Raw genomic sequence first — 57,671 nt, 5'->3', positions numbered from 1 at the left:
CACCTGGTGAGTATTTGAAGTCAAAGCGTAGACCAACGTAGATCATGATTGCAAGAAGTGCCCAAAGCATTGCTAGGAAACCAGATTTTCTAAGTTCAGCACCGGCCTTTGGACCAACGATATCAACTTTTCTGATTTCAACACCATCTTTTTCGTACTTAGTTGTTAGAGTTTGAGAAACTTTTTCAGTAACTTCATTAAGGTTACCTTCGTTTGCACTAACTTTAAGTAGATATTCATTCATTTGAGGCTCACCAATCGTTTGGATTGTAACCCCGTTGAAACCAGCGGCTTTCATTTCACGACGAAGCTCGTCTAGGTTTTCAGTTTTTTGGAACTTAACTTGGATCTCAGCACCACCACGGAAGTCTACCCCGTATTTCATTTTAGTACCGATTAAAACAAGAGAACCAATAACTAGAAGTGCAGAAATAACCCCTGCAACTCCGAATTTATTAACAAAATTGAATTTTGTATTACTTTTTATAATTTCAAACATCTTAAACTCCAATCCTTAAATGCTTAAGTCCTGACCTTCAACTTTATTCATATAGAATTCAAAGAAAAGCTTTGAAACAAAGTAAGAAGTGTAAACAGTTGCAAAAATACCAATTAATAATGTAACAGCGAAACCTCTAATTGGACCTGTACCAAAGTTTAGTAGACAGATACCAGCAAGAGCTGTCGTGATGTTTGCATCAATAATTGTCCAGAAAGCAGAGTTAAATCCGTTTTCAACAGCTTTATAGAAACCAACGTTATTTCGAATTTCTTCTCGAATACGCTCGTAAATAATGATATTGGCGTCAATGGCCATACCAACAGTAAGAGCGATCCCTGCAATACCTGGAAGAGTCAGAGTTGCCCCAAGACCAACAAGCATAGCTAGAATAATAAGAACGTTTAGCGCAAGTGTTGTAACAGCGAAAACACCAGAGATTCTGTAGTAAACAAGAATGAAACCAAATACTAAAACACAACCAATGATTGCAGCAAATCTTGCTTTATCAATTGAGTCAGCACCAAGTGATGGACCAACAGTTCTTTGCTCAAGGAAGTCAAGCTGAACAGGAAGAGCACCAGCACGAAGAACAAGAGCTAAGTCTTTTGCTTCTTTAAGTTGCTCATTGTAACTCTTACCACCAAGAGAGATCGTTGCACGGCCACCAGCAATTTTACCATTGATACGTGGAGCAGAATAAACGTTACCATCTAGAGTAATCGCCATTAAACGTCCAACGTTTTCACCAGTAACATCTGCAAAGATTTTTGCACCACGAGACTTAAAGTTAAGTCCTACTTCTGGGTTGTTGTTATTTTGTGGGTTAAATTGAACTCTTGCATCTTCAAGGTCTTCACCTGTAAGACGAGCAACAGATTCGATTAAGTATGGAACAAGCTGAAGGATATCACCTTTAGCGTTTGTAACTCTTTCAAATGCTAGAACGTGACCTTTTGGAAGATCAGAAGCAACGATTTCATTAACTTTAGAAACGTAGTCAGAGAACCTGTCACCTTTCTTATAATCAACACCTTGCTCTTTAGCTTTTGATACCCAACCTTGAATTGTAATAGGAGCAACTTCAGAGTTTACCATTTTAAATTCAAGCTTAGCTGTTTTACCGATTAGCTCTTTTGCTCTTTCGATATCTTTAACACCTGGAAGCTGAACAACGATACGGTCTTTACCTTGAGAGATAATCTCTGGCTCAGTAACACCGAATTCATCAATACGGTTACGAATAACTTCGATTGATCTTTTTACTGATTGATCTTCGATATCAGTCTTAACTTTTTTCGTTAAGGCAACAGAGATTGAATTTCCAGTATCCTTAGTTACTCTTAGGAATCCATTGTATTGCTCATGAATAATATCCTTTAGTGTCTCAACATCAGTAGCTGATCCTAGGATAATCTCTTGGCGTGGATCCAGTTCATCAGATGAATCTAGGTCACCAATCTCAAAACCGTTACCAGTTTTGTCTTTGAAGCTAAATTCTAAACGGCGCGCGTATCCTTTAACCTCGTCTTTGTAGACCTTTTTGAAGTCAATTCCTAAGATCATGTATAGACCACCTTGAAGGTCTAGTCCTAAGTTGATCTTAGACTTAACTGGAAAATTGTCCGTTTCTTTAAAATTGAATGCAGTAGGTACAATCGAAATACCTGAAATGATCGCTACGATAAGTAGAAATACGAAGCGATACCACCAGCCTCTTCTCATTAGATTCTCCTAATCCTTGGGTTTCTTTTGGTTTTCTCGAATAATTGAGTTAAATAAACTACAAAAATTATATGAGATTAACTACTTAAAAACAATATTAAGAGAATATTAATTTCAAAAACTTACGATTGCTTTGATTTTTCCGACTCAATTACTTGGTCTTTTTCTTCTTCAGAATTATTAGAATTCTTAATTTCGGCATCACCTTGCGCTGCAACGCTAGCTTCTGGTGACTCTGTGATTTGTGATGCCACAGATTCCTCTTTGTGAGAATTGGTCTCTGCAGCATCGTTGACGTGATCCATTAAATCATCTTTGGCCTTTTGAAATTCGCGTAGTCCCTTACCTAAACCTTTTGCAAGTTCAGGAAGTTTTTTAGGCCCGATAAAAATCAGGGCAAAAACTAAAATAATAAGTAACTCACCAGCTCCAAAGCCACCAAACATAATTACGCCTCTTTTTTATTAGAAAGGATGCTTTCTTCAAGTCCACCAAGTTGTGAACGTAGGATTTTAATACGTGTACCTTCAGCAACTTCAAGGTCCACAACTTTTTCAGTCATCCCTACGATTGTACCAAAGATTCCTGATTTTGTGTAAACACGATTACCTTTTTCAAGTGTATCAAGCATTTTCTTTTCTTCTTCCATTTGTTTCTTTTGTGGTCTGAAAACAAGGAAATAAAAAATAGCAACAACAGCAATAATTGGAACAAAGTTCATCGCTGAGTTAGCTGGAGCAGCAGCTGCGCCACCTTGAGCATAAGCATTTGATATAAAAAGTTGTAACATTTGTTTCTCCTAACTTTTATTTTTTCTTTATTGGCCTGAGGCCCATTTTCGTGAAGTGTATCTGTTATAAAATTCTTTATAATAATCGTCAAACCTATCCGCTAGAATTGCTTCTCGTGCATCTTGAGTCATCTTAATCATGAAATAAAGATTGTGATAAGTGATCAGGTTACCAGAAAGAAACTCTCCAGTTGTGTATAGGTGTCTAATGTATGAACGTGAATACGTTTTACAAACTTTGCAATCACAACTTGGATCAGGCGGAAGTGTATCCTCTCTAAAACGAAGATTCTTAATATTAAGAGGTCCATCGTGTGTTAGAAATTGTCCGTTACGTGCATTCCTTGTTGGAAGAACACAGTCAAACATATCAATACCGGCGCGAATCCCATTAAGAATATCAAGAGGCTTTCCAACACCCATTAAGTATCTTGGTTTTTGATCAGGCATAGTGTGAACAAATCCATTTAGGAAATCAACCATCTCTTCGTTCTTTTCACCAACCGAAAGTCCACCTAGAGCAAGACCAGGAAAGTCCATTTCTTCAAGGCGCTGCATACACTCAGTACGAAGATCATGATGTAGGCCACCTTGAACAATACCAAAAAGTTTTTGGTAGTCGCGAAGCTTATAATCAATACAACGCTTGGCCCATCTAAGAGTTAACTCCATACTCTCGCGAAGAGTTTCTTTCGTTGCAGGAAGTTTAGGGCACTCATCAAATGCCATGACGATATCTGAGCCAAGGCCCTTTTGAATCTCCATACTTTTTTCTGGAGAGATTAGATGTTTTGACCCATCAATATGTGAAGAAAAAGTTACTCCTTCTTCTGTGATCTTATTAATGTCTGAAAGGGAAAATACTTGAAACCCACCTGAGTCTGTAAGAATTGGACGATCCCAATTCATAAAACCATGAAGGCCGCCACCTACTTTTTCAATTAGCTCATGCCCAGGTCTTAGGTATAAGTGATAAGTGTTACCAAGAATGATTTGAGCATTCATCTCGTAAAGATCTTCTTGCCACATACACTTAACAGATGCACGAGTTCCAACAGGCATAAAAATTGGTGTTTTAATCTCACCGTGCTCTGTTGTTATTGTTGTTGCGCGGGCCTTACCGCTATAACCTTCAACTTTAATCATATTCACTTACCTTAAAATTAACATCGCATCACCATATGAAAAGAAACGATATCCCTCTTTAACTGCAATATTATAAATCTCTAATGTTTTCTCTCGGCCAATTAGCGCACTCACAAGCATAAGTAGCGTTGATTTAGGAAGGTGAAAGTTAGTTACCAAACCATCAATACTCTTCACATCAACTCCAGGGTGTAAAAAGATTGAAGTATCCTTCATCTCTCCCGGAGTATAATTATCGACTCCATTTTGCCAAATTGTTTCAAGAGTTCTTAAACTCGTCGTCCCAACGGCAATGCGCTTATTAGCATTTTTTATTTTTTCAAAATTAACTTTATCAACAAAGTAATTTTCAGAGTGCATTTTGTGATCTTCTAAATTATCAACTTTAACTGGAGCAAAAGTACCAAGACCAACATGTAAAGTAACTTTGGCAATGTCATGGCCTTGACTTTTAATCTGCTCTAATAGCTCATCAGAAAAATGCAGTCCGGCCGTTGGAGCAGCAACACTTCCTAATTCATTGGCAAAGACCGTTTGATAATCTTTCTTATCTTGTTCGTCTGACTCTCCCCCACGAATATAAGGAGGAATTGGAACAAGTGCATTTGCATTTAAGTAGTCAATAAGATCATTGCCAACAATTGAAGGAGCGATCAAGAACTCACCTTCAATATTATCGACAATTGAAATCGTCAGACCGTTAGCGAAAATATACTTGTCATCGGCCTTCTTCTTGCCACGCGCTTTTACAAGTGCACGGTAGTGGCCATTTTCATCGGCTTCAACTGTTAGAAAGAAAACTTCAGCGTTACCACCACTTTCCTTGTGACCTTTTAGACGACAAGGGAAAACCTTGCTTTGATTTAAAACCAAAGTTGTTTCTTTCGGTAGAAAGTTAATTAATTCATTGAACTTATGATGAGAAATTGTATCTGTTTTACAATTGTAAACTAATAATCTTGAGTGATGACGTCCCTCAATTGGGCGCTCAGCAATCTGTTCTTTAGGCAGATCGTAGTCGTAAGATGACAGCTGCAAATCGTCTCTATTTACTTTATTTACTTGATTCATAGGTCCCGATAGTAGCGTGAAATTAGGTAATCGTCATCATGTAAGTTTTTCAAATCACAACTTTCTTATATTCAAATGTAAAGAAAACTGCAAAAACTTACAAAAAGCAAAAGAGAGGGAAATTTGAAGTTAAATCTTACGCAAATCGCATTATTTTCAGCGCTACTTTCAACAAATTCGATGGCCATTAATAAAGTTATTTATGGAAACGATAACAGAGTTGATGTTCACGAATCAAATAAAGAATTCCTAGTTGATAGTGTTGCAGCAATGGTTCCAAGCTATGCTTTTTTGAAAGATGAAAAAGGAAAGGTTGCAGATACAAAACTTCTTAGATTTCCTACATTAAAATACCATAGAGGTTACCCTACTTGTGGTGACATGAGATTTAGAGATCAGCCTACGATTGCAAGTTGTAGTGGATTCTTAATAGGAAAGAATCTTCTTATGACGGCCGGACACTGTATGATCTCAGGTGGAACAGAAGTTTCTGACCAAGTAACATCAAAGTGTAGAGATAATAAATGGGTATTCAATTATAACTCAACATCAGTAAATAAAGATGGGCAATTAGAAATTAAAAAGAATGACGTTTATGGTTGTAAGCGCGTTGTAGCGGCATCTTACACAGGTACACTAGATTATGCAGTTGTTGAACTTGAACGAGAAGCGACAGATAAGAAGCCACTAACTCTAAACATGTCAACGAATGCAACAGCAAAAGGTACAGATATTTATGTGGCGGGCTACCCTACAGGACTCCCTCTTAAAGTTGCAGACGGAGCCAAGGTTATCTCAAACCCAATTTACAGCAAAGAGATCATCACAGACCTCGATACTTTTGCAGGTAACTCAGGATCTCCTGTTTTAAATAAGAAAGATGAGGTTATTGGTATATTAGTAGCTGGTGAAATCGATTATGCCTTTGATTTTGACAAAGGTTGCTATAAAGTAAACGTATGTAAGAAGCAAGGTGGAAAGTGTGAACGTCAATCATCTCCACTTGGAGGCAGTGGTGAAACTGTTACAAAAGTTGTCTCTGCTTACACTGATTACAAATTAAAAGAAGCTTTAGGGCCTTATATCTTTGAAGAAGGCGCTAAGAGCGAAGAAGAAGTGGAAGAAGTCATTGAAGAATACGAAGAAGAATACGAATAATATTAAAGCTAGAATTACTAAAGAAGAAATCAACTCTTTCGAGATGATTGATTACACGGGCCAGATTCATTTAATTGATACTGAACAAAAGGCCCAAGATATTTCTAAAAGATTTCAAGAATTAAATCAAAAATACAATTGCACGGGCCTTGATACTGAATCAAGGCCTTCTTTTAAAAAGACCGACAATTTTCGCATAAGTCTTATTCAAGTTTCATTTGAAGATGAGTGCTTCCTTTTTCGTTTAAATAAGATTCAATGCCCTGACTATCTAGTCGAATATTTAGAAGACGAGAATCTAATTAAAACAGGGGTTGCGGTTAAAGACGATTGTCGTGATCTTAAGAAGCAATACCATATCAACGCAAAAGGCGTTGTCGATGTTCAAGACCTTGCAAAAGCGCAAGGCTATATTACTCTTGGTCTACAGTCCTTAACGGGAATTCTCTTAGAGAAGAAAATCTCTAAGAAGGCAAAGCTAACAAATTGGGAAAATAACAAATTAACAGATGCCCAAATTCGCTACGCTGCAACTGATGCTTGGATTTCATTAAAGCTCTATCAGGCCCTTGATAAGAAAGACTAAAATAAATAAGAATTTCTATTCACAGTCTTTCATTAAAGATTCATCTTCTTTGGTAATGATAGACTGTATGAAACTTCTAAGGATATTGATTATATCACTATTATTCTCTGGTGCTTATGCACAAGAAGACTCAGACAATCAAAGCGGCCCATACCGTATGGATAGCTTTGGAACAACAAACCCTTATGAAGAAGCGGCCAATCAAGATGAACGAAAAATTCGAAGGCCATCATCTGAAGAGATCTATAAATATAAGTACGAATTAGAGCAAAATCCCAAATGGCAGGACATCGAAGAACATTGTGGAGACCGTTGCATCTATCCGGACTCTCGTGGTAAGTAATTTCAACAACTTAAACTAGGTAAATTATTTCCTAAATTAATTAAAGATCATTCATTCTATAATTTATTTAGAATGAAACTTGTTAAGTCCGCAATAATATTAACATCTCTTGGCCTCATCCTAACTTCTTGCTCAGGTGGAGCAGAAGGAGCAGATGGTATCCAGGCAGCTCCTGTTGGTCAGGCGGCTCCCAGCACAATTTCAACGGCCCAGGCCGTGATTACGGGCGCCTTACCGCAAAATGCTCCAGCAGTCTCATGGACTAATCCAGCAAGTTTCGATCATATCGACTACACTCTAGGAACAACATCGGCTGGTTCCGAGCATACGGCCTGGACAAATATTGGTACAGTAACAAATTACACGCACACAGGTCTTGTTGGATTAACAGAGTGCCAAGCTTACTACCCTTCGGTGCGTGCAGTAAGTGCAACAGCACAAACCTCGACGACTCTAGCAAGCACTAGCTTCTATTGGGACAACACGGCACCAAGTGCTGTTGGTACACCAGACGTTTCAGCAGATGACGCCACGGCCGCATCGTCTACGACAACAACTTGGGTAGCAGCAACAGATAACTGCCAAATCGATCATTATGAAATTGCAATCGGAACCAATCCGGGCTTCACAAATATTCAGAACTGGATCAACATCGGCAATGTTACAAGTTATAAGCTAGTTAGTGGTGTTGATGGCGCTAGCTTCTCACTTAATGAAGCAACTAATTACTATATCTCATTAAGGGCAGTTGATGGTGCAGGTCTAAGTATCACACAAAACTCAGTGGCCTTTCAGGTTTTCAATCCAGCAACATCCCTCCCTAATATGGTTGCAAGACTAGATGCTAGCGACTTAAGCTCCATCCTAGACAACACGGGAAAAATTGCGAGCAATGGTGCATTCAATGGAGTTGTCGAAGATTGGCTTGATATTTCCGGTAGTGCCAATACACATAATTTTTATCAAAATGGAGGCGCTCCAACTTTTGATGGCGTCGATAATCATGTTGTTTTTAATGGAACTAATCAGTATCTAACTGTTGCAAACCATGCAGAGCTAAATACGGCCACGACTAATCAAAGAAATATCACAGCATCTATTGAGACCTCTGCCGATATCACAAGTCTGCAAATTATCTACGAGGAAGGCGGGGCCAGTCGTGGAATGAATATCTATATTCAAGGCGGAAATCTGTACTGTGGATTCTGGAATATAAACGATGACGGAGACGGTAGCCAGCCATTCATTTCTGTCAGCGCGCCGATAGCAATAAATACCATTTATCATATTACTTGGGTTTTTGATTACACAAATTATACGGGAGCGGCCGGGCCTGATGGTGATCTCACTTGTTATATAAATGGAAGCTCAATCGGCTCTACAACTTCAACTTCACTCCTATATGCTCACTCGGGGGCAATCTCTTTAGGTTCATACCTTAGTGATAGCTACACCCATACAGGATCTCTTAGTGGAAATGGTGGCTATTTTAACGGTGATGTTATGGAATTTATGCTCTTTAATGATCCACCTGATGCAGCAACAGTGAACACAATTCATACATATCTTGAAGATAAGTGGAACTAGGCTAGCTCAAATCATAATCATCTGATATAAATTCCTCATGAATTTAAGTGTTTTTGATATCTACTCAATCGGAATTGGGCCTAGTAGCTCGCATACAGTAGGGCCTATGAGGGCCGCTAAAGAATTTATGGATAAACTCGTTTCAATGGGTTTATTTGATGAGACGCAAGTCGTTTCGACAGCACTCTATGGATCTCTTGCCTTAACAGGTAAAGGACATGGCACAGACAAGGCCGTCATTCTAGGACTTAGTGGTTACACTCCTGAAGATATCTGCCCAGATCAAATTGATCGCATCTTAAATCTAGCTCACGACCAAGAAAAGCTTACTTTCTTTGAAGGTAGAGATAACGCAAAAGTGATCTCTTATATTCCACGTGAACATATCTTATTCCATCGCAAACAAACTCTCGACTTCCACTCGAATGGAATGTGCTTCCAGGCCATCGATAAAGACGGACGTGAGTTATATAAGAAAGTCTACTTCTCAATTGGTGGCGGCTTCATCGTAGCTGAAGGCGAAAATAACGAAGGCGATATTTTCTCTCAACACACAAGCAAGGTTAAATATCCATTCACATGTGGAGATGAACTTCTAGCAATCGCTAATGAAAATGATATTTCAATTTGTGATTTAATTAAGACAAACGAAACATCATGGCGAAGTGAAGAAGAGATTAATAAAGGCCTTTTAGAAATTTGGCAGGCAATGGATAATTGCATAAGTAGGGGCCTTAAAGCAGAAGGACAACTTCCAGGTGGCCTTAAAGTAAATAAACGAGCAAAGAAGTTATACGAAGCTCTTTCGAAAAAAGACTGTGAGAAGAACCTTGATCCCCTAACGATTATGGATTGGGTAAATCTCTTTGCTATTTCTGTTAACGAAGAAAATGCTTCTGGTGGAAAAGTTGTGACAGCACCAACAAATGGAGCGGCCGGAATTATTCCAGCAGTTATTAAATACTATCTTAAATTTGTTAAGGACGCTTCAATTGATAAAGTTGTGGACTTCCTTTTAGTCGCCGGTTGTGTCGGGATTCTCTATAAAAAGAATGCTTCGATTTCAGGTGCAGAAGTTGGTTGTCAGGGCGAAGTTGGTGTTGCTTGCTCAATGGCGGCAGCAGGGCTTGCACAAGTACTTGGTGGAACAAACGAACAAATCGAAAACGCCGCAGAAATTGCAATGGAACATAACCTAGGACTAACTTGCGATCCAATCGGTGGCCTTGTGCAAATTCCATGTATTGAGCGAAATGCGATGGGTGCAGTAAAAGCAATTAATGCGGCCAGAATGGCCATGCGTGGGGACGGAAGTCATTTTGTGAGTCTTGATAAAGTTATCAAAACCATGAAAGAAACTGGTGCTGATATGCAAACGAAGTATAAAGAAACAAGCCGTGGAGGCCTTGCTGTTAACGTCACTGAGTGTTAATTCAGCTAGTTAGACAGGTTACTTCTTTCACACGTCAAGATAAACACTTTCATTTTAGTGACCCTCATCATACAAAGACCTACTTTTATATAGAAAATTAGGGAGAGAGTCATGAAAAAATTCTTAATTCCTCTTATGCTACTTACACTGTTTACAGGTTGTAAGGAAGTTAAAGAGGCCATCAAAATGCCAGAAAAAATGGATAAGCTTGGTGAGACGACTGACGGTATGAGTGATACAACATCACAACTATACTCACAGCTTCGTTCGGCACAGTCTTCAGTTGAAAGACGTGATGCTTTCGCACTTATCTTAAATGACAATATTGAAATGGGTCAAAAGCTTACAAATGCTGCAAAATTCTTTATGGCATTTGAATATAACCTTTATACAGGAATTAAGCCTTACGATAATTTAGAAATTCGTGACATGCTTTTCTATGATGCAGTAGAAGAGTTTTACAAGAATATGGCCTCTGTTTATGAAACAGATATTAAAGGTGAATTCAACGTTAAAAAAGCAATGAAGAAAGGTAAGATGACTCCAATCCATACAGGAAAGTGGTCACTAAAAAAACGTAACTACGAGCAATCTTTCTATGCTGTAGCTGCGGCCCTTCACAAGGTTCACCACCGTCAAACTTTCAATGCAAAAAATAATGGTTTTGCTGAAATGTCGATGTACACACTTATGAAAGATGCACTTATTAAAGACTCTCAAGGTGCAACACTAAGTAAGTCAGAAGAATATATCGTAGCAGGTCACAACCGTGAAATTTCAATCGCGCTTTTAAAAGCACGTATTGATATAATTCTTGCTCTTGCAATCAATGACTCTATGGATGCTGACGAAGCATCTTTTTGGCCAGGACTTCTTCACGTTATCTCAGGTGGAAAACTTGGTAAGTTAGAACTTCCTTCAACTTTTGAAACTTCAAATGCAGCAACGATGCATGAAGCGAATAAGAAGATCGAAGAAGCACTTAAGTGTTATGACTTTCTTCTATCAATTGGTGTTAAGCACGAGATCGATAAGAAAGTTAAAAATATCTTCGATAACGTTGAACTTCCAGAGCTAGATAATATTCAAGCTCAAAATGATAATATTCAAGAGTACAGAGAATATATTCAACAAATTCAAAAAATTGATTAATTCAAATAAAAGAAAAGGCCTCGATAGAGGCCTTTTTTATTTTTTAAGATATGCTCTACTTAATATATCTCTCATCACTTTCTTACACTCAGGCTCACTTGACTCTCCTAAGGTATTAAAAAGCTCACTCTTATCCTTATCATTTTTTATTAAGTCTGAATCTAGAATAGATGCAATAGACCTTCCCTTACAATCCTTTGCGGCCAATAAAAGATTATGACTAAGAGTATGATCTTCAATTTTATACTCATTATTCTTTAAGAGATAAGTTAGAAACTTCTGGCTATTCATAACCACCATAAAGTTTAATAAACTTCCTGGGTGACATTTTTTGTCTTCATTTAATTTACAGATATAACTATCATATTCAGAAATCTTACTAGGAAGAAGATGAAGGATAATATCCTTTCGATCAAACCTTGTCGCAAAATCAAAAACGACCTTTTCATTCAGCCATGCGTACTGCTTATCATCAGGCATTCCACTATCGTAATATTTAATAAACTTACTCGAATCTTTATCTCTTAAAAGTGTTATGAATTTTGCTTCTTTAATAAATCCAAATCCAGAATAAACGATATATGAATTATAATTTATGTGATTAAAGCTTGAGATAAAGTAGAAAAGTAAAACAGTACCTATCCCAAGACTTGATGAGAGCTTTAAGTTAAGGATCAGCTGCTTCTTTAAACTTGTTTGTAATAAGCGAAACTTCTTATGCTCGTTATATGGCCTATCATCTTTATAAACTCTTACAAATGTATGAATGATAAAAAAGCTTAGAAATAGTGGTAAAATCCAAACTGCACTATCTTCAGAAATAAAAACACCTAGGAGAAGCATCGAAGTACCAATAAATATAATATTTAGAAATAAAAAAGGAATATTAGTTAAAGAAATAAGAGGATTTCTAAAAAGTCGATTAAATTGATGACGCTCTTGAAAGGCAAAAGTTCTTACAATAAATGAATTAGCAAAAAATATAAATAATAGGATAGTAGATAATATAACCTTTTCATCCCTCATATCGTTTTGAGAAGAATTTAATAAAAGGTAATTGGCCATATAAAGACCTGCTATGATGCTATAAAAATAAGAGAAGATAAATCCAAAAGCTTGAAGCAACATTTTGTGAAACAGACTAATTGGTAGAGTTAAATTGTATAGACTCCCAGTCAACTTATGCGGCGACCTAATGGTCTGAGAACGACTCTTATTTAAAACAATCGAAATAAAAATAACTGAAAATGCAGTAATTGGTAGAATATTTAGTTCAAATTTTAAATAAACAATCCAAGATGAAAATAGACAAAGAAGAAAGAATAGAGTTTTAAGAAAAAAGACATTCTTATTCTCTTTGATATTATTAATAACAAGATTTCCAAGAACACTATGCTGCTTCATAATCGACAATCCCATGAGACCTAATTGTAAGAACTCTATTACTGTTTAATGTCGTATCTTCAGGTATATTTGTTGCCATCACAACACTTCGCCCAGATGCACATTCTTTTGATAAAAGCTCCCCTAACATCTTACGTGCCTTTCGATCAAGAACGGCAGTAATCTCATCAATTAAGATAAGAGGTGTTCCAGATGCGATGGCCGCAATGATTTGAACACGAACCTTCATTCCAGTAGAAAGCTCATGAATGCACTTATCTCGATCTAACTCAAAATCAGCTAATAGTCTTTTTTCTTTATCAATATCATAATCAGGATAAAGAATTCGATAATTATCTAAGATGAAACCAACACGAGAGTTTTCATCAAAATCAAAATCATGTGAGTTAAAGAACATTTTCTTGAAGATCTTTGAACGATTGTGTGTTGGGGCCATATTAAAAACATTCACATGACCATTTAGTGGATTGTAGGCACCTAGAACAAGATTAATAAATGTACTTTTACCGGAACCATTCTTTCCCAGTAAAATAACAAACTCACCGGCACCAACTTTTAAGGAAACATTCTTAAAGATAACTTCGCCATCAGGGAAAGTATAATCTAAGTTCTTAATCTCAACTAATGGACTATTTAAATAAGCGTCCATATGCCCTCCATTCAATTATAAATAATAATTGTACTGGTGGTTCAAGTAGATACAAAAATCAACTAATTAGCGTGGTATGACTTCCTCAAATTATAGGCAGCCTATTTCTTAAAGTGGTCAAGAAAACCCTGTGGGGCCTTGGCAAGCTTGCGCTCTTCATAGTCAAAGAAGACTAGGCCATTTTTAGCATAAGCGATAAGACGATCACCGCATGTGAATTTATATAGAAGGTCAAAGCCGTACTCACTAATATCTTCGACAAACATTTCAACCTCTAAAACGTCCCCATGGAAAGCCTCTCCACGGTACATATAAGCAGCATCAGCTTGAATTAGTGACTTACCAAAGCAATTTAGTTCATCATGACCAAGGGATTTAAGAAAGCGCAGACGCCCTTCATGACAAAGTGTTGCCACAGCATCATTTCCCATATGATTTCCATAATTGACGAAGTTAATTGTTAGCTCAATTTTAGTTTTAAAATCAGCTTCTCTTTGAGGTGTCGATAATTTTATACGTGCCATGGATAAATTTTAACTAATTAAACTTACTCACACAAGATATAAGAATTTACTATTGGGCTGAAGAAATATTATATCCTTCTTTTTTAGAGAGAAATTTTGCCAAAAGCTCATGCCTATTATTAACGACCATTGCCTTAATAAGCACTTGGTCATTAAGCCAACGGAAGTCTCTATCCAGAGGCATTCCTTTATCATAATAAGCTAAAAAATCATTTGGACGATGCTTGATAAAAACAAAAGCATAGACAGGTTTTGCCATATGAAAATACGAAAGGAGCTGCTGCGTATTCATTGATGAATAACGAAAGTACCTGAGCATAGAAAGACAGAAGAAGGAAATAATGAGTGAAAGACAGCAGATCATAAAGCTTCTTTCAAACCACTTTTTTAGTGCTTTAGTAGGAAATAGAAAATCACCAAAGAGCTCTCGCGAATCGCCAGTAAATCGAAGCTGATATACTAATAGTGAAACAACAAGCACAATGCTTACATTTGGTGAGTAAGGAATATAATCAAGTAAGACGATAGTAATTAGAAGCGCAAGACTAATAAAAAAGAAAAGAGAAATTAACGTAACCAACATAAGCAGGCCCTCGAAAGAAACCAACTCTCCTAATGCTAAGTGACGTCTGTAGAAACCCAATTGAGCTTTCATAAAATCCTCTCTAATAAGAGTTTATCGCTACTCAACAAATGTTCTAAATATACCTATTTATCGTGCTTTTGAATCCTTATAAGTCAAAATTATGGCCATTAAAGTGGCCATCTCGATAGAGCTTATTTGAGAAAGATTAGATAACTCAGGAATCTACGAACCTTTGATTTCAGTGAAGATTTTTGCTTTTGCATAATTTAGAAGTTCTTCATTCTCAAGGATATGATTCGACCAAGCATGAAATCCATGTGAGAACTCCTTGAAAGTTACATCAACTCCTTCTCTCAATAACTTCTCATAAAACATTAAACTGTCATCGTAGAGAACATCATACTTAGCGGCATAGATAATTGTTTTAGGAAGGGCCTCAAGCTCATCACTATAAAGAGGAAAAATCGCAGGGTCTTTCATATGCACTTCACGATTTGAGATTGCATAATCCAATAGCTTTAAAAGCATAGATTTAGATAAACCACTTTCTTCGCCACTCTCATATCGATTTGCCGACGTCGTTTCAAAATCACTTTGATAATGACCTGTTAAGAGATGTAAATCAGAGATTTTAAATGCTTTACTACCTAAATGATTATTGGCCAATGTAACTAATGTCGCAAGATTTGCACCAGCAGAAGTACCAGTTAACGTAAAACTCTTTATACCTTTAAGATGAAGATCATTTAAAAGAGCGAGGCACCAATTTGTGATTTCAGGAATACTTGATTCTGGAGATAAAGGGTAATCAGGACAAACGATATAGGAAGAGTGTTCGTGGAAATCGAAAAGGGCCTGACAAAATTGAGCACTAGTATACTCATGGCCAGTAACATAGCCTCCTGAGTGTAGATGAATAATACAATGAGCTTTAGGCTCGCCCCAAACTAAGCAAGTATGGTCATTGAGCTTTTGAATAGAGCAATTGACAAGATTCTTATACTCGCCTTCAATAAGATCCATGGCCCGACGAAGCTCATCCAGCGTAATGCGAGAGAAGCGTTTAATTCCCACATCAAAGAATGATTGCATCGATGAGAGTCGTTTTTGATGAATGAATTCAGCTATTGATTTGGACAAGGTCTAACCCATTACATTTACAAGGAAAAGTATTTATTAAATAAAGTATATAAATAAAATTCCGATAGTTAAAATTAGTAAAACTATGATCAGCATTTTAATCAAAGAAAGGTAACAAGGCCAATGAAAGCAATATCCTTACTCATTTTGTTCTCTATATTAATGGCCGTAAAAGTAAGTGCCTACGACACCTTAGCTATAGAGGGACAGTCGCCTAATAAGACTCAGACACAGACACAGGATTTGAAGGCAAAAATCTTTGAAATTGATGATGACGGAATGGGCCCAATAATCCCAAAAGAATATGAACGCAGTCGCTATCCAGCAAGCATTCCAAGCGATGATGAAAATGGTCATACTCATGATAGTGATGGAAAATATAAGCGTCCATTCAAGTAAAAAAAATATCAAACAATCTCCACAATAATTACATAAAAAAACCAAAGTACAGTTTCATAATCAACCAAAGAGCTTAGAAAAGCCTAAACACAAACAAGAGGTATGATATGAAATTGATTCCTATGACTTTAATCGTTCTACTGCTTAGCACGTCTACATTTGCAGCGAGAGATAAGGGCGAGAGAAAGTCAAAAAAGACAGAAAGTCATCAAATGAGTAAAGAAATGAAAAAGGATAAGAAATCCAAAATGAAGCATCGTATGGAGCGTACACCTGCCTCAAGCGATGCAAAAGCAGATGCTTCTCTAAACAACATGCACTACTTAATCTACGAGTAAGAGCAAGGTTAAAAGAGAGGCAAAAAGAGTTATAAGATGAAGACACTCACATACATTATAATCACACTTGCAATTCTTGCTTTCGGCTTTGAAGTTTATGGAGAGCGCTATACTGCCATTGTTGATGAAAATGATCCTTCAGTTCAGCGATTGATTCACGGAGAGGAGCAAAATGCAACTCAGGACCGAAAACAATCTCGTGAAGAGAAGAAACAGAGAAATCCAGCGTCTGAGCAAGAAATACAAGAAATGAATGATGATGATTACAGAGGAAATGAATACATGGAGCGCCATGCCAGACCTCCTCTATATGATCGTCAATATAAATAAGATATTGAAATCTTTTCAATATCTTATTTTTTACAATTAGGTTGTGCACAATATAGTTTTGTGATACATATTACTTATCAAATAAATCAAAGGAGATTGAAATGAGTATTTATGATTACAAAGCTATTGATATTAGAGGTAATGAAAGATCACTATCTGAATTTAAGGGAAAAAGCTTATTGATCGTAAATACAGCAAGTAAGTGTGGCTTTACTCCTCAATATGAAGGACTTCAAAAGCTATACGATAAGTATCAAGGAAAACTGGAGATCTTGGCCTTCCCATGTAATCAATTTGGCAAACAAGAGCCAGGAAACTCAGAGGATATTCAATCATTTTGTGACTTAACTTTTAAAACTTCATTTCCGCTTTTTGAAAAAATTGATGTTAATGGAGATAACACACACCCACTATATCAATATCTTAAAGATGAATTACCAGGACTACTTGGTAGCAAGAAAATAAAATGGAATTTCACAAAATTCTTAGTAGATAGTGAAGGCCATCCTGTTAAGAGATATGCACCAATTGATAAACCAGAAAGTTTAGAAAAAGATATCGAAAAGAGCTTTAAATAATGAATGATGAAGTTCTATTAATCGACAATCAGATTTGTTTCAGCCTCTATCGACTAAGTAAACTCATTACTAGTCAATATAGGCCATATCTCGATGAGATAAACCTCACCTATCCACAGTACCTTGTCATGCTTGCCTTATGGGAAACTGAGAAAGTGAATATGTCTCAGCTTGGAGAAAAGCTTTCTCTTGATAACGGGACTCTAACTCCCCTGATTAAGCGCCTCATTGAAAAGGGCCTAGTTGAGAAAAAGAGATGTATTGAAGATGAAAGGATTGTCTATATCACAACAACGACAAGTGGAAAGAAACTAAAGAAAAAAGCAAAATCAATTCCGCAAAAGCTTCTTTGTTCAAATAATGTTGATCTAAAAGAAATACAGAAGCTAAAGGCTGAAGCAGATAAAATATATAACCAGTGGAGTACACATGAAAAATGAAGAAATTATAAAAGCACTTAATTGGCGTTATGCCACAAAAGTTTTTGATAAAACAAAAAAAATTACAGATGAGGACTTACACGTTTTAAATGAATCTTTAAGACTTGCGGCCAGTTCATTTGGACTACAACCTTGGAAGTTCATTTTAGTAAATGATGAGGCTACACGCCAAAAGCTAAGAGAGCACTCTTGGGGCCAATCTCAAGTAACTGATGCCTCTCACTACGTTGTTCTTGCTTACCTTACAGAGTTAGATGAAGAATATGTTGAAAAGTTTGTGCAATCAATTGCTGAGCAAAGAAATGTAGAACGTGAAAGTCTACAAGGATATTTTGATGTTATGAAGGCGGCATTAATTGATGGGCCACGTTCAAAAACGATTCCAGAGTGGTCACAACGCCAAACATATATTGCTATGGGACAGCTTCTAATGACTGCGGCCATTCAAGGTATTGATACATGTGCAATCGAAGGGATCGTTCCAGAAGAATACGATAAGATCTTAGGACTTGAAGGGACAAAGTATAAAACTCTTGGAACAGTAGCGCTTGGTTATAGATCAGATGAAGACAAGTACAAGGATCTTGAAAAAGTACGTTTCTCTTTTGATGAAGTATTCAAAGTAATCTAATTAATAAAAATCAGCATCATTTGAGCTATACGGGTGGATTCTCTTATAGTTTTCACCCTGCTCAATATGCGCCTTAATATTTTCAAGATTCCATTTAAAAGTATTCGTTACACTTCGCTTAGTGATGAAGTGAAAGATTTGTTCCCATAAAAAGAACTCAAATTTTGACGGAGCACTTGCAAGTTCATGGCGACGAATATAGCCAGAGCGAAAAGTTAATGACGTCTTATTGTCACCAAGCTTCTTGTAAAATTGTTCAACAAGAAACTCTCCCTTCTCGTTGTAATTCATAAAATCCATAAATTCGTTGAAGTTATAGGCCCTGATCTGCTTGTAGTATTCGTTTTCACTTTTTGAAACCATTGTTGTCGTTTCGTCCCAAAAAGTCCCCTGCTCACTCTCTCTTCGATAACAGCGTCGAGTGAAACCAATATCACTTTGCTTTAACTTCTCATTCCACGGACACTGCGAATTTGGGCAAGAGACAATTTTGTAGAAGTAAGTCGACCACTGACGTGCGTGTTCATTTTTTGAGTTATAGTCCCACACAGCTTCAATTGGAGCGTTAATCTCAACTGTATACTCAGCGTAATCAATAGGCCTCGTATACTCTTTAGCATTCAGGGTAAATGATAGTGCAAAGAGCACAAATATTAGAATAATCCTCACTGAACTAGTTTACTGGACGATGCCACAGCGGGTCAATATCGAGCAAGATTTTTCATTGCCAATCAAATTCTAAGTGATTAATATATCTAAAGAATTCAAGTGATTTCAATGTGCCTAGGTGGTGAAATTGGTAAACACGCACGGTTGAGGGCCGTGTGCTTTCGAGCTTGCTGGTTCAAGTCCAGTTCTAGGCACCATTCATTCAAACTCCCATACATTTTTCGAAGTATATTACTGCTTAATTAAAAGCAAGCGTAGCTTGATGGTTTAGCGCCAGGATGGCGTGTATGCCGACGGAGGCTGGAGCCGAGAGTCGGCCAAGTCCAGCGCGTACTTGCCAACTAACCGAAAGCCGCGCCCTAGGCTAGCTTTCTTGAGTCACATACATCTGTTCGCCAAAGCTTGCCTTTGGGCAACCTTTGTTCGCACGATGTTAAAAGCAAGCGTAGCTTGATGGTTTTGGAGGCGTCAATTGCCACGATGGCAAATTGATGCCGAACAAATTCAAGGGGTCAGGAGACCCCGAAGAACAAGGCCAGTGCATACCACAAAGAGAGCTACAGAAGCAGGAGCCGAGAGTCGGCCAAGTCCAGCGCGTATTTGCCAACTAACCGAAAGCCGCGCCTTCGGCTCGCTTTCTTGAGTCACATACATCTGTTCGCCAAAGCTTGCCTTTGGGCAACCTTTGTTCGCACGATGTTAAAAGCAAGCGTAGCTTGATGGTTTTGGAGGCGTCAATTGCCACGATGGCAAATTGATGCCGAACAAATTCGAGGGGTCAGGAGACCCCGAAGAACAAGGCCAGAGCATACCACAAAGAGAGCTACAGAAGCAGGAGCCGAGAGTCGGCCAAGTAACGTGTACTGCAATTTTCTACATAAAATAGATCACAAATACCAAACATATTGCTACTAGGCTTAACTAAGCGACTCTACAAGAAAAACATAATTAATTGGCACTACAGTAAGATACCGTACAATCAGAAAAGACGACTCATTTTGCACAAATAAAAATTTTCATAACTTATTACCATAGTGCCCTAACAATCAAACGTGAATAGAACTCTTATATTTCGGCAAGCTAGATATACTACCTTTAATATATATGAATTATGATTAATATCAAAAATTCGACAATTGTAATTTTTAACAAAGCTTCTAAGGTTTCGTCATACTCTGACATATAATTATGTGAAACACAGGAGTGAATATGACCAATAACAATAAAGACTATGAAAAAGAGTTTGAGGATATAATCAGAGATATATTCGATTCAGAGAGATCAGGAGATCCAGCTAAGATAGGTGACACATCTTGTTTTCAAGATAGTTATATAAATGAAGTAAAATCAGGATTAGGCTACGCTCTCTCTTTTCTAAAGAACAATTTTGAAAGTCTTCCAGTGCCTAACGATGAAATTATTGTTAAAATAGAAGAACAATTCTCTAAGCTCTGGTCTGCACAAAAATGCGAAGAAACAAAAGACATTATAGACGTTATAAACGAAATCAAAGATAAACTTAACACATGCAAAGGATGCCATAAATGAATCGCTTAATCCACAGGACTTCTCCAGTTAAAATTGGTGCAAACTTTGACTTCAGTGTAATAGTAACATCGTCAAACCAACAATCTTGGATGAACTTCTGGCTTATCCACTGCAAAAAGCATCCAATATGCTCTTTTATGAACTGTCAGTTAACTCGTAATTTAATAGGTACACTTCTAAGGGACAACAGAGGTAACACATCTTACATAATTCCATTATGCAGAGGACACTTTAACCTGGTATCGACAGGAAATCATATAACGACATCTGCAAATACAATTTTTGTACGCTACTGACGTATTAAACATTATTTTGCCTAGGAAAAATTGATGATAAATCAGTTCAATAAAAAAAACATACTAGTAGATTCAAAAGGTATGGATGGTGCCATTCAATTGTTATTAGACAATTCAGAATTGATTGAGTTTACTAAAAAAATCCCATACGGGCTAACTATAGATCAATGCAGTAAAAACAAAAAAATTGAAATATCAGTGCAACCCACCTACTTTGTTCTCTCTGTCGGATCAGATACACATCCTTGGGGCTGCATACCTGCTTTAGAGCGTGTAAACCTCTCAGTAAACGAAGGAATTCATTTTACTGACCCGTTTGAAAATAAGAACTTAAATGAACTAGCGTGGCTTTACTCATTTGCAAAAGCAAAAGAAAGATTTTCAACCATTGGTTACAATCATTTGTGTTCCCATATTCAAGAGGTGTGGAAACAAATTGCAAATCTCATTATTAATGGAGAAGAATGCGGTATAGTGCCTTTCTATGCTTCGTGTTTTAGACACTATAATCATCCTGCGAAGGAGTATTTGAAGTCATATACCGATGCAACAGGAGAAAAAGGTTGGCATGATGCTTTAGAGAGTGAAAACTTCAATGAATTTTTATCAAAAATAGGAATCCACAAAATTGCTCCTTTAAAGAACAATTTTTGCCTTCTTCAAAAACCAAGAAAAAGAACAGTTGTTTATAAATCTTATGGAAGAATACATGGTGTAATGGCTACTGATCAAGGAAAATTTGCAAAAACTGTAGATGAATTAAAAGGACTAGCTTTTTGGTCTTCGAGAAATCCGTTAATGTTCGCTGATCATGACCTCGACAGACCCATAGGACTTATATACAACCCACACTATAACTTTAACTTAGAAAAAAATCGAAATGAATTAATATATTCTTTAATTATTACAGATGAGTACCAATGGAAGAATCGAGAAAAATATAAAGGCTCAAGTTTAGGAGTATATCATGAGTAAAGACTTTAAAATTGATATCGTTGAATTAGACTTGGCTGTTTCAAGCCAAGAAGCAGTTGATGAGGCTTATGTTGTATTTCAGCCAATAAAAGTTTTAAAAAAAGGGAAATATGCAGCAGAGCCTACAACATTCATTACATTAATATCATCTATAACTATCGAAAATATTGCGACATCAGTAATAGCAGGACTAATTGTTGAAGGAGTTGTCACTGGAGCAAGACGTATCAAATCTTTTTTACAAAGCCCTGCCTTAAGTGAAGTTAAAGTTCCTGTACTAGCAACCCACTTAATGAGATCAGAGGGTATTATGTGGGAAATTAGATATAATCCCAATCAAGAGCTTTCACCTTATCTAAAAGGTTTAATTATAAATAATGTGGATATTCGAAATCTCCCTGATGATACATATAGAATATCCATTAACCTTATTGAGCGATATGCGAAAGCTTTTGATGAACAGAAACAGTATATATGCGATTTACCATTTGACTTAAAATCTTAATTCGAGACTTCCTGAACCGGGCAAATATTTTCATAAATTTCATAATGTAAAATTTGCATAATGCTTAAGCAATTTCATCACACTAGACGGTATTCACCTACTAATAGGCACCATTTCCAAAACAAATTCCAAATATAATTTTTCATTTATAAGGGACGCGATACCTCTCTATACTTTTCTTTTAGCAGTCCCAATATCTTCAAGATAGAACTTTAGTCTTTGCTCAATTTCCTCAAGGGCAGCAAGGCGAATTTCAATGGCCGTATTACATGAGCGGCGAGTTTTGATAGATTCAATCCCCTCCTTAGATGGGATATTCATAACTGGTCTTTTTTCCTGTTCTTTTTGTAAAGCGACCTGTTCTTCGAATTCTTCGATAAGCTTATTTAGAGGCGTTGGTGCTTTAGCTGTGCGCTCCTCTTCTACTGGAAAATTTTTAGCAGCAGGGAACATCACTAGAACATCGTTTTCTGATTGTGGATTTGTATCAATTAGTTTCATTAAATTTAATTCCTCATAATAAGCATTTATAGCGTTCAATTGCCGTCGCTATTTATAAAGCATAACCTAGGCCAAGAATAATTGGGATAAGCTATGTAAATTTGGAAGGTTACAAAAAATGAACGTCAATTATTTGGTCAGGCAAGGTGTTCATTAGACAAATTTCTCTCGCAATATCAAATACTTAGTCATATTTTATTTAGTCCTCAACTTGCGAGATATCATGAGCGTGGTACAATATTGGAGTGAAAAGAATCAACTGTATGCAATGCAAATATTATTTTAGTACTTGGGACAAGGACGCTCCTCGTGGATGTCGTAAATTTAATATGAAATCCACAAATATGCCTTACATCCTCGTTCGCCAATCAAGTGGCTCGGATTGCAGCTTCTTTGAACAAAAAGAACACTTAAAGAAGAAAAAGAGTAAATTAGACGATCTTAATGACCCAAGCCTGTGGTAATCGACATATATCAAATTAGTATAACAACTATTCCATAATATTATTTCTAATATAAATAAAAACATCATATATAAGCCTCATCAATCAAGTATGTGAGGTGCAAAATGAAAAAAGAGATCCTATTAACGTCATTAATTATGATGAACCCTGTAGCAAACCTACAAGCAAAAGAGATTACTGAAGTCAGAACACAAATGCTTTCAAGTTATGAAACCCTGGCCAATTTATCATTTGAATCTAATAAGTCTTTCGACGGTCATTATTGGACATATAACGATGAACTAAACGATGCCACTAAACACTATCGTAAATTTAAATGGGCAATCGAAATTAGAGACAATAGCGATGAGACGATGACTCATACTGAAGATGAATTAAAAATGGAGTATTTTTTAGTTCTCCATCAAGTATTTGAAGATGGATATATCCTGAGCTCTGAAAATGACTACCGTGTTGATCGTTTAACAAGTAAAAGGTTCAAGCTATATAACTGTGACTCATCACTTAATTGCCAAAGTGATTACGCCAATACAGAAATGATTCTTGAGAATATCGGCGGTGAGAAAGTTCTTCTCATTAAGAATCTTAAGAATGTATTTTCACAAAATAATTATGAAGACGTTTTCTTCGTTCAAACTAAGTAAGTAGAAAGAAATTTGTGAATTCAAAAGAAGTTCTAGAATATTTGTTAACTCCCCTTGATCAATCTCAAGGGGATGTCTTTAAAGAAGTTATTTGTGAGATCGAGCAATTAGAGATTCGTTTAATTGCATCGATGAATCCTAATTGGGCCAAGCTTGCTAAATCTCGTCTGCTCTCTTCAAACACTGCTTCAAGAGCAATTGATAATAGCTTAGCAAGATGGGATGAGGCCAATCGTTACATCAGCGAATGTATACAAGATGAAAAGACGCTTAGCTTTGAGATCATCACGAAAATTAACTCCATCTACAATGCTAAGAATTCACAAATCAGAGAAACTCCTATCTACGGGGGTGGTATCGAGTTTATAAGGCCACAGTATCTAAAGGAAGCAAAAGTGCTCCTTATTGATAACCTGTTAAATGATGTCGAGATGTGCTTTTATGAGAAGGCCTTTCACCTGTATCAATGGATCGTAAGTCTTCATTTCTTTGATAACGGAAATGGCCGAACTTCAAGGCTATGCGCTGATTACATACTCATGCAAAACGGAAAGCTTCCTATATGCTTCCAGTCGAGTGTACGCTCTCATGTGGCCCAAATGCTTGAGGACAGGAAGGTGAACAAAGAAGATAAATTTCTTAGTTTCTTAAAAGCAATAAAGAGAAGCTATGAAATTGTCTTAGAGATTTGAGTCTGGCAGCTCAATACCTTGCTCATAATAAGTTGGCCCGGCTTCTTGAATCATTCCACCGCCAAGACACACTTCCTCACCTTCTAAATTCGTATAAAAGACAATTGATTGGCGTTTGGCAATAGCACGCTGAGGAGTATCAAAGTCAACTCTAACAAAGTCTTCAGAAACTTCAGTGATCGTACACTCTTGATCTTTTTGACGATAGCGAATCTTGGCCTTAAGCTTCATTCCAACTTCAGGCATAAATTCCTCATCAACCCAAGATAGATCTGTGGCAGTAAGATAGTCAGCATAAAGTGCACCGTGTTTTTCGCCGCGTTCAACGATAACGACATTGCGCTCAGTATCTTTACCAACAACAAACCAAGGCTCACCTGGCCCACCAAGGCCTAGCCCCTTTCTCTGGCCAATTGTATAAAAGGCGCTACCACTGTGGCGGCCAACTTTAGTTCCATCAAGAAGTTCGAAGTCGCCTTCTTTGATATGGATATAATTTGAAAGGAAGTTTTTAAAATTTCTCTCACCGATAAAACAGATTCCTGTTGAATCTTTCTTATCATGAGTAATAAGGTCATACTTCTTTGCAATCTCTCTTACCTGTGGCTTTTCAATGGCACCAACTGGGAAAAGAACCTTATCTAGAACTTTTGATTTGATTGTGTAGAGAAAGTAAGTTTGATCTTTGTTATTATCAAGGCCTTTAATAAGTTTAGACTTACCGTCAATCTTCTTTGTCTGGCAGTAGTGCCCAGTTGCAAGAAAATCTGCACCAAGCTCCATGGCCTTATTGAAGAAAACTTTGAATTTAATCTCACGGTTACAAAGAATATCAGGATTAGGTGTAAAGCCCTGTTCATATTCCTCAAGAAAGTTTGCAAATACGTTGTCACGATACTCTTTTACAAAGTCCACAGAGTAGTATGGAATATCAAGCTTTTCACAAACGGCAACAACATCTTCAAACTCTAGAGATGCTTTACAATTTCCGTTTTCATCCTGCTCTTCCCAATTTTTCATGAACATGCCAATGACGTTATAGCCTTGCTCTTTTAACAAAGCTGCACATACAGAAGAATCGACTCCTCCGCTCATTCCGACAATGACTGTTTTACCGTTACCTACATTTTCCATGTGCCTTATTTAGCACATTTAGGGGTTATAGGTCTAGTGCCCATGAAGCAATGGCCATAGCAATATTGTTAGTGGCGTGATGTAAAGTCTTAATATTGAGTGCGTTCACATGATCTGCCGGAGTATGGATGCGAGAAGCATTTGAATCACTCTCCCAATTTTGGGTAAAGACCACACTTGGGATATTAAACTTTTGAAATGACGTATTATCACCGTAGACGAAATCATATGGCGTTATGCTAAAATCCACACGAAATGTCCCCTCGGAAGACTTCGTATAGAATCTTTGAGCAATAGACTTTTCGGCCTTATGAAGACCAGAGCTAGCAGGAGAATAATAGAGTCTCATATTCCCAAGCTTCTGCTCTTTATCTTGAGTGAGAGTATCGTAACCAAGCATAACCAATTCTACATACGAATAGACCCTGATGCCCTTTTCAAGGTTTAGGTTTTTTACATAGTCATATGAACCTAAGAATCCATTTTCACCATAATCGAAGAAAACCACTCGAACTGTTTTTTCAAGATCGAGCTCGGCAAGAATATTGATTAAACTCAAGGCCGCAACAACTCCAGAAGCATTATTATCAGCACCTGGTTGACGTCCTTTATTTACAACTGCAAAGTTTTTTAGATCATAAGCGGCCGTATCGTAATGGGCCCCGATGACAATAACATCTTGAGGATTTTTTAGCCCCTTCTTTTCCCAAATAATATTGTATCCATTAACAGACTTAAGGCCATCCACCTGCTGAACTCTTTCATTCGTAAGCTTTTGCCACTTTCGTAAATCTTTTGGACTAAGCTTATCTTTTGTGGCCTCTAAATCCTTTTTAAATAGGGTTTTTGCATATTCAACATCTGGAACAAATTTAATTGTCTTAAGAGATGTATTTGTTTTTCGAACATTAGTTTCAATATAGCTAATAATATAATCCTGTGCCGTTTTATGACCACTAGTTCCCACAAAACGATTAGGTCTTGTCTCTTTAACAAAGCTATTAATTAGGGTATCGATATCTTTTTCTGAATTTTTAGATACGGCGTAATAAAGAGAGCGTAATTTCTTAGGAGACCTTTTACTTTTAGAAAGTTTATACGTGTCTTTAAAATTTTTAAATTCTTTTGCTGTCACAGAAAGTGACATCGATAATGCAATAATAAAATACTTCATTTAAAACCCTAGTTCTCTTTTTTTCGGACGAGATTGCGCTTCTTCAAGCTCTTCTTTTTGCTTCTTATTTAGCGGTAGACGGTAGAATTCACCATCGATGAATTGTCCAGTTTGAAAAATTTTTGCGTGACCAATTACCTTAGCACTTGGTCCATTTTTTGTTAAAAAGATAAAATGATCTCCTCTAAACAATATGCCTTCTGACTTGTCATCGAGATCAAAATATATATTTCCATTATTTAAAATATAGAGATTTCCTTTATATCCTTTACCTGTCGAGCTAATTCGACAATAACATTCCACAGGCCTAGATGTGTCAACGACTTCATAATTAACAAAGTGATTGCCAACGATACGCTCAAACGTTAATTCCTTTGCCTTTGCAACGTAAATAAAACCACGAGACATATTGATAGAAACAATTTTACTATCTGGAAGCTTTGGTTTGTTATCAAAAGTTTTATACTGTGTTTGTCCAAGATAATATTGATGCTGGCCTTTATGCTCACCAACAACACTATCGTCATCGTGAAGATAGATAGTGTTCTCTTTGATAAAACTTCGAGCAATATAACGATCAGTTAACTCGATAATTTCTTCATTTGAATAAGCTTGTGAGCGAAGTACTGCTCTTTTTTCAAGTTCAACTCGTGAAATTGTTTTTGAATCCACAAGTTGGCCAATCTTATCAACCTCTGCAGTCTTTAGATCTGCCAAAGGAAGTTTCAAATGAGACATTACCTCATTACTAACCTGAGTTAAGAGATGACAGTCATTTTTGACAGTATCGTTTGGTGCACTTAGCACAAATCGATTTTGAACAGGGATTACCTTACTAAAATGTCCTGTCGCAATCTTTGTGGCCTTAAGAACAGATAATTTTGAATAGAGAGTCTCAAGAACGAGAGTTGCTTTATCAATTGTTGGATTACACCAAATACCTGCAACACGACTCTCTAACAATTTAGAAATAACGCGCTCTTCAAAGGCTCCAGAAGCACTCGTAACATAAAAAGGAATTCCTATTAGTCGACAGATATCCCTGATTTTCTCTTCTGATTCACTTGCCCAAGGACTAAAAATTCTATTGATCTTCTTATTCCACGAAATTTTCTCATATTGTCTAAAGGCCTCTAACTGTTCCTCATCGCCCCTTAGCTCTTCTAGCAATTGCCCTTCAGGAGTAAGCTTTGTTTTAAACTGCTCCAGTAAAGCTTCATCTTCACTAGTGATTTTTTCAAAAAAAGAAATATTGACTCCAATACACTCATGCCCCTGCTTTTTTAAAAGCAGCGCAGTAACGGCCGAGTCAATACCGCCATCCATCCCGACGATAATCCTCTCTTTTTTCATATCTTTCTTAGCAAATTGCATAATTAAATTATAAGTGATTTTAGAAATTTAAACAGGGTAAATTTAAATTTATCAAAAACTTTATCCCACCAAAAGGCTCATATATTCATTGACATAACTCAACGCAAAATCAGATAATATTCATTCACGACGCAATAACACACGAGGACACAACACAAATTATGAAAACGAGTAAGGGTAATAGTAAAAGAAGCAAGAAGCTAAAATTTATTGATATCTTTTCAGGCGCAGGAGGATTTTCTTGTGGACTTGAAATGGCAGGTTTTGAGTGTGTCATGGGAATTGACTTCAACAAACACGCCATGGATACATTTGCACATAATCACAAAAAGGCCTATCCATATTGCGGCGACATTTCAAAACTAAGTAACAAAAAAATTAAAGAAGTTCTTGGTGACACTGAAGTTAATCTTGTTGTTGGTGGACCTCCATGCCAAGGTTTTTCAACTGTTGGCCCGGGAAACCCAGACGATATTAGAAATAAACTTTTTCTTGAATTCGTAAGAGTTGTGAAACTAACTAATCCAGAATTCGTTGTTATTGAAAATGTGACAGGACTACTTGCTAAGAAGAATGAATCAACATTAAAGGCAATCTTTAAGAAATTCAATTCCCTTGGATACAACCTAGACGTTAAGGTTATGAGTTCTCAAAACTATGGTGTACCTGAAAAAAGACGCCGTACAATCTTTATTGGAAGTCGAGTTAACGAGAAAGTAGAATTTCCAAAAATTACTCACGATACAATTGTAGCAAAAACATATCGCCCACCAGTTACTGTTGGTGAGGCCCTAAGTGATATTGAAACGAAAGCTGGCCATGTTTTAAATCATGACCTAGATAGTGCTAAGATCAAATCTAAACTAGATTTAAAGCGCATCAAACGTATTCCAGAAGGTAAAGGAATTCGTTACGAAAAAGACGAAAAAATGTATCTTACTCCATCGCTAAAACTTGGTGTTGATTGGAAAACAATGCGCGAGGGGCGATTTAGACAAACAAAGTACCAGAGACTTGATTCGAGAAGTGTATCTCCAACAATCATGACTCATCGTCATAGTTATTACCACCCTACAGAGCATCGCTACCTAACTCAAAGAGAAGCGGCAAAAATTCAAAGTTTTCCAAATGACTTTGAATTTTGTGGGCCAATCTCTGCTCAGTGGAGACAGATTGGAAATGCTGTTCCTCCGTTAATGGGTAAAGCAATTGGTACGGCAATCAAGAAGATGCACAATGCTCACCTTAAATCGACAGAAGATGGAAAAGTAAAAAAGAAAACAAAAGTAAAATCAATTATTGAAGATGTTCGAGGAGGAGCATTTGTCTATCGCTAGAATCTCGACACTACTTTTAATTCTACTAACCATATCATGTGCGACAAGCAATGATTCAACAAAAGTAGGCCAATCTAATTGCCACGTCAAAAGGGCCGCAATTGATCTTGGCTCAGGTTCGACAAAACTAGTTGTAGGACTCGTGGATACTTGTCGAGCGATGGTAGAAGGGATTCTCTTTGAAGCACAAAGAGCAGTACCTCTTAAGGATCAACTACAGTCTTCAAAAGACAATAAGTTTAATGAAGAGATGCAAAATCGTCTAAGAGATGTTTTTGATGAGTTTAAATATCTAGCAAAAAATGAAGGCGCCGAAGATATTAGAGCTGTTGCGACTTCAGCATTTCGAACATCAGCAAACGGTGATGATGTTGCAGATCAATTAAAAGAACAAACAGGTGTAGACTTAGAGATTATCTCTCAAGAAGATGAAGCCAAGTTTGCTTACTCTGCAGCTCTTTCAAAACTTAAGTCAATGAATGTTTCACAAAATCCTCCGATTGCCATCTGGGACATTGGTGGTGGAAGCATGCAAATCACAAAGCCAATTGATAAAAAAGGTGAACAAACACAGGTGGCCCTTTTAAAAGTTGCATCTGTTACTTTTAAAAATCTTGTTTTAAAAGAGTTTTATCCAAAAGGGACTAAGACGCCAAACCCACTAAAAGAAGAGCGCGCTCTTAAAGCGATGGATCTGGCCAGAGTAACAGCAAAAGAACAATTATCTGACTTTGGAAACCTAAAAGACTATCAGGTTTATGGAGTTGGTGGTGTTCACTACTTCAGCATTGGTGGCCAATTTAAGAAAGCGAATCGCGTCTATAACCAGTCAACTCTCCTGGCCAAACTTCTGGAAAGAGCAAAGCTTACTGATAAAGAGATAGACAGCAAGTATGCATCGACAGACGTGACAAATATGGCGCTAGTTCTAGGTTTTATGCAGACTCTAAAAGTTGATGAAGTAAAGCCTATCAAAGTAAACATGGCCCATGGACTTCTAATCAACCCTACTTTCTGGGAATAACTCTAATAACGATTTGTAAAAATACATAGATTGCCTTCATCGATAATAATCGGCGAAGGCCATTGCTGCTCCTTAGCAATATCCATCAACCATTTATTTGCATTACCTTTTGTGACAATTGTAATTTTTTTCTCGTAACTAATTTCTAAGATTTGATTTAATACATAGTCATAAGTTTCTTTAGAGAAAGGATCGTACAGATAGTAAATATCTGCTTTCGGTATAGAAAAAGACTTTAAAGACAAATCTTGAACTTTAAAGGTTAAGCTCTCATCTAAACCTAAATTGTGGCAGGCATTATTTGAAACCTCTACTCTGTGATTCACATATTCATAACCAACAAATTCAAGATCAGGTCTAAGAAGAGAGCAAACAAGCCCTACTCGTCCATAGCCTGAGCCAAGATCAACAACAGTATCTCCAGCACTAGCATCAATTCCCTCGAGTGCTAAGAGTATTGTAGAATAGCCCGATTGAACTCCTACTCCGGCCCTTTGATATAGACGTTCTTTCGTGGTTGAATCATAGGTCATTTCTTGATCCAATTGATAATTTAGTTCAAAAATATCATCGAGATTATCAAAAGTACGGTATAAATTAGGACCTTGATGGCCCATCTGCTGTATTCGGCCTTCCTGATCTTTTTCTTCTTTAATAAAGTGTGTACTCATTGTATTCAAAGATTGAATCAGAAATTCTTTTTGTTCATGGCCTCTTTTATCAATGATTGATTCGATTACGTGTGCTTCAATCGACATAGAGCGCTTCTTAATTTCTTTTATTTTCTCAGCTCCACTCTCAACAAGAAATTCTCTTAAAAAAGAAACTGCCTCCAGTTCATCTTCAAATAATGGAGAGATAAAATCTTTATAAGAAGTCTTTTGTCCATTTCGCTTATCTTCTTGTTTCTTGAGCCAGAGCTCATCTTTAAGAAAGTCCATAATGGTGACTAAGAGTGCCGAATTAGTGTAGAGGCCAGCTAATTGAGTTGGCGTAAAATCACTCGTATCACCTTTCTTGCCTTTTAATAAATGTAAGAACATTAACTGAGAAACTCTCATGTTGCCTCCAATGTGTTTAACTGAAACGATCATGGTTGCAAAGCATGAGCTAATTGAATTAATTTAATGATAACTTTATAATGGCCCTAAGTAAAATTAGTGGCCATTACTAGAGTTTGTCGCTTGTGTGAGATTGTAGAATATACCCCTTTGAAGTATTAAATTTTCAGGAGTATCAAATTCAGCAAGTTTAGCATCTTTGAAAACAAGAATTCTATCACACTCTTTAATTGTATCGAGCCTGTGAGCGATAAAGAAAGACGTTTTACCTTCCATTACATTGTGAATTCCATCGTGTAGAATCTTTTCAAAGTAAGGATCAACATGGGCCGTGGCCTCATCAAGAATAAGAATATTTGGATTCTGTAGGCATACACGAGTTAACGAAATAACCTGTTTCTCACCCGCTGATAAATTCGATCCACCATCTTTTAAGACACTATCAAGAGAAAGCTTCGAGTAATCCATAACCTTACTCATTCCTGTTTTATCACAAATTGAAAGAATGTCTTTATCTGTCAAATCAGGGTTTACCGAAAGATTTTCTCTAAGAGTCCCATCGAAGATAATGACATCTTGAGAAACAATTCCAATCTGATCACGGTAGTGATCGATATCTAAATCTTTAAGATTTTGACCATCAATTAAAACATCACCTTTTTGATAGTCATAAAGGCGAGAAAGGACTGCAACCGCCGTCGTTTTCCCTGAGCCAGTTGGCCCAACAATTCCAATTTTTTCACCTTTATTGATCTTGAATGAAACATCATTTAGGGCCGTACTAATATCATTATAGCCCATCGTCACGTTCTTAAATTCTACTTCACCGTTTATTGTATGATGTCTATCGTTTCGTTGATCAAAGACCTCTCTCTCTGTTTCAACATCAATAAAGTTTGCCACACGATTAACACTTGTAAACGCTGTAATAATATTTGCCATTTCTCTAAAAAGAGAAAGAACAGGCCAAAAGAAGCGCTCACAATAACGTAAAAGAGCAATAAACAGGGCAAGAGAAAGCGTTCCATCTAAGTAAGCGCTTCCACCAAACCAAACAAGAATAAGAAGTGGTAGTCCACATAAGAATGATAGCATCGGCATTGTAAGAGCATAGTATGTATTGGCACTTAGCTGAACTACTTGCTGTTCATTTACTGCTGATTTGAAATTGTCATAAGACCAGTCCTCGACACCAAACGATCGAATCACGTGAATACCATCAATATACTCAGAAAGCTTTGAGTTAATATTTGAAGAGTACTTACTGATGGCCCTATTTAGAGAGCCAATTTTATCTCGCGTAACAATTAGAAAAATAACTGCAGGAATCATTCCTGAAATAACCATTAAACCGATTTTGAAGTCAGTGATAAGCATCGCTGTTGCCGATGAAATAATCATTAAGATCGAGATGGCCAGGCGCCCTAGAGAGCTTGTAAAAAACTTCTCAATCCCTTCCACATCATGAGTCATTCTCGTTACAATTCTTCCCTGAGGCCAAGAATCAAAAAATTTAAGTGGTAAGTGAGAAAGCTTTTGAAATAGTCGATCTCTAATCTTTAAAATAACATAACTTGTTTGCACGATTAGATAACGACGGCCAATATAGTGAATAAGGACACCACCTAGCTCAAGTGCTAAAACATAAAGGGCCCACTTTTTTGCAAGTTCCCACTTTGATTTTGCTAGACCTTCACCAACAAGCACCCCTAGTGCATGACCAGAGAGCATTGATATAACAGTAAACATAATTAGCATCAGTATTGAGACAAAGATCTTAAGACGATAACCTTTTGCAAATCTGAAAAGAAATGCTGTCGTCTTTAAGGCCGAATGTCCTTGTTCCTTATGCTTAGCTTCATCTTGATCATCTTGTGCTAAAAATTGTTTTGCATCACTCATTATTTAGTCCCTGCTTCTGCACGATCTAAGTTAATCACCTTCTCGCAATATTTGAGAGTCGATTCTCTATGGGCAACCCATACGAGAGTTGATTCTGGCAGGTATTTATTAATATTTGATAGAATAGTTTCTTCGGTAACTGTATCAACCGCAGAAAGACAATCATCCAAAAGAAGTATCTCAGGCTTTCTAACAAGTGCTCGAGCAAGAGTTAGTCTTTGCTTTTGACCACCTGAAAGATTTACACCCCACTCTCCAAGTTGTGTATCTAGGCCATCATCGAAGTTTTCAATATCACTTTTTAAACCTGCAATTTCTAAAACTTGCCATAAAATTTCATCATCAAAATTTTGATCCATTAAAATATTATTACGAATAGAGTCCGCAAAAAGGAATGACTTCTGATGAACCATTGTAATATGTGATCTTAGAAATTTATGGCCATACTCAGTAAAAGGACGTCCAAAAAAGGCGACATCTCCCCTTACATCTCTCTCTAGTCCACTAAGTATATTGAGCAGAGTTGTCTTTCCTGTCCCAATCTGGCCAATAATTCCAATACGCATTCCACGCTTAACTTCAAGATTAATATTAGAAAGGATGTCATTTCCTTCTTCATATCTAAAGCTTAGATTCTTTAAACTAAATACCGTATCACCAGTAAGTTCAGGCTCAACTTTCTTATCAAGTAAATACTCTTCCTTAAAGTGAGTATAAATCTCTGCAAGACGTCTTAGAGAAGTAAAAGACTTTCTCCAATCAGATATAATGTAGCCAAGCTCCATCAATGGCTCTTGTAATAGATGAACAAGTCCTTGGATTGCAACGAACTCTCCTACTGTGATCTCGCCTTTCATAAGAATAGTGAAACCATAAGTAAAAAGAATAACGTATGTTGCCAACGAGGCCATTCCCGAAGAAGGAATATAGAGCATTGAAGTGTTATTGGCATCGAGTCTCATTTTTCGATACTTTTGTGCACCAGCAAATAATCTCTTATACCAAAAGAAGGCCGTATTCCCTAGCTTCTGTAGTCTTACAGTAGAGATGGCCTTTGATGTTTCATCATTAAAATATGAAAGATAATCTTGTGCAACATCGTAGCGCTCCATTTCGATAGTCGAAATATAGCGAACAAGAATTGGAACGATTAATAGTGCTAAGAAAGAGATAATCGTGATTTGTACATTAATTAAAAATAACGAGATAATTGTAAATACACCTAAAAAGAGCACATCTGCAGCTCCTACAAGTGTAAACCCAAAAACAAAGCGCGCTTGACCAACATCACTATTGGCGGCACTCATTAGAATTCCTTTTGGATATTTATTAACAAGAGTATCCATTGAAAAATATTGAGCATTTTGCCAAATATCGTCTTTTAGAAAACCACCTGCATGATGAGTCTGGCGACCTAAAAAAATACGCCAACCAACACGGCCAAAGTAGAGCATAATTCTAGAAAATAGAACAACTGTAAAAATAAAAAAGAATTTATGCTTTAGATCGTCACCTGTAATGAAGTAATCAATTGTCCAAGAAGGCATGGTTTTATGGGTGAAGAAATCCACCACATCCCCCATGGCACGTGAGTAAAATACCTGACAAAAATTACAGACTACTATCGAAATAATCCCTAGGAAGTAAACTGATTTTTTGCGGCGTAAATAATTCAACCAAATTTTATAATGCATAGTCATTGCAAAGTATTATATGATTTATACATGAGATTTCATATTCTTTTATTTTTAATATTTTCTGTCACAGCAAACACTTATGCCGAACTCGCAGAATTCGACTCTGGCCCAGGTAACGCTAAAATATTTAGAATTGATGCTCTTGAAAATTACGTTAAAAAGATTAGAGAAGAAATCACTCGCATTGAAAGTGGCATGGATGACAAAATGGGCAAGGAGCTAAAGTCTCTTAAGGCCCAGATCGAAGAACTCAAAAATAAAGAAACTAATTTGGATGGGCTTAAAGTTATTGAAGAGCGTCTAAATAAACTTGAATTAAAACATGCTGACGATGTAAAGAAGATGCAGGCAGACTTTAGAAATCTGCAGCAGAATATTGACCAGTCACTCTTAGATCTATCAAACAAAATTCTTCAACGTATTCAGGTTTTTGAAAAGTACCTTCAAAAGCCTTAGATAAACTAGTGAGAACAATGACGGTATTCATTCTCTGTTATCTTCAACTTCTTAGCAATTGTAGGTTGAGTTAAATAAATTGAGGTTAATCTTCTTTCGTTAGAAATATAGGAAGATCCTTTTCTTAATTCTTTATCTAAACATAATTCACTTCTTAAACTATCAACGTCAATACCACTATGGGCCACCACTTCTGCACTAAACCAATCTGCGAATACTTCATCAAGTTGATCTCGCTGTTTTCCAGGCAAAGGGTAAAGAGATCGATTGCATGTAGGGTTTGCCAAGAGATTGTCTCCAACTTCTTTTGTTAGAACCTTATTTTGTACTAAGAAATTTAATTGAGAATCATCTCTAAACAGCGCTCCTGCACTCGTTGAATTTCTTAAGCATTTCTGAATCGAATCAAAAGGATTTTTACTCTTATAAAAACCAGAGAAACGACAGCTATCAAAAGAATGAGCAATCTCGTGTGCCATTAAACTCACTAAGCTTGCACGATACTTGGGAAAAGCAAAATTTAAGCCTTCAAGGCCGATATTAATTTCATTACTCTTTGGATCATACGCAAATCCCCACTCTAAGAAATCGCGAGGAGCTTGGGCAACTTTAGTGCCAAGGACTTTTTTGGGAATGAAAATCTTAATGTTTTCCACTTTCTCTTTTATTTCTTTGAATGCCTTAGTATCACCCAATTGAATTTTCAAAACAGAAAGTGCACTCTTTTTAGCTCTTCTAAAACTATCTTCTAAAAGGAGAATTTTCTTCTTTGTATAAAGCTGTGAAAAGACATCAGTTAACTCTTTATCCAAAAGATCTTGAATGGCCTTTGGCCTTTCATTAAATGTTCCAGAAGATAGAACAATATTTTCGATATAATAAAGACGCCACTGTTTGGCGACATTTACAGGATCGTTAATATCGAGTTTTCGACGTTTGATCCAACTTGTAACAACAGGACTCTTCTTAGCAATTAAACTACCGAGGGCCTCATCTGCAACTGCTGCTATTGGCCTTGAATTAGCAAGATCAACTTTAAGTTTTGCGATTTCATTATAAATAGATTCATCTTTTTCAAAGCTAACCTTCTTACAATATGATTTGAAGGTTGGGTTAGCATATAAACTTACAGCAATAAAAAAGGGGAATAAAAACTTCATTCCCCTATTATAACTTAAAAAAATTAAATCGATTGTATGGACTTATTTACCGGAAACCACTAATTGATCAAAGTGATTAGAGCGCATTCCACAGTCGACTAAAATCCCTGCAGCATTAATTCCACTTGATACATTAGATAGTAAGAAAACAACTGTATTTGCGACTTCTTGAGTCTTAAGTGCTTCCTTTCTCATCGTTAGCTTTTCAGCAAAGATATAATTATCGATATAGCCTGGAATCCCTGCGGAAGCAGAAGTCTTTAATGGACCTGAACAAACGCTATTAAATCGTACACGCGAAAACTCACTAAAGCTCTTAGCTAAATATGAACAAGTTGTTTCAAGCATTGACTTGATTGGTCCCATGTATCCATATGAAGTCGCTTTTGTGTCAGAAATCGAGATTGTTACCACCGATGCATCTTGCTCAAAAAGAGCAGATAGTTCATTTGCTAGTTGCACTAGTGAAAAAGAAGAAATCTGTGTTGCCTGTGCAAAGTCTTCCCATGAAGTTTCATGAAATGGCCTTGGCTCAGTAAGATTTGCAAAAGCAATTGAGTGAAGCATTCCATCTAGTTTTACTTCATCATTTTTTAAGTTAATTGCTAATTCTTTGATTTGAGCTTTATCAGTCACATCAACAATATAGCTTTTTGAATCAGGAAAAAGCTTTGTAAGCTTTGCTTGATGCTCTTCACTTTGAACAGTGAATACACAACTTCCTCCATTATCAATTATTGTCTTAGCACTGAAATAAGCAACACTTTTCTTATTTGCAACACCAGTTATTAGAAATAATTTATTTTCAAAATTTAAAAAACTCACTTTATACCTTTATACTTTTGCACATGTAAATTCGATTGAAAGAACGGCCTTACCAGCAACCTTAGTCTTTCCCTTGAAATAGAAAGCGTTAGAGATTTGTTCAATAAGCTCAACTTCCATCACTAGCTCATCACCAGGACGAACCATATTTTTGAATTTTGCATTTGAAACTTTAGCAACAACACCTAGCCCACCATCAGCACCAGCGGCCATTAAACATGCACCTGATTGAAAAATTGCCTCTTGTAAAAGGACACCTGGCATAATTGGATTCCCAGGGAAGTGACCTTTAAAAAAGTCCTCTTCACCAGTCACCTGATAACTTGTTACGATCTTATTGCCTTCTTTTTCGATAATCTTATCAACAAAAAGAAAAGGTTCTCTTTGAGGGATTAAGTCCTTAACATTTAAATCACTCATTAAAGTCCACCCGTTACTTCTAGAGAAGCGCCAGTGATATAGGCAGCTTCACGTGAAGCTAAAAATTGAACTGCATGTGCGACTTCAGAGACTTTTCCAAATCTCTTTAAAGGCACTTGTTTCTTATACTCTTTAACTTGTTCAGCAGGAAGGTCAGCAATAAGCTCAGTTTCGATAAAACCAGGACATACGTTATTAATTGTAATCCCCTTCTTACCAACCTCTTTTGAGATTGATTTACTCATTGCAATTTGCCCCGCTTTCGATGCAGCGTAATTGGCCTGTCCAGGAAGACCAAGACTACCACCAACAGAGCTCATATTAATGATTCGCCCGTATCTCTTAGATAAGAAATGGTTAACTGCTCTCTTTGTCATTAAGAAAGTTCCAGTTAAGTTTATATCAAGTACTCTTGCCCAATCTTCATCAGGCATAATTGGAGAAAGATTATCTTTCCTAATACCAGAGTTATTAACAAGAATATGGATTTGCTCGAATTGCTCGTTCATGCGGTTCCAGAAAGCTTCAACATCTGTAGCATTAGATACATCAAACGCTTCAAGAAAAAGGTTTTCTCCTAACTCTCCAAGCTCTGCTTTGAAGTTATTTGCAGCATCATGATTTCCAGCATAAGTAGCAACAACACGTGCCCCACTTTTTAAGAAAGCTTCAGTGATCCCACGGCCAATTCCGCGTGTTCCACCAGTAACAATTGCAACCTGATCTTTAAAATCAAACATATAATTCCCTTTTTATTCTTTTGAACTATCTAAATAAGTATTTAAGTCATGTCCTACGATAACACCGTAGTTCGCGGCCCCAAGCCAACCAGACATGATAATTCCAACTGAACCTGCATGAAATAGGCCCTTTATTTCATTTGGAAGTTCTTTAGAAACAGCAAGTCCTTCAAACTTTGTTCCAAACGAAGACCCAAAGTGATGATGTGTATACTTCTCTACAGTACGCGGAGAAGAAACATTCACATGCTCTATCTTATCTTTAAAACCTGGGACTAATTTGTCCATTGTATTAATAGCATTTTGAGCAAGATATTCTTTGCGTTCTTTATATTCATCATCTGTTAAATGCATCCAATCTTCATATCGAGCATTGATACTTGATACAACCGCATACTTCTGCTTCATATGTTTTCTCATATCTGGATAATAGATAGAGAAAGTCTGAGAGTAAGCTTTAGGAGACAACAGAAGATCAGTGTCAAATTTGTCAGAGCTTGAATAGAAAATCAGCTCACCAATATTTGGGATCGACTCTCCTTCTTTTAGTCCCATAAAGACCTGGCAAGAAGATGAGTTAACTCTTACGGCCTTCGCGTCCTTTGCAAACTTTTCTGAGTATTTAGCATTTGGAGTCATCTTGAAGATCGTATTATAAAGGGCCGAGTTAGATAGAACGGATCTTGAAAGAACGCTCTCCTCACCGATACGAACACCTTTTGCAATATTGTCTTCGACTAGGATTTCATCAACTTTTGCATGAAGTTTAATATCCACTCCATTGGCAAGAAGTTCATCTTTCATCATACCGATAAGCTTATCAGTACCACCTCTAAAGATATATGCACCTTTATTCATGAAATTTGAAAATACAATCCCGAATGTAATGGCCTCATCTTCAAGAGTCGAACCATTCGCGTATGCAATGGGCTCAAGCAGGAAGCGAACAACATCATTTCTTCCCGGAAAGTATTTTTCAAATAACTGGCCGTTTGTCATGGCCTCATCATCATAGAAATTCATTGCACGAAGCTCATCAAAGAATCCTACAACGTACTCACGATCAAGATTGAATTTCTCAACCATGATGTTGATATAGTCTTCTTTCGTGAAATCTGTATCAATTTCAAATTGTGGATTGATAAAACGAATTTTATCAACACGCTCAATACAATCGGCGATATCTTTTGACCAATAACGACGACAAGTCTTAATCATCCCAACAGGAAATCCGTGAAGAGAAATATCAAAAATATGCCTTTCACCTTCATTCGTTGGTCGTCTAAACCAAGTAGCAAAACCACCTAGTTTGTTATGGGCCTCAAGAAGAAGAACTTTTCTTCCATCCTTGGCCAGTTTATTAGCTGCCGTCATCCCCGCAAGCCCTGAGCCCACGATGATGACGTCATAAAATTTTGTAATCGGATCTTTCTTTTTCAGTAATGCCATTTTAACTTTCTTTTAATAAATTATTTTTTTAGTACCATTGTTGATAATTTTTTTGTTTTTGGATTTATTACATAAACAATAAATGCGATAGTTCCATTATCATTGATACGTGGAGCATGAACAAATGGAGATGTTGTTGCATCAACAACTTCGTAATCAACACCATTGATAGAAAGAGCATCTCCTTCTCCAATAAGCTTAGACCACTGTCCATTTACATATTTAAAGATTGCAGCAACACCTGCTTTATCATATCCACGAATAACGATGTCACCATTAGAGTTCATTGCTGGTGCAAATCCGTCAAATTTAGAAATCATCTCACCTAGAGATAGAATTGGCTTAATGATTCCATTAGTAGAAGCAAATAGCTTTACACCTTCATTTGTTTGCGCCCATACAGCAATGTCACCTTTTTTATTAACTGTGTATTGGTTTTGAATCGCTTTAATTTTTGATGAAGGTTGTCCATCTCTATCTTGCATAACAATTTGACGACTACCTTTTTTGATATTGTATAAGTAAAGGCGATCTGGTTGAGACTCAGCAGTAGACTTCCCCATTCTAACTTTTGTTAAAACATAATTGCCAGCTGTCACAGGAGAGAAGATATAACCCATATCATTTGTAAAACTTGTAAACACATCTTTTTGCTCATCTAAAGTTTTAATCACAACTTTTGCTTTACTTGTCCCAAAAGAATGACGGTAGATAAGTGTGTCTTCACTATTCATTGCGACACCAGAGACACCAGTAAACATTCCTTCAAAGTTTTCGTGCTCAAGTCTTTTACCTGTTTCAAGGTTAATCGTATAAATTCCTGTGTGCTCATAACCATTATTAGGTGCAAACACGACATGATCTTGACCAGAAGCTGCATCATTGAAAAGATAAAATTCGCTAATGGCCTCATCACCATTTCCTGCAAATAATTTTACATTGTCACGATTGTCACCACATAGAATTCCATATTTTGAAATTCCATTATCCGCACCACTTAGAGAGAAACAAACCTTGCCTGAATTCTCTAGTCTTAGTGAAGTACTAATCCAAAATGTTTGATCAGGTAGGTTAAGATTTAACTCACCACTACTTGCTAGTAATTGATAATTCGCTTGTGCACTGAACATTCCAAATGCGGCCAATGCTATTTTAAATAAATTCTTCATAATATTTACCCCGAGATATGTGAAAGTGTGTGTTATTAAAGGCATTATCATACCTAAGAGGCCACATTTCGGCTAGAAAATGGGCGAGAATTTTTTGGGCCAAATGACTAAAAATAGGTTAGATTTGACACATGTCGATCCTTTGTAACTTAAAAAACATCAATCTTGCCTTTGGGCAGAAAGTCATTTTCAATAACGCACAATTCTATATTGAGCATGGTGATAAAATAGGTCTTATTGGCCTAAACGGAATGGGAAAATCTTCGTTGCTAAAGATTATCAATGAAGAGCTTGCACCGGATTCGTGCACTCCACCCTTCACATTTGAAAAAGCAACACAGGCACAAGGGCCGACCTTAGAATTTAATGTTTTCAAAGTCGATCAAAACTTCACAATTCCAAGTGATGATATCACCATTGCTGATTATTTTTATTTTCAATATCGTGATCTAAAAAAACTAAATGATGACTTAGTCTCTCTCGACTTAGCTACTGAAGAAGGACTAGCGAAGCAAAACAAAATAATGGAAGAGCTTGAGCATAGGAACTACTGGGAGCTTAAGAATAATTTTGAAAGTTATATCAAGGCCTTTGGCCTAACAGATCTCCATGCCAAAGTGAAAGGTCTCTCAGGTGGAGAGCAAAAAAAGATTCAGCTTAGTCTAGGCTTAACAGCAAAAGAGAACCTCATTCTTTGGGATGAGCCCACAAACCACTTAGATTTTGAAACAATCGAACAATTTGAAGATGAAATCATGAAGTCAAATAAGACTCACGTTATCATCTCCCACGATAGGTACTTACTTTCAAAAGTTACAACAAAAATTTTCCATATTCACGCTGGAATTGTTTCTCCATTTAAGGGAACATATGCTCAATATCTCGAGTTCACAGCGGCCCAGGAAGAATTGAGAGTCAACTCTTTAACAAAGTTAAAAAATTCTCTTAGGCGTGAGACTGCGTGGATGCGCCAAGGAATCAAGGCCCGTGGTACTCGTTCAAAAAAGCGTGTCGAAAATTTTAACGACCTATCAAAAGCAGTACAAAAATTAAAAGATCAGGCACGTAGTCAACTTGATCTTGCAATGAATGATAGTAATCGAAAAACGAAACAACTCGTCCAATTCAAAGATGTCTCTTTTGGTTTTGAAAATCATGAACCACTCTTTAAAGACGTAAACCTATCTATTTTTAAAGGTGATAAAGTTGGTGTCCTTGGAGAAAATGGAGTTGGGAAATCGACTCTCATGAAGCTTGTTGCTGATCGCTTAACAAATACTTCAGGTACAATCAAAAGAGCTGATGATTTGAAAGTTTGTCTTTTTTCACAAAAAAGAGATGAATTTGATTTAACGAAATCACCATTTGATCTACTTGGTGAAGGTGAAGACTTTATTCATTTCAAAAGTGGCCGCTCAATCCACGTCGCAAGTTATTTTCAAAACTTTCTTTTTGATCGTGGAGAGCTGTATCGCCCACTTTCAAGCTTTTCAGGTGGTGAGCTGAATCGTCTTCAACTCGCGCTAAATCTAAAAAATGAAGCCGATATTTGGATTTTTGATGAGCCAACAAATGACTTAGATATTGAATCAATTGAAATTCTCGAGCAAAAACTTTCTGAATTTCAAGGTACTGTAATTATCATATCTCACGATAGATCTTTCTTAGAAAATATCACTAATCGAGTGTGGTTAATTGAAAATCAATCAGTGACTAAATTTTCAAGCGGATTTACATTTGTTCGTCCTTATCTTGAGGCACGAGAAATTGAGAGAAACCTTGAAAAACAACAACAAGAAGAAACAAGGCCTAAGGCCAACCAGGTAATTGAAACACAAGTTATCAGTGAAATAAAACCAAATGTTGATACTGATAAAATTGAAAGCGAAATTATGGATATTGAGGAGCAAATTGCTAAAATTGATGAGCTTCTTTCTCGATTTGATTACTCTAATATGGATGATGAGAAGAACCAACTAATTGCAGGCCTTAACCAAAAAAAGAGTGTTCTCAATGAAAAAATTGAAGAGCTATTTGAGCTATTGTCTTAGATATTAATCCACTGCCTTACAAGCTTGGCTATTTTCTATAGGAAGTGGCCAAAAGAGCTACCTAACCTACTGAATTCTTTATGATTTAATTGATCTGCTATGATCAAAAAGTACTAAAAAAGTATGTAAATTAACCGATAAGAACTTGGCTAATAAAGCGGAACGTAAACAGGATAGGAACAAGTTTGAGACTAAAGGCAATTTCGGCCATCGTCATATTAACGTTGGTCTTAATATTAACAAATAAGAATTCCAAAGACGAAGGTCTTATTAGCTCAAACAACCCGACATCAACAAATAAAATCGTAAATGATCAAGAAAAGAATTCAAAACGTACATTAGCATCCACTAGCTCAAAAGTTTCAAATACAGGGCAAATTAAGAATATTGAATCAGCTAAGGTAAAATTACCAAACACACCTGAATATGTAAGTGAAGAAGCAGAAATCGCTTACATCAACAATCGCCCTCAGGACCAAACAAATACTTCTGTTGGTTATACAGCGCTTAATTCAGAATCAGTTAAAAGCTCTCCATCAAAGAGCACTGGTACATATGACTCGAATTCTTTTGACTCTAGTCCATCTTATGACAATACAACCAAACAAGAAGAAAATGAAAATGACTCTGGTACAGTAAGCTTTTACAACCAAGTATCTACGATGGCCCAAAGCGAAGACACAGAGACAAAGGCAAGCTCTAGCTCGTCGTCTTCTAGTAAATCGAAATCGAATCCATATATTCCACCAACTCCAAGACTACAAGGACTAGTTCCACCACTTAATGGAGTCATTACTCATACGACTTTCTTTACACGACAATTTAGTGCGTATGCAGCAACAACATGTACGGATCCAAAGGTTGCAATATTTGATACGGTAACGATGTCAATTCTAGAAGATAATCCAATTGATCTAGAGACAATATCAACTTCGACTCAATTTGAATTTAATATAAGTGAACTAGAGTTAGACCTGACTGCTCCTGCTCGTTATAAGATCAAACTACTAGGCTGTGATATTGAGCTAGAAAAGATTGTAACAAGTTTCTATAAGAATCAAAATATTACTGCTGCGACAACAATTTTGGCACAACTACCTGCAACGAGTATCAACTATTCAACTGATGCAAGCTTTACTAAGAAACTAGAAGCAGCAGAAGAGGCCCTAGCAAATACGCTTGCTGATAATCTTACTAATTTGGAAGATGCCTACACGCAGATTGAAAGTGATACTGAAATACAGTCGACTTTTAACGAGTTAACAGAGGGTGAAAACTTAGATATTTTAAAAAGCTCTAAGCCTAAAATAAAGAGTATTTTATACGCAACATTAATGGATGAAGGCCTTTCTTCTGAATTCTCGGCCCTTGCTGAACACTGGGATTCGACTTATCAAATTGCTTACGAATGGTTTGTTGACGGCGTTTCAAGTGGAACAGGAAACGTATGGAATTACACTCCTCCATCAAATACACTTCCTAAAGCAATTATTACGTTAAAAGTTGGAAAAAAACAAAGTGATAACGATCGCGTTGATACAACTCTACCATTCCATGAGAAAAGTTACGAGATCGATATAAATCAAGTTAATGATGCGCCAACTTTAGCAACGCCTCAAACAATTAATACGACAGAAGATTCAGGCCTCGATTTTAGTCTAACTGAAGCTGTTGATCCTGATTCGTTCTCGCTAACTTATTCAATAGTGTCACAGCCGACAAACGGAACTCTGACTTGTGATCCAGGGACTACGAGTTGTACATATACTCCTAACTTGAATTTCACTGGCATAGATAGCTTTACTTATAAGGCCAATGACTCCGAGCTTGACTCTAATATTGCAACAGTAAATCTAAATGTTGCCAACGTTAATGATAGACCGACAATTGCTACAAATGAAATTTTTACTGCAACAGAAGACACTGCTTTAAATTTCACATTAAGTGATTCAACTGATATCGACAACTCAAGTGCACAACTAAGTTATAAATTAATCACACCACCAAGTAATGGTATCCTTTCAAATTGCTTCACAACGGGCAGCTATACTGCAGACTTAACTTGTACATATACACCAAATGCAGATTTCAATGGTAGCGATACATTTACTTATATTGTCAATGACGGTCAATACGACTCAGTTGGACAAGCAACCGTTACGATTAATACAACTCCAGTAAATGACGCTCCTACTCTGAGTTCAACACAGTCCCTAGCAACAGCTGAAGACACACTAGTGGCCTTCGCATTAAATACAGGTAGTGATATTGATGCCGACACACTCTCTTATAGTATCGTCTCAACAACATCAAACGGTGTTTTGACTTGTACTGGTGGTATTTCAAGAGATTGCCAGTATATGCCCGCATCTAATTTCAATGGTGTTGATTCTTTCACATATAAAGTAAATGACGGAAATCTTGATTCAAATATAGCAACCGCTACAATCACAATATCATCGGAAAACGATGCTCCACTTATAGGTAATGATCAAACGATTTCAACTAATGAAGACACACTTGTAAGCTTCACACTAAACAATGCTACTGACATTGATATGCCTACACAGACTCTCCAGTACAAACTTATTACAGGACCAACAAATGGTACTCTTTCAAATTGCTTAACGACTGGAAGCTATACAACAGATATAACTTGCGATTATACACCAAACTTAAACTTTAATGGTACTGACACATTTACATATCGAGCAAACGATACATTAGTTGACTCACCTACAGAGGCAACAGTTACAATTAATATAACTGCTGTTAATGATGCTCCGGTGTTATTGGCAACTCAAAGCGTTTTAACAAATGAAGACACACCAATTAGCTTTGATCTAAATGCAGCTACAGATATTGAAAACGATGCTCTTACCTATACAATCGTTTCAACGACTGCCAGCGGAAGTCTTGTTTGCGACCAAGGAAGTTCAAGATCATGTACTTATACACCAAGTACAAACTTCAATGGCCAAACGACATTCACTTATAAAGCAAGTGATGCCACTGCTGATTCAAATACTGCAACAGTAACAATTGATGTGAATTCAATCAATGATGCACCAGTGATGGCGGCCAACCAGAGCTATTCAACAGATGACAACACTCCACTTAGTATTACTTTATCGAATGCGACAGATGTGGATGGTGATAGCTTAACTTATAAGATTGTCTCTCTCCCTACAAATGGAGTACTTTCGGATTGTATTACGACAGGAAGTTATGGAACTGATCTGACTTGTACATATACATCTAATGTGAATTTCAATGGTACAGATTCATTCACATTCATTGCAAATGACTCAACTACGGATGCTCTAAGTACTGCAACGGTATCAATTACAGTTTCAGATAAAACACCTTCAGCGCCACCTTCAATAGCACTAAGCTCGGCCCTTTATACTTCTTCTACAAGTAATAATCTAACAGTAAGCTCATGTAGTGATATTAACTTTGTCCTAATAAATGAAGGAACTCAGCCTACTGAAGCAGATAGTGCTTGGCAGTCTTGTACAACGACGGCCTCAGCAATTACATACACACTGGCCAATACAAACCAAGGTCTACACACACTTAAGGCATGGTCAAAAGATGTGAATGGTAATGTATCAACTACATCAACTGATATCTCTGTTTTTTATGATACACAGGCCCCAGCGATCTCAATTGCGACAATAGCGAATCAAGCTGGATCAAATAGCGTAACACTTTCTTGGGATGTAACTGAGGATAATATTTCTGCGGCCCAAACTCATACAATCGACTATTGGAATGGAAGTAATTGGGTGAATATCACTTCATCACTAAATGCAAGTGTAGGCCCACTTACAAATACAACATTCACTCAAGCATGGAGTGTTCCAAACCTAAATATTGAAGATGCTAAAGTAAGAGTTTCTCTAAGTGACCTAGCGGGTAATACGAATACAGTCGAATCTAATATCTTTTGGATTGACTCAACGGCTCCACAGATTGCGCATGACTCATTTACATCGTATGGACAAAATTCAACAAAAACATTCACATGGACACTTACTGAAAAGCATATTGATTCTGTTGCAAATAATTTTTCACTAAGATTTTACGACGGTAGTGCTTGGCAAAATCTGACAGCGGTAGCAGCTGTTACAAGTGAGAATATTTCAAAGAGCTACTCTGCTGATATTAACTTAGGTCCAGAGGTCAATAATGCAATCTTTGAAGTTAGTTTCACAGATGCGGCCGGACATAGCACAACAGTTCAAAAGAATTTTGTTATTGATGGGAGCGCTCCTACAATCTCTTCAATATCATTAAATGGTGGTGCCACAACAACAGGAAATAATAATATTCAAGTCGATCTCGTTGCTGCTGATACTGCATCTGATATTACATATATTTGCCTTAAATATGATGATACAACTGCACCATCAAGTATCAATGATGAATGTTTCACAACACTTCCAGAGGCCAAAAGAGCACAAAATATAACGATTACGAGTGCAGATAATTTATATGTGAGAATCGGTTTTGTTACAAATAGTTATAGTGTTTACGCTTGGGCCGCCGATGCGGCAGGAAATATTTCAACAAATACACAAGTTGTAGGTGTTGATACTGATTCAATTAATTATCTGCCTGGTACACCTCCAGAGATTTTCAATATCATTGCAACAAATACAAATACGCCGAGTTCACCAGCGACTCTGTCACAACTTCAGGCCCCTAAAGATAGCGATATATATGTAAAATGGAAGGCCATCGATAATGAAGGACTAGCAACTAACCCTATCAGTATCTACTACTCATATCTTGATGGAACAGAAGAAAAGTACCAGCTTCTTATGGACAATATTGCAAATATTCAAGGAAGTGGTTGTACAATTACGGCCCAAGAAACAGGTTGTATCAGACTTACAGGACTTTCTCCTACCGACTCTGTTTATAAGATCAGAGTTGTTGCCCTTGATAGCGATGGTAGTGAAACCTTTATGACATCTGCACCTCTAAATGAATCTAATTTTAGAATCATTGCGGGAAGTACAGAAAAAGGTATTGGCGGAAGTGGGCGTTCTGTTATTTTTAAAGATGGAAATTCAACATATGAGATTGATCTATTCTCAACGGTAGTCACTGATCGTGGAGATATTTTCTATCGTGACCTTGATGCAGGACTCTTATGGGTTGATCCGGAAACAGGGATTATCAAAGAATTATTACCAACAACAGGTACACCAAGTGGAGATGGCGGATCAATTGAGAATGCCACAATTGGCTTTGCAAGTGCCATTACTCTTGACTATAACAATGGGCTTCTCATTGTCGATAAGGGCAGTATTAGACGAATTGATATGAATACGAATCCTTGGCAAATATCGACTCTAGTAGGTGGAGGATCGAACTCTAATCCAGGAACAAGTTTTGCACCAAGTGCTATCGACATTGCAAGCTTTCATCGCTTTCTAGGTACTCTAGTTCCTCTACCAAATGGCGACCTCTACTTTAGAAGTACTTCAAGTAATACTGATCGCAATTGGTTTCACTTTGATGCAAGCGAAAATATAGTCAATCGTATCCAAATCGATGGTGTCGGTATCTACAATGAAGACACTTATAGTTGGTCAGGAAAAAGTGTGACGAATATGGCCATCGCCTATAATGCGGTAAACTCGGCTCTTGAGCATATGCATGTAAGTGTTCATAAGCCTGTCACAGGAAATACGCATTACCGTGTCGCTAGACTAGACTACGCATCGGGTACACCAACAACGACATATAATGCCACAGCACCTTATGATATCTATACAGGTTATCGCTCAATTTACAAAACAGGCCTTGATGGAAAAATCTATTTTGATTACAACCATGGCCGCAACCTAATGCTCTATGATCATGTAACAAATACGTATACGAGAGTTCTTGGTACTGATTCAACATCGAGCACACCATGTGCAGATGGAACGGCAGCGACTTCATGTCCAATAGACCTTCAAGGTTACTTTGTTAACCAACAAGGTAAAATCTATTTTAATGATCACGGGCTAATTAGAACATTAGATGACAGTGGTAATATCGTTACCCTAGCAGGTCAATTTTCTTCTTCAGGTGATGGTGAAAGTGCTCTATCAGCTCGTATTTCGGCTTCTTGGCAAATTGATTGGGGTAAGGATAATGGCCTAGATAATACAATAGTTGTCGGTGATTACGTTTCAGGAACATACAGAGAGTTTACAATTGGTGGAAACATCGAAACTATTGTTGGTGGCTACTCAGCGAGATCTTATAGCTTCTCAGTTGATCGAACAACAGGAGATATTTTTGATGATGTTGGTTCAGGTGTAAATCGCTACAGCAGAACTACATTAACCAATACTCGAGTTATTGGAAGCGGTGCCACTTGGTACTTTGATGCTGCATCTGATGGACTAGTCGGAACAGATATTAAATTTGACTGGTATAATGAGCAAATTCTTGGGGTGGCAAATGGCGAGCTTATGCTTCACAAGTCACGTTATAATGGAACAACGACCTCTGATGCATTTATTAAACTATATGATATGAGCGATAGCTACCGTCAGTCTCATTTTGCAGGTATGCCAGATACGGAACGTGGAAATTTCTATAGTGCAGCTACTCCTCTAGCAAGCTCTCGAGTACCAACTTATGGTGGTATGGTAAACTCACATTATGACTCAACTCTTGGTTGGATGTTTAAGCAAACAAGTTCTGCTCGAGTTATGATAAAAGGTGGTGACGGAAATATCGTTGACTACACGATGTTACCAAGAACAACTAATGGTTTCACACACGTTCGCTATAATTCAAAAGAATACTACTATTACTGTGCAAGTAATAAAATGTGGCAATATAATTTTACGGATGATATCGAAACTGAATTAAGTTGGGATGCGCAAGTTGATTGCTATACATCACAGAGAAAAATTCTCTACAACCCAACTAATCATTCTGTACACTTCTTAGTCGTTCAAAATGGATTATTTGCAGTTGCAGAGTATTTTCTTTAGATATTTTTTTCTTTACGAATCATTGCCATTGCAACTTTAACACCATCAACGGCAGCAGATGTAATACCACCTGCATAACCAGCGCCTTCGCCACAAGGGTATAAACCTTTATGAGAATCTGATTCAAAAGTCGCGCGACTTCTTTTTATAGTTACAGGTGCTGAAGTACGAGTCTCCGGTGCCAATAAAAGGGCATCATTATTTACAAACCCCTTCATTTTCTTATCAAAAGACTCTAGTCCTTCACGAAGACCTTGAGCAATAAACTCTGGAAGAATAGTTGTTAAGTTATGTGAAAAGATTCCTGACGGACAAGATGTCTTTGGAAGATCTTTAGAAACACGGCCATCAAGAAAGTCTTGTACTCTTTGTGATGGAATCTCTTTTCCAGATGCATTAGCAAGCGAAGCTTCATAGGCTTTCTTTTCAATTTCACGTTGAAAATAATGACCATTTAATACATCATCAAGACCAAAATCTTTTCCTGCATTTACAGAAACAACAAGTGCAGAATTTGACCAAGGCGAGTTTCTTGCAAAGTTACTCATTCCGTTTACAACAATCCCATCAGCATCAGTTCCAGAAGATAAAACGTAGCCACCTGGACACATACAAAAAGAGTATGTTCCTTTATCAACGTTCTTGTTGTGGTATGTAAGTTTATAGCGAGCGGCACCAAGATCTTCTTGAACAAAGCGTCCATATTGAAGAAAATCAACTTGCGAGCGGCGATGCTCAATACGCACACCAACAGCAAAGTCCTTGGCCTCCATCGCAACTTCTTTTTCTTTTAAATGATAATAAATTTCTTTAGCAGAGTGACCTGTAGCTAGAACAACGTTATTACTCTCAAGTGTTCTTCCATCACTCAGCTTAACACCGGCAACTTTCTTATCGTCCTCAAAAAGTATTTCATCCACCTTCACATTATAGTGAATCTCACATCCTTTTTCTTTAAGATGATCAGTGATTTGTTTGATTAGCCCACGAATCTTATTAGATCCTAAGTGCGGGTTAGATACATAGGCCGTCTCAGGAGGCGCACCAAAATCAACAAAACGATTCATGACATATTGTACGTAAGGTGACTTAATACGCGTGATTAATTTCCCATCAGAGAAAAGTCCCGCTCCACCTTCACCAAAACAAACATTATTATCATCGTCAAATTCATTGTATCGCCAAAAACGAGCAATATGCTTCATACGATTATGAGCACGATCTCCTCTTTCGATAATGATCGATTTAATTCCATATTCCGCTAAGCGTAGTGCACAAAATAGGCCAGCAGGTCCTGCACCAATAATAATTGGTGTCTTGGAAAAGTTATCAAGAAAGTTAAACTGCTCTCGATACGCAGCAAACTCTTCACCAGGATAAATAATTTCAACTTTAAAATTATAGATTGGTTTTTTACCGCGATTAGCTCCACGAGCATCAAGGGCCTTGTTATGGATTCGATAATCAGCGAAACCAGGAAAGTTTTTGTTTAGATAAAACTCTAGGTCTTGATCGTAGTCTAATTTAAAATTCGTAATTTTACTCATTCGTACTCTTTCTTTCTCTATATGATAAAGTTATGTGTTAAAATAATCAGCGTATATTATAACCTATCTTGCCCAAATTAAAGGATTAACATGGCCAAAATTTCCCAAATAATCATTGGTGACGAGCTGCTAAATGCAAAAATTAATGATCTTAACCTGCAAATACTTGCAAAAGAGATCGCTCCTCTAGGCTTTGACTTCAATAAGTGCACAATCCTAGGTGACAAATTTGATCAAGTAACTCAAGAAATTAAGAAACAGGCCGCTGAGAATGACTTTCTTATCATCACAGGTGGGCTTGGGCCAACAAAAGATGACTTAACAAAATCCATTGTGGCAAATGCACTAGGTGTTGAACTCGTTGAAAACCTCGAAGCAGAAAAGATAGCAATTAGGCAATACGAAACATTTGGCAGAACGTTTTCACGTGAAGTGAGCAACTATCATATGCTGCCAAAAGACACCTCTCCTATTTATAATCCATCTGGCCTTGCTCCAGGAATTCATGCAAAGTTAGGAAAATGTGAGATTTTTTGTACACCGGGTGTTCCTCGCGAATGCCAAACGATGGTTAGAGAAAGTATTGTGCCACTTCTCAAAAACCGAGCTGAAAGCGGTCACGAACTTTTTGTATGCCGTACTCACAGCATTCCAGAAGAGACAATCTTCTTTAAGCTTTGCCCTACACTTTGGGAAGACTTGGAAGAATTTGGAAAAGTTAGCTCACTTCCAATCGTCTCAGGAGTTGATATTACCATTAATCTTAGGCCACAATTTCAAAATGAAGAATCACGTCAAAGAATTAGAGATATCATTGAAGCAACAGAGTTAAAAAATAATATTTGGACTTATGGCCTTCGTACAATCGAAGAAGTTATTGTTGAAGAAGCAAAAGCGAAAGGACTCACAATTGGCTTTGCCGAAAGCTGCACAGGTGGACTGGCCAGTTCAACAATCACAAATGTATCAGGGTCATCGTCTGTCTTTTTAGGTGGAGTCGTAAGTTACGCTAATTCAGTAAAAGAAAATATTATTCACGTTAAAAATGAAACACTAAAAAATCATGGTGCCGTTAGTAACGAAACAGCAACGGAGATGGCCGCTGGTTCTCGCAAGGCCCTAGGTGTTGACATTGCAATTTCGTATACTGGAATTGCCGGCCCAGGTGGTGCGACTCCTGGCAAACCTGTTGGAACAGTATGTATCGGCGTTGCCACAAAAGATGGTGTATCAGCGCAAAGATATGAGTTTCGCGGAGATCGAACTCGTTTGAAAAATAAATTCTGTCAGCAAGGTTTGATCCTACTACTTGCAAAGGTACGCGACCTTTAAGGTACGCGCCACCTTTTCAGGATTTCAACATCTTGCGATCATGAGTACTTACACTAAGTGGGATTTCAAAAACACTCCTTTTTAAAGAAGTGCTAATAATATTAGTTAAATTACTTGAAAACCTTTGTTCATAAAAAGACACCTCATCTGCATACATAAAGTGTAGCCTATAGTTTAACAAGCGAGCTTCAAAACTTGTAAAGTGTAGAGAACTATATGGATAATCAATACATCTTTCTACAATATTTACTCGAAGAGGATTTTGATAAATATAACGATATACATTTTGTAAATAGTCCTGATTGGAGACGATAGTCCACTTATAGCGATTACTGAATTTATGATTTATTACCCTAGCATTTCGACTAATTAGCTTTGAGAGTTTGAGATTAAAATACATCATAAACCTATCAAGATTCTCATTAGGAGTTGTAACGAGTAAGTGATAATGATTATTCATTAAAACGAAACAATTTATTTCAACATTAACATTTTTCCGAGCATAAATTAGTGCCTGCTTAGCTAAATCCCAAACATGATACATTGGTAGAGGAAAAGGAACTTTATTATTAGTTCGAGATGTTACGTGATAAGGAAACTCATTTTGTCTTATTAATTTAGGTCTAGGCATTCAAACGTTCTGACGTATCAGACATGACAAATAAATAAAAACGACAACATTTTATTTTTTAATTCAATTACGAAACTTGGTACGCGCCACCTTTTCGAGATTCTAGAAAGTTATCTATTAAAAAGGAGAAATCTTCGTCAAAAATCTCACAAGAATTAAAATTACTAATATAAAAAGATTCATTCAATAATCAATACTAATTAGAAGCAACGAAATATAAAGTTTAGGGTTAAGTATAGAAGAAATTAGAAACTAAGTGATTAAAATCTCGAAAAGGTGGCGCGTACCAAAAAGGGGGGCAGCTCAGTGAACTGCCCCTCCCCCCATCTCAGCGCTAGCTTTAGGCAGCTTTCTTAATTTCTTCCATTTCCATGATTAGGGTTGAAATTCGTTTACCTGCGCCCTGTAAACGTCCGGCCAGTAACCTTGATAGATTGAGTATCAAGAGTGAAAAGATTCGAGGATTGGTTTTGTACAGGCCGAATATGTCCGAGTAGTTCATGACGAGAACATCTGTATAATTATCTGATTGAACAGTTCCATAACGTTTATTTTCTTTAAGAAGTACCATCTCACCGAAGAGGTCTCCCTTTTTACAACGAGCAATTTCTTTATCGTCAGCATTAAAAACTTTTGCTGAACCATTTAAGATAAGGAACAACTCCTCACCACTATCGCCATGTTTAAAAACATAGTCGCCAGGTTTTAGCGTAAGCACCTTACAGTGCTCACATATTGTCATAATTTCGTTGTCATATAGGTCAAAGAATAGCGGACAACCTTTAACGATTGATAAAACACTCATTTCTCTTCTCCAAATTTAAAGTCAGCTTAAAATTCTTAGCTTTATTAAGCTACATTCTTCTTATCAGAATCAACTTTCTTAATAGGAGCGTCTTCACGCATGTATCTCTCGATACTTTGAAGAACTTTTAGTACACCTTGCATTGTACTCTGCTCCTTAGCATTACCACGTTGAAGGTGATACCAAAGGTTCTGCATTGAAGTTTCAACTTTCTTAAAAATCTTGTAACGCTTTTCCGGTAGTGGGAAAAGAGTGTTTAGGAAAGTTAAAATTAGAGAAAAGAAAATCCCCGCAATCGATGTCTTCATCGAGAAGGCAACGTTGATAACGAAACGAGTAAGGTTATCTGAAGATTTTTCAATATTATTAAAGTCAATGGCCGCAATCTCAGGAAGGGCCATGGCAATACCAATGAACGTCCCGAAAACCCCAAATACAATAAAAAGGTTTGGAAGAATATCGATCATACGTGAAGCACCATCAATAGGGATCTGTCCGTAAAGCTTAGTCCAATTTCTATCATCACTCATGATACGGTCAGTAAGCTCTGTATAATTAGGAGGAACTGTTGATTTAAAAACCGAACTCTCCCCATGAATTGAAGCAATTAGACCGTGCTTAGAACCAATATACTGGTTAAGCGAAATACTTGAACCTTCAGAGCTATCGATCTCTTTATCGATTTCTCTTTGCTGTTGTTGCATGGCCTCTTTTCCATCATAGTGACGATTTTGAATATTGGCATTATTACTGAAACGAAGAGCGTTATCAGGAAGGGCCGCATTTACTCGTCCTAGAAGATTCGACATATAAGAGTCGATATCATCAATTGGTATATTTTTTTGCTTATCATCATCAATGGCCGCATCAAGCTCGCGAGTAAAACGAGAGTAATAAGCATCATCGTCCTTACTGTGGCGATAAGCTAAGTAGCGGAATACTAGGGCACAAACTAAAAGCCCCATCATAAATTCGATAAGATATGTACCGAAAAACCCTAAAACTATCTCAATCATACGTACCTCTTTGTTAGGTCTACCAATCCTCGACTATTGGTATTCTATTTTAGTTCTGGAGACAATTGTAATAACCTCTCCATCGCTTTTGGATCATCTTTAAGTGTAAAGCTCAGCTCAACACGTTGTGACTGTTTACAACTATAGTCACCACACTTCATGTCTTCGTTTGCAAGTGGAACTGCGTAGCTTGCAGGTTTTCTCTCTTCGACGATGAAACCTTTTGGCTCAATAAGTTCAGCTGCAATCGACTCACGTTGTCTCTCAATAACCGTATCTAATAGAACTGGTCTTGAGAAACCATAACCAATCGACTTCGTCACATTTCTCATATAGAACTTATATGGATAGCTCATTCCATCACTATAGATATAGTTAGAAATTGCTAGTGCACGTCGTGACGACAGGTTTAAGTTATAGTTATACGAATAAGCTTCTGCCATCATAGGATCTAGTGCCTTACCAGCAAATAGTGGTGAAGCGTGACCTTCTACGTTGAAACTATCAAGCTGCTCTCTAACTGTATCATCAGCAAATAAAACTTCTGAGTACAGTGGGATTAGATCTTTTAGCTTCTTCTTCGCATGAACACTCAGTCTTGAAGAACCAGTTTCAAATAGTAGGTTCTTATCCATTAGAAGTGTTACGTTACCAGTTTTAGGATCAACCGCTGCATCAATATTATTATTTCTAAATTTATCAGCTAGGTTTCTCGCAATATTTGCACGTAGATTCTTCTTCTGATCTTCAACTTTCTTCGCAATTTTCTTAACTTGTTTCATGAAGTCTTTCTTATCGTTAACTTCAGCAAGACATGAGTTAAGTTTCTTGTTAGCACCATCAAGCCCGTTACCAAGTTCAGTAACCTTCTTATTAAGCGCACTTGAACCAGTCTCACAAGCATTTAGGTCTTCACCAAGAGATGCGATTTTACGGCCAAGATTTCCATTTTCATCATTCTTATTAGCAAGGGCATTTTGTAGATCACTAACTTCTTTTCCAAGTCCTGCAACCTTCCCTTTTAAGTCTTTATTTTCGTTATTAAGTCCAGCAAGCTCACCTTTTGCTTTACCAAGGGCCTCTTTAAGTCCACCGTTCTCTTTTCCAAGACCTGCAAGTTTACCTTGGGCCTTACCAAGAGCTTCTTTTAGGCCACCGTTCTCTTTTCCAAGACCAGCAAGCTCACCCTTAGCTTTTCCAAGAGCGTCTTTTAGACCACCGATCTCTTTACCCATACCAGCAAGTTTTCCTTGTGCCTGACCAAGAGCTTCTTTTAGACCACCGTTCTCTTTTCCAAGACCAGCAAGTTCACCCTTGGCTTTTCCAAGAGCGTCTTTAAGTCCACCGTTCTCTTTACCAAGACCAGCAAGTTCTCCCTTAGCTTTTCCAAGAGCTTCTTTAAGTCCACCGATCTCTTTCCCCATACCAGCAAGTTTTCCTTGTGCCTGGCCAAGAGCTTCTTTTAGACCACCGTTCTCTTTTCCAAGACCAGCAAGCTCACCCTTAGCTTTTCCAAGAGCGTCTTTAAGTCCACCGATCTCTTTACCCATACCTG

At 37.1% G+C, this 57,671-nt stretch carries 53 protein-coding genes, 1 tRNA gene and 1 pseudogene (1 of these 55 running past the window's edge); 25 read left to right on the top strand and 30 right to left on the bottom strand.

Going from position 1 to position 57,671, the window contains the following annotated elements; genetic code table 11:
• The 6 genes from secF to queA form a co-directional block, all read right to left on the bottom strand.
• Nucleotides 1-499 carry the 5' portion of a protein translocase subunit SecF gene (gene secF, locus ACMAWV_RS07880; RefSeq protein WP_103217403.1) on the bottom strand. The gene continues 428 nt to the left of window position 1, outside the view, so 499 of the gene's 927 nt are visible here — the first part of the coding sequence; the start codon lies at nt 497-499; the stop codon falls past the left edge of the window.
• A 15-nt stretch (nt 500-514) separates the two neighbouring features.
• The gene (gene secD / locus ACMAWV_RS07875) at nt 515-2,224 is read right to left on the bottom strand and encodes a protein translocase subunit SecD (RefSeq protein WP_103217404.1); all 1,710 of its coding nucleotides are present in this window, start codon (nt 2,222-2,224) and stop codon (nt 515-517) included.
• A 122-nt stretch (nt 2,225-2,346) separates the two neighbouring features.
• Complete coding sequence (locus ACMAWV_RS07870; protein ID WP_103217405.1) at nt 2,347-2,670, bottom strand: twin-arginine translocase TatA/TatE family subunit; 324 nt, start codon at nt 2,668-2,670, stop codon at nt 2,347-2,349.
• 2 nt (nt 2,671-2,672) lie between these two features.
• A complete protein-coding gene (yajC, locus tag ACMAWV_RS07865; protein WP_103217406.1) occupies nt 2,673-3,014 on the bottom strand; it encodes a preprotein translocase subunit YajC in 342 nt (113 codons plus the stop codon).
• A gap of 27 nt (nt 3,015-3,041) precedes the next feature.
• On the bottom strand, nt 3,042-4,160 hold the full coding sequence (tgt, locus tag ACMAWV_RS07860; RefSeq protein WP_103217407.1) for a tRNA guanosine(34) transglycosylase Tgt: 1,119 nt from the start codon (nt 4,158-4,160) through the stop codon (nt 3,042-3,044).
• A 6-nt stretch (nt 4,161-4,166) separates the two neighbouring features.
• Nucleotides 4,167-5,231, bottom strand: coding sequence for a tRNA preQ1(34) S-adenosylmethionine ribosyltransferase-isomerase QueA (queA, locus tag ACMAWV_RS07855; protein WP_412469622.1), 1,065 nt, complete (start codon nt 5,229-5,231; stop codon nt 4,167-4,169).
• A gap of 123 nt (nt 5,232-5,354) precedes the next feature.
• Here queA and ACMAWV_RS07850 point away from each other — a divergent pair, with 123 nt between their 5' ends.
• The 6 genes from ACMAWV_RS07850 (at nt 5,355) to ACMAWV_RS07825 (ending at nt 11,489) form a co-directional block, all read left to right on the top strand.
• Nucleotides 5,355-6,389 carry a trypsin-like serine peptidase gene (locus ACMAWV_RS07850; protein ID WP_103217408.1) on the top strand — a complete coding sequence of 345 codons (1,035 nt, stop codon included), beginning with the start codon at nt 5,355-5,357 and terminating at the stop codon, nt 6,387-6,389.
• Nucleotides 6,361-6,975 (top strand): 3'-5' exonuclease, encoded by a 615-nt coding sequence (locus ACMAWV_RS07845; RefSeq protein ID WP_103217409.1) that lies wholly within the window; start codon nt 6,361-6,363, stop codon nt 6,973-6,975. The genes ACMAWV_RS07850 and ACMAWV_RS07845 overlap by 29 nt, the downstream gene beginning before the upstream one ends.
• A gap of 85 nt (nt 6,976-7,060) precedes the next feature.
• Nucleotides 7,061-7,318, top strand: a complete 258-nt coding sequence (locus ACMAWV_RS07840; protein WP_392991722.1) for a hypothetical protein — start codon at nt 7,061-7,063, stop codon at nt 7,316-7,318.
• 72 nt (nt 7,319-7,390) lie between these two features.
• Complete coding sequence (locus tag ACMAWV_RS07835; protein WP_412469623.1) at nt 7,391-8,905, top strand: hypothetical protein; 1,515 nt, start codon at nt 7,391-7,393, stop codon at nt 8,903-8,905.
• Between the two features lie 37 nt (nt 8,906-8,942).
• Nucleotides 8,943-10,337 carry an L-serine ammonia-lyase gene (locus tag ACMAWV_RS07830; RefSeq protein WP_392991718.1) on the top strand — a complete coding sequence of 465 codons (1,395 nt, stop codon included), beginning with the start codon at nt 8,943-8,945 and terminating at the stop codon, nt 10,335-10,337.
• A 111-nt stretch (nt 10,338-10,448) separates the two neighbouring features.
• Nucleotides 10,449-11,489, top strand: a complete 1,041-nt coding sequence (locus ACMAWV_RS07825; RefSeq protein ID WP_103217413.1) for a hypothetical protein — start codon at nt 10,449-10,451, stop codon at nt 11,487-11,489.
• A 36-nt stretch (nt 11,490-11,525) separates the two neighbouring features.
• On the opposite strand, the gene ACMAWV_RS07820 is transcribed toward ACMAWV_RS07825, so the two are convergent.
• The 5 genes from ACMAWV_RS07820 to ACMAWV_RS07800 form a co-directional block, all read right to left on the bottom strand.
• Nucleotides 11,526-12,893, bottom strand: coding sequence for a hypothetical protein (locus ACMAWV_RS07820; protein WP_412469624.1), 1,368 nt, complete (start codon nt 12,891-12,893; stop codon nt 11,526-11,528).
• Nucleotides 12,880-13,542, bottom strand: coding sequence for an ABC transporter ATP-binding protein (locus ACMAWV_RS07815; protein ID WP_392991714.1), 663 nt, complete (start codon nt 13,540-13,542; stop codon nt 12,880-12,882). The genes ACMAWV_RS07820 and ACMAWV_RS07815 overlap by 14 nt, the downstream gene beginning before the upstream one ends.
• Before the next feature lie 101 nt (nt 13,543-13,643).
• Entirely contained in the window at nt 13,644-14,066 is a 423-nt protein-coding gene (locus tag ACMAWV_RS07810; protein ID WP_392991712.1) for a thioesterase family protein, read from the bottom strand.
• A 49-nt stretch (nt 14,067-14,115) separates the two neighbouring features.
• Entirely contained in the window at nt 14,116-14,721 is a 606-nt protein-coding gene (locus tag ACMAWV_RS07805) for a hypothetical protein (protein WP_103217415.1), read from the bottom strand.
• Nucleotides 14,722-14,874: 153 nt separating this feature from the next.
• Nucleotides 14,875-15,792, bottom strand: a complete 918-nt coding sequence (locus ACMAWV_RS07800; protein ID WP_392991710.1) for an alpha/beta hydrolase fold domain-containing protein — start codon at nt 15,790-15,792, stop codon at nt 14,875-14,877.
• Between the two features lie 162 nt (nt 15,793-15,954).
• Between ACMAWV_RS07800 and ACMAWV_RS07795 the strand changes: the two genes are divergently transcribed.
• The 6 genes from ACMAWV_RS07795 (at nt 15,955) to ACMAWV_RS07770 (ending at nt 18,508) form a co-directional block, all read left to right on the top strand.
• Nucleotides 15,955-16,191: a hypothetical protein gene (locus ACMAWV_RS07795; protein ID WP_412475825.1), complete on the top strand. Its 237-nt coding sequence runs from the start codon at nt 15,955-15,957 to the stop codon at nt 16,189-16,191.
• 107 nt (nt 16,192-16,298) lie between these two features.
• A complete protein-coding gene (locus ACMAWV_RS07790; RefSeq protein ID WP_103217418.1) occupies nt 16,299-16,529 on the top strand; it encodes a hypothetical protein in 231 nt (76 codons plus the stop codon).
• A gap of 36 nt (nt 16,530-16,565) precedes the next feature.
• Nucleotides 16,566-16,859: a hypothetical protein gene (locus tag ACMAWV_RS07785; RefSeq protein ID WP_103217419.1), complete on the top strand. Its 294-nt coding sequence runs from the start codon at nt 16,566-16,568 to the stop codon at nt 16,857-16,859.
• Between the two features lie 101 nt (nt 16,860-16,960).
• Nucleotides 16,961-17,437 (top strand): glutathione peroxidase, encoded by a 477-nt coding sequence (locus ACMAWV_RS07780; RefSeq protein ID WP_103217420.1) that lies wholly within the window; start codon nt 16,961-16,963, stop codon nt 17,435-17,437.
• A complete protein-coding gene (locus ACMAWV_RS07775; protein ID WP_412469626.1) occupies nt 17,437-17,877 on the top strand; it encodes a MarR family winged helix-turn-helix transcriptional regulator in 441 nt (146 codons plus the stop codon). The genes ACMAWV_RS07780 and ACMAWV_RS07775 overlap by 1 nt, the downstream gene beginning before the upstream one ends.
• Nucleotides 17,867-18,508 carry an NAD(P)H-dependent oxidoreductase gene (locus tag ACMAWV_RS07770; RefSeq protein WP_103217422.1) on the top strand — a complete coding sequence of 214 codons (642 nt, stop codon included), beginning with the start codon at nt 17,867-17,869 and terminating at the stop codon, nt 18,506-18,508. The genes ACMAWV_RS07775 and ACMAWV_RS07770 overlap by 11 nt, the downstream gene beginning before the upstream one ends.
• On the opposite strand, the gene ACMAWV_RS07765 is transcribed toward ACMAWV_RS07770, so the two are convergent.
• Nucleotides 18,509-19,156, bottom strand: a complete 648-nt coding sequence (locus ACMAWV_RS07765; protein WP_103217423.1) for a hypothetical protein — start codon at nt 19,154-19,156, stop codon at nt 18,509-18,511.
• A gap of 133 nt (nt 19,157-19,289) precedes the next feature.
• Between ACMAWV_RS07765 and ACMAWV_RS07760 the strand changes: the two genes are divergently transcribed.
• The 4 genes from ACMAWV_RS07760 to ACMAWV_RS07745 all read left to right on the top strand — a co-directional run bounded on the left by ACMAWV_RS07760 (nt 19,290) and on the right by ACMAWV_RS07745 (nt 22,501).
• Nucleotides 19,290-19,374, top strand: a tRNA-Leu gene (locus ACMAWV_RS07760).
• A 1,012-nt stretch (nt 19,375-20,386) separates the two neighbouring features.
• The gene (locus ACMAWV_RS07755; RefSeq protein WP_412469627.1) at nt 20,387-20,725 is read left to right on the top strand and encodes a hypothetical protein; all 339 of its coding nucleotides are present in this window, start codon (nt 20,387-20,389) and stop codon (nt 20,723-20,725) included.
• A gap of 329 nt (nt 20,726-21,054) precedes the next feature.
• On the top strand, nt 21,055-21,996 hold the full coding sequence (locus ACMAWV_RS07750) for a hypothetical protein (RefSeq protein ID WP_412469628.1): 942 nt from the start codon (nt 21,055-21,057) through the stop codon (nt 21,994-21,996).
• Nucleotides 21,989-22,501 (top strand): hypothetical protein, encoded by a 513-nt coding sequence (locus ACMAWV_RS07745; RefSeq protein WP_412469629.1) that lies wholly within the window; start codon nt 21,989-21,991, stop codon nt 22,499-22,501. Before ACMAWV_RS07750 ends, ACMAWV_RS07745 begins: the two co-directional genes overlap by 8 nt.
• A gap of 168 nt (nt 22,502-22,669) precedes the next feature.
• On the opposite strand, the gene ACMAWV_RS07740 is transcribed toward ACMAWV_RS07745, so the two are convergent.
• Nucleotides 22,670-23,002: a hypothetical protein gene (locus ACMAWV_RS07740; RefSeq protein WP_103217424.1), complete on the bottom strand. Its 333-nt coding sequence runs from the start codon at nt 23,000-23,002 to the stop codon at nt 22,670-22,672.
• A gap of 245 nt (nt 23,003-23,247) precedes the next feature.
• Between ACMAWV_RS07740 and ACMAWV_RS07735 the strand changes: the two genes are divergently transcribed.
• The 3 genes from ACMAWV_RS07735 to ACMAWV_RS07725 all read left to right on the top strand — a co-directional run bounded on the left by ACMAWV_RS07735 (nt 23,248) and on the right by ACMAWV_RS07725 (nt 24,802).
• The gene (locus ACMAWV_RS07735; protein ID WP_199177525.1) at nt 23,248-23,466 is read left to right on the top strand and encodes a hypothetical protein; all 219 of its coding nucleotides are present in this window, start codon (nt 23,248-23,250) and stop codon (nt 23,464-23,466) included.
• Nucleotides 23,467-23,570: 104 nt separating this feature from the next.
• A complete protein-coding gene (locus ACMAWV_RS07730) occupies nt 23,571-24,110 on the top strand; it encodes a hypothetical protein (protein ID WP_392991704.1) in 540 nt (179 codons plus the stop codon).
• 14 nt (nt 24,111-24,124) lie between these two features.
• On the top strand, nt 24,125-24,802 hold the full coding sequence (locus ACMAWV_RS07725; protein WP_412469630.1) for a Fic family protein: 678 nt from the start codon (nt 24,125-24,127) through the stop codon (nt 24,800-24,802).
• Here the strand turns inward: ACMAWV_RS07725 and mnmA are convergent.
• From mnmA to ACMAWV_RS07710, 3 genes are read right to left on the bottom strand one after another with little or no spacing between them, the layout of a single operon-like run.
• Nucleotides 24,791-25,936 carry a tRNA 2-thiouridine(34) synthase MnmA gene (gene mnmA / locus ACMAWV_RS07720; RefSeq protein WP_103217428.1) on the bottom strand — a complete coding sequence of 382 codons (1,146 nt, stop codon included), beginning with the start codon at nt 25,934-25,936 and terminating at the stop codon, nt 24,791-24,793. The genes ACMAWV_RS07725 and mnmA overlap by 12 nt on opposite strands.
• Nucleotides 25,937-25,961: 25 nt before the next feature.
• On the bottom strand, nt 25,962-27,110 hold the full coding sequence (locus ACMAWV_RS07715; RefSeq protein WP_412469631.1) for a M28 family metallopeptidase: 1,149 nt from the start codon (nt 27,108-27,110) through the stop codon (nt 25,962-25,964).
• Nucleotides 27,111-28,484 (bottom strand): hypothetical protein, encoded by a 1,374-nt coding sequence (locus tag ACMAWV_RS07710; RefSeq protein WP_103217430.1) that lies wholly within the window; start codon nt 28,482-28,484, stop codon nt 27,111-27,113.
• A 161-nt stretch (nt 28,485-28,645) separates the two neighbouring features.
• On the opposite strand from ACMAWV_RS07710, the gene ACMAWV_RS07705 reads away from it, so the two are divergent.
• Nucleotides 28,646-29,821 carry a DNA cytosine methyltransferase gene (locus tag ACMAWV_RS07705; protein WP_103217431.1) on the top strand — a complete coding sequence of 392 codons (1,176 nt, stop codon included), beginning with the start codon at nt 28,646-28,648 and terminating at the stop codon, nt 29,819-29,821.
• Nucleotides 29,808-30,845 carry a Ppx/GppA phosphatase family protein gene (locus ACMAWV_RS07700; RefSeq protein ID WP_158246829.1) on the top strand — a complete coding sequence of 346 codons (1,038 nt, stop codon included), beginning with the start codon at nt 29,808-29,810 and terminating at the stop codon, nt 30,843-30,845. Before ACMAWV_RS07705 ends, ACMAWV_RS07700 begins: the two co-directional genes overlap by 14 nt.
• A gap of 2 nt (nt 30,846-30,847) precedes the next feature.
• Here ACMAWV_RS07700 and ACMAWV_RS07695 read toward each other — a convergent pair whose 3' ends face one another.
• The 3 genes from ACMAWV_RS07695 to ACMAWV_RS07685 form a co-directional block, all read right to left on the bottom strand.
• On the bottom strand, nt 30,848-31,906 hold the full coding sequence (locus ACMAWV_RS07695) for a hypothetical protein (protein WP_412469632.1): 1,059 nt from the start codon (nt 31,904-31,906) through the stop codon (nt 30,848-30,850).
• 96 nt (nt 31,907-32,002) lie between these two features.
• The gene (locus ACMAWV_RS07690; RefSeq protein WP_392991698.1) at nt 32,003-33,808 is read right to left on the bottom strand and encodes an ABC transporter ATP-binding protein; all 1,806 of its coding nucleotides are present in this window, start codon (nt 33,806-33,808) and stop codon (nt 32,003-32,005) included.
• On the bottom strand, nt 33,808-35,484 hold the full coding sequence (locus tag ACMAWV_RS07685; RefSeq protein ID WP_392991696.1) for an ABC transporter ATP-binding protein: 1,677 nt from the start codon (nt 35,482-35,484) through the stop codon (nt 33,808-33,810). The genes ACMAWV_RS07690 and ACMAWV_RS07685 overlap by 1 nt, the downstream gene beginning before the upstream one ends.
• A 48-nt stretch (nt 35,485-35,532) precedes the next feature.
• On the opposite strand from ACMAWV_RS07685, the gene ACMAWV_RS07680 reads away from it, so the two are divergent.
• Nucleotides 35,533-35,961, top strand: a complete 429-nt coding sequence (locus ACMAWV_RS07680) for a hypothetical protein (RefSeq protein ID WP_103217436.1) — start codon at nt 35,533-35,535, stop codon at nt 35,959-35,961.
• A 5-nt stretch (nt 35,962-35,966) separates the two neighbouring features.
• On the opposite strand, the gene ACMAWV_RS07675 is transcribed toward ACMAWV_RS07680, so the two are convergent.
• The 6 genes from ACMAWV_RS07675 to ACMAWV_RS07650 are packed head-to-tail and all read right to left on the bottom strand — an operon-like array spanning nt 35,967 to nt 41,724.
• Nucleotides 35,967-37,121 carry a hypothetical protein gene (locus ACMAWV_RS07675; RefSeq protein WP_103217437.1) on the bottom strand — a complete coding sequence of 385 codons (1,155 nt, stop codon included), beginning with the start codon at nt 37,119-37,121 and terminating at the stop codon, nt 35,967-35,969.
• Between the two features lie 42 nt (nt 37,122-37,163).
• Complete coding sequence (locus ACMAWV_RS07670) at nt 37,164-37,946, bottom strand: enoyl-ACP reductase (protein ID WP_412469634.1); 783 nt, start codon at nt 37,944-37,946, stop codon at nt 37,164-37,166.
• Between the two features lie 9 nt (nt 37,947-37,955).
• Nucleotides 37,956-38,366 (bottom strand): 3-hydroxyacyl-ACP dehydratase FabZ, encoded by a 411-nt coding sequence (gene fabZ, locus ACMAWV_RS07665; RefSeq protein ID WP_392991693.1) that lies wholly within the window; start codon nt 38,364-38,366, stop codon nt 37,956-37,958.
• Nucleotides 38,366-39,106 (bottom strand): 3-oxoacyl-ACP reductase FabG, encoded by a 741-nt coding sequence (gene fabG, locus ACMAWV_RS07660; RefSeq protein ID WP_392991691.1) that lies wholly within the window; start codon nt 39,104-39,106, stop codon nt 38,366-38,368. Before fabG ends, fabZ begins: the two co-directional genes overlap by 1 nt.
• Before the next feature lie 12 nt (nt 39,107-39,118).
• Entirely contained in the window at nt 39,119-40,555 is a 1,437-nt protein-coding gene (locus ACMAWV_RS07655) for a phytoene desaturase family protein (RefSeq protein WP_412462688.1), read from the bottom strand.
• A 20-nt stretch (nt 40,556-40,575) separates the two neighbouring features.
• Complete coding sequence (locus tag ACMAWV_RS07650; protein WP_412469635.1) at nt 40,576-41,724, bottom strand: hypothetical protein; 1,149 nt, start codon at nt 41,722-41,724, stop codon at nt 40,576-40,578.
• Between the two features lie 131 nt (nt 41,725-41,855).
• Here ACMAWV_RS07650 and ACMAWV_RS07645 point away from each other — a divergent pair, with 131 nt between their 5' ends.
• Together ACMAWV_RS07645 and ACMAWV_RS07640 are read left to right on the top strand one after the other, a co-directional pair.
• Nucleotides 41,856-43,775 (top strand): ABC-F family ATP-binding cassette domain-containing protein, encoded by a 1,920-nt coding sequence (locus ACMAWV_RS07645; RefSeq protein WP_392991687.1) that lies wholly within the window; start codon nt 41,856-41,858, stop codon nt 43,773-43,775.
• 185 nt (nt 43,776-43,960) lie between these two features.
• Nucleotides 43,961-50,785, top strand: a complete 6,825-nt coding sequence (locus tag ACMAWV_RS07640) for a tandem-95 repeat protein (RefSeq protein ID WP_412469636.1) — start codon at nt 43,961-43,963, stop codon at nt 50,783-50,785.
• On the opposite strand, the gene ACMAWV_RS07635 is transcribed toward ACMAWV_RS07640, so the two are convergent.
• Nucleotides 50,782-52,332, bottom strand: coding sequence for an NAD(P)/FAD-dependent oxidoreductase (locus tag ACMAWV_RS07635; RefSeq protein WP_392991682.1), 1,551 nt, complete (start codon nt 52,330-52,332; stop codon nt 50,782-50,784). The two genes, ACMAWV_RS07640 and ACMAWV_RS07635, sit on opposite strands and share 4 nt — an antisense overlap.
• Nucleotides 52,333-52,422: 90 nt before the next feature.
• On the opposite strand from ACMAWV_RS07635, the gene ACMAWV_RS07630 reads away from it, so the two are divergent.
• Entirely contained in the window at nt 52,423-53,664 is a 1,242-nt protein-coding gene (locus ACMAWV_RS07630) for a CinA family nicotinamide mononucleotide deamidase-related protein (RefSeq protein ID WP_412469637.1), read from the top strand.
• 16 nt (nt 53,665-53,680) lie between these two features.
• On the opposite strand, the gene ACMAWV_RS07625 is transcribed toward ACMAWV_RS07630, so the two are convergent.
• The 4 genes and pseudogenes from ACMAWV_RS07625 to ACMAWV_RS07610 form a co-directional block, all read right to left on the bottom strand.
• A complete protein-coding gene (locus ACMAWV_RS07625; protein WP_412469638.1) occupies nt 53,681-54,295 on the bottom strand; it encodes a transposase in 615 nt (204 codons plus the stop codon).
• A 340-nt stretch (nt 54,296-54,635) separates the two neighbouring features.
• Nucleotides 54,636-55,100, bottom strand: a complete 465-nt coding sequence (locus ACMAWV_RS07620; RefSeq protein WP_103217448.1) for a cyclic nucleotide-binding domain-containing protein — start codon at nt 55,098-55,100, stop codon at nt 54,636-54,638.
• A 44-nt stretch (nt 55,101-55,144) separates the two neighbouring features.
• Nucleotides 55,145-56,116 (bottom strand): hypothetical protein, encoded by a 972-nt coding sequence (locus tag ACMAWV_RS07615; RefSeq protein ID WP_103217449.1) that lies wholly within the window; start codon nt 56,114-56,116, stop codon nt 55,145-55,147.
• Nucleotides 56,117-56,160: 44 nt separating this feature from the next.
• Nucleotides 56,161-57,671 (bottom strand): annotated as a pseudogene (locus ACMAWV_RS07610) (hypothetical protein); the annotation flags it as partial.

This window comes from Halobacteriovorax sp. RT-1-1 (genome assembly GCF_047085455.1).
In the GTDB taxonomy this organism is placed as follows: domain Bacteria; phylum Bdellovibrionota; class Bacteriovoracia; order Bacteriovoracales; family Bacteriovoracaceae; genus Halobacteriovorax_A.
Note: the sequence above shows the minus strand (reverse complement) of the source record. Positions and strands in the feature narration are given on the sequence as shown.

What these genes read in the sequence shown, in the direction of transcription:
- secD (WP_103217404.1), bottom strand. Translation starts at nt 2,224, where the DNA reads ATGAGAAGAGGCTGGTGGTATCGCTTCGTATTTCTACTTATCGTAGCG.
- ACMAWV_RS07870 (WP_103217405.1), bottom strand. Translation starts at nt 2,670, where the DNA reads ATGTTTGGTGGCTTTGGAGCTGGTGAGTTACTTATTATTTTAGTTTTT.
- yajC (WP_103217406.1), bottom strand. Translation starts at nt 3,014, where the DNA reads ATGTTACAACTTTTTATATCAAATGCTTATGCTCAAGGTGGCGCAGCT.
- tgt (WP_103217407.1), bottom strand. Translation starts at nt 4,160, where the DNA reads ATGATTAAAGTTGAAGGTTATAGCGGTAAGGCCCGCGCAACAACAATA.
- queA (WP_412469622.1), bottom strand. Translation starts at nt 5,231, where the DNA reads ATGAATCAAGTAAATAAAGTAAATAGAGACGATTTGCAGCTGTCATCT.
- ACMAWV_RS07835 (WP_412469623.1), top strand. Translation starts at nt 7,391, where the DNA reads ATGAAACTTGTTAAGTCCGCAATAATATTAACATCTCTTGGCCTCATC.
- ACMAWV_RS07830 (WP_392991718.1), top strand. Translation starts at nt 8,943, where the DNA reads ATGAATTTAAGTGTTTTTGATATCTACTCAATCGGAATTGGGCCTAGT.
- ACMAWV_RS07825 (WP_103217413.1), top strand. Translation starts at nt 10,449, where the DNA reads ATGAAAAAATTCTTAATTCCTCTTATGCTACTTACACTGTTTACAGGT.
- ACMAWV_RS07820 (WP_412469624.1), bottom strand. Translation starts at nt 12,893, where the DNA reads ATGAAGCAGCATAGTGTTCTTGGAAATCTTGTTATTAATAATATCAAA.
- ACMAWV_RS07815 (WP_392991714.1), bottom strand. Translation starts at nt 13,542, where the DNA reads ATGGACGCTTATTTAAATAGTCCATTAGTTGAGATTAAGAACTTAGAT.
- ACMAWV_RS07810 (WP_392991712.1), bottom strand. Translation starts at nt 14,066, where the DNA reads ATGGCACGTATAAAATTATCGACACCTCAAAGAGAAGCTGATTTTAAA.
- ACMAWV_RS07805 (WP_103217415.1), bottom strand. Translation starts at nt 14,721, where the DNA reads ATGAAAGCTCAATTGGGTTTCTACAGACGTCACTTAGCATTAGGAGAG.
- ACMAWV_RS07795 (WP_412475825.1), top strand. Translation starts at nt 15,955, where the DNA reads ATGGCCGTAAAAGTAAGTGCCTACGACACCTTAGCTATAGAGGGACAG.
- ACMAWV_RS07790 (WP_103217418.1), top strand. Translation starts at nt 16,299, where the DNA reads ATGAAATTGATTCCTATGACTTTAATCGTTCTACTGCTTAGCACGTCT.
- ACMAWV_RS07785 (WP_103217419.1), top strand. Translation starts at nt 16,566, where the DNA reads ATGAAGACACTCACATACATTATAATCACACTTGCAATTCTTGCTTTC.
- ACMAWV_RS07780 (WP_103217420.1), top strand. Translation starts at nt 16,961, where the DNA reads ATGAGTATTTATGATTACAAAGCTATTGATATTAGAGGTAATGAAAGA.
- ACMAWV_RS07775 (WP_412469626.1), top strand. Translation starts at nt 17,437, where the DNA reads ATGAATGATGAAGTTCTATTAATCGACAATCAGATTTGTTTCAGCCTC.
- ACMAWV_RS07770 (WP_103217422.1), top strand. Translation starts at nt 17,867, where the DNA reads ATGAAAAATGAAGAAATTATAAAAGCACTTAATTGGCGTTATGCCACA.
- ACMAWV_RS07755 (WP_412469627.1), top strand. Translation starts at nt 20,387, where the DNA reads ATGACCAATAACAATAAAGACTATGAAAAAGAGTTTGAGGATATAATC.
- ACMAWV_RS07750 (WP_412469628.1), top strand. Translation starts at nt 21,055, where the DNA reads ATGATAAATCAGTTCAATAAAAAAAACATACTAGTAGATTCAAAAGGT.
- ACMAWV_RS07745 (WP_412469629.1), top strand. Translation starts at nt 21,989, where the DNA reads ATGAGTAAAGACTTTAAAATTGATATCGTTGAATTAGACTTGGCTGTT.
- ACMAWV_RS07740 (WP_103217424.1), bottom strand. Translation starts at nt 23,002, where the DNA reads ATGAAACTAATTGATACAAATCCACAATCAGAAAACGATGTTCTAGTG.
- ACMAWV_RS07730 (WP_392991704.1), top strand. Translation starts at nt 23,571, where the DNA reads ATGAAAAAAGAGATCCTATTAACGTCATTAATTATGATGAACCCTGTA.
- mnmA (WP_103217428.1), bottom strand. Translation starts at nt 25,936, where the DNA reads ATGGAAAATGTAGGTAACGGTAAAACAGTCATTGTCGGAATGAGCGGA.
- ACMAWV_RS07715 (WP_412469631.1), bottom strand. Translation starts at nt 27,110, where the DNA reads ATGAAGTATTTTATTATTGCATTATCGATGTCACTTTCTGTGACAGCA.
- ACMAWV_RS07710 (WP_103217430.1), bottom strand. Translation starts at nt 28,484, where the DNA reads ATGCAATTTGCTAAGAAAGATATGAAAAAAGAGAGGATTATCGTCGGG.
- ACMAWV_RS07705 (WP_103217431.1), top strand. Translation starts at nt 28,646, where the DNA reads ATGAAAACGAGTAAGGGTAATAGTAAAAGAAGCAAGAAGCTAAAATTT.
- ACMAWV_RS07695 (WP_412469632.1), bottom strand. Translation starts at nt 31,906, where the DNA reads ATGAGAGTTTCTCAGTTAATGTTCTTACATTTATTAAAAGGCAAGAAA.
- ACMAWV_RS07690 (WP_392991698.1), bottom strand. Translation starts at nt 33,808, where the DNA reads ATGAGTGATGCAAAACAATTTTTAGCACAAGATGATCAAGATGAAGCT.
- ACMAWV_RS07680 (WP_103217436.1), top strand. Translation starts at nt 35,533, where the DNA reads ATGAGATTTCATATTCTTTTATTTTTAATATTTTCTGTCACAGCAAAC.
- ACMAWV_RS07675 (WP_103217437.1), bottom strand. Translation starts at nt 37,121, where the DNA reads ATGAAGTTTTTATTCCCCTTTTTTATTGCTGTAAGTTTATATGCTAAC.
- fabZ (WP_392991693.1), bottom strand. Translation starts at nt 38,366, where the DNA reads ATGAGTGATTTAAATGTTAAGGACTTAATCCCTCAAAGAGAACCTTTT.
- fabG (WP_392991691.1), bottom strand. Translation starts at nt 39,106, where the DNA reads ATGTTTGATTTTAAAGATCAGGTTGCAATTGTTACTGGTGGAACACGC.
- ACMAWV_RS07655 (WP_412462688.1), bottom strand. Translation starts at nt 40,555, where the DNA reads ATGGCATTACTGAAAAAGAAAGATCCGATTACAAAATTTTATGACGTC.
- ACMAWV_RS07650 (WP_412469635.1), bottom strand. Translation starts at nt 41,724, where the DNA reads ATGAAGAATTTATTTAAAATAGCATTGGCCGCATTTGGAATGTTCAGT.
- ACMAWV_RS07645 (WP_392991687.1), top strand. Translation starts at nt 41,856, where the DNA reads ATGTCGATCCTTTGTAACTTAAAAAACATCAATCTTGCCTTTGGGCAG.
- ACMAWV_RS07635 (WP_392991682.1), bottom strand. Translation starts at nt 52,332, where the DNA reads ATGAGTAAAATTACGAATTTTAAATTAGACTACGATCAAGACCTAGAG.
- ACMAWV_RS07630 (WP_412469637.1), top strand. Translation starts at nt 52,423, where the DNA reads ATGGCCAAAATTTCCCAAATAATCATTGGTGACGAGCTGCTAAATGCA.
- ACMAWV_RS07625 (WP_412469638.1), bottom strand. Translation starts at nt 54,295, where the DNA reads ATGCCTAGACCTAAATTAATAAGACAAAATGAGTTTCCTTATCACGTA.
- ACMAWV_RS07620 (WP_103217448.1), bottom strand. Translation starts at nt 55,100, where the DNA reads ATGAGTGTTTTATCAATCGTTAAAGGTTGTCCGCTATTCTTTGACCTA.
- ACMAWV_RS07615 (WP_103217449.1), bottom strand. Translation starts at nt 56,116, where the DNA reads ATGATTGAGATAGTTTTAGGGTTTTTCGGTACATATCTTATCGAATTT.